The organism is Aureimonas sp. D3 (genome assembly GCF_001463805.1).
In the GTDB taxonomy this organism is placed as follows: Bacteria; Pseudomonadota; Alphaproteobacteria; order Rhizobiales; family Rhizobiaceae; genus Aureimonas; species Aureimonas ureilytica_A.
In genome coordinates this window covers 1-55759 of record NZ_BBWM01000003.1, presented here as the reverse complement: position 1 = coordinate 55759, position 55759 = coordinate 1, and the positions used below count along the sequence as shown (strand labels likewise).

Here is a 55759-nt window from a genome sequence, read left to right as displayed (position 1 = left end):
CCCGCAGCCGGAAGCCGTTTTGGTTCCCCCGCGCGCCGAGCCCTCGCTCGAGGTCGAGGCCCCGTCGCTGGACGCCGCCGACAGCTTCGTCGAGCGCGAGGCCGATCGCCCGCTGGAGCCCGGCTCCGGCGTGCCGGACATTGCCGCCCTGATCGAGCGCGTTCGCACCCAGCAGCGCGCCGGTGCGGAAGCCTCCGATCCGGTCGCCAAAGCCGATTTCATCGCGGCGGCCCGCAAGGCCGCCATGGCGGCGGCGGCGGAAGCCGAAGCGCTGAAGTCCGATGCGTCGATGGCCGATCCCGAGGTCGATGGCGCGAGCCGCCGTCGCAAGCCGATCCTGATGGCGGTCGGCGCCGTTCTTCTGGCGCTGATGGCGATCCCGCTCGGCCAGCGTTATCTTGCCTCGCACAATGATGCGGTGAACAACACCCTGTCCGCTCCCGCGCTCGAGCGTCCGGCCACCGGCTCGGCATCCGAGATCATGCCCGCTCCGACCATGGCGACTCCCGCGCCCGAGGCTCCCGCCGAGACCCCGGCCGAACAGGCCAGCCCCGAGCGCACCGGCGAGATCGTGACGCCCGTGTCCGAGCCGCAGGTTGCCGCGATGGCGACGGAAACGAGCGCGCCATCGGCCGAGACCGCGCCCGCGCCCGTCGTGGAAGCCTCGATGCCCGCTGCCGAAGATACGTCCGTGGCGAAGGTCGAGGACGCAGCCGTAACGGTCGCGCAAGCCGATACGTCCCCGATCGAAACCGCGTCCGTCGCGCCGGCAGCGCCCGCCGCAGACGTCGCGCCCGCGGCCGACGCGACGAACGCTGGTTCGGCGTCGCCGCTTCTCGCTGCCGCTCAGTCCAAGCTTCCCGCCGATGCGCAGGGCGCTCTGCCGACATTGCCCGAGAAGATCGGCCCTGCGGCGCTGAAGACCGCTGCGGTCGAAGGCGAGCCGATGGCGCTGTTCGAGGTGGGTCTGCGCGTCATGGAAGGCCGCGCCGCCCCGTCCGACCCGAAGGCCGCCATGGCCTGGTTCGGCCAGGCGGCCTCGCGCGGCTATGCGCCGGCGCAGTACAGCGTCGGCACTCTCTTCGAGAAGGGCAATGGCGTGGCGCGCGACACGGGCGCGGCGCGCGACTGGTATCGGCTCGCCGCCGACCAAGGCAATATCCGCGCCATGCACAATCTCGCCGTTCTCTATGCCACCGGCATCGAAGGCGCGTCGGACCCCAAGGCTGCGGCCGGATGGTTCCTGCGTGCCGCCCAGCACGGGATGCGCGACAGCCAGTACAATCTCGGCATCCTGTATGCGCGCGGTGTGGGCGTCGAGCCCAATCTCGGCGAGTCCTATCGCTGGTTCCGCATCGTCGGCGCGGCCGGTGACAAGGACGCCCAGAACAAGATGGAAGAGGTCGGCAAGAGCCTCGCTCCCGAACTCCGCGCCCAGATCGACGCCGAAACGGCGGCCTGGAAGCCCGAGCCGCGCATCGACGCCGCCAACACGGTCGATATCCCTGCGAGCTGGAACGAGAAGTCGGGCCAGACCGCCTCGGTCGACATGAGCAAGGCGATCCGCAACGTGCAGGCCATTCTCCTGAAGCTCGGCTACAATCCGGGCCGCCCGGACGGCGTGGTCGGCGAGCAGACCACCGCCGCCATCCGCAAGTTCCAGGAGAAGACCGGCCTTCAGACCACCGGGCAGATCGACGAGCCGCTGATCCGCGCCCTTCTGGAGCGTAAGGACAGCTGATCGCGAGAGGGCTAGACAGCCCGGCGCAATCGATTTGACTTGACGGAAAGGGCGGCCCAAAGACAGGGCTGCCCTTTCTTTTTGCCCGCGCGCAACCGACATCGGCGAGCCGACCTCCGTGACGCTGTATCTTCCGATCGCCGAAATCTCGGTCAACATCTTCATCATCGTCGGGATGGGGGCGGCCGTCGGCTTCCTGTCGGGCATGTTCGGGGTGGGTGGCGGCTTCCTGATCACGCCGCTTCTGATCTTCTACAACATCCCCCCCGCCGTCGCGGTCGCGACCGGCGCCAATCAGGTCATCGCCTCGTCGGTGTCCGGCGCGCTCGCCCATTACAAGCGCGGCACGGTGGATTTGAAGCTGGGCTTCATGCTGATCGTCGGCGGCGCGGTCGGGTCCGGCCTCGGCGTCTGGCTCTATTCGCTCCTGCGGCGTCTGGGGCAGCTCGATTTCGCTGTCTCGGTTCTCTACGTCATCCTGCTCGGTACGGTGGGCGGGTTGATGCTGGCCGAGAGCTTGCGCGCGATCAGGCGGGTCAAGGGCGGCGGCTCGGGTGAAATCCGGCGCACCGGCCAGCACAGCTGGGTGCATCGCCTGCCGTTCAAGATGCGCTTCAAGCGCTCCAAGCTCTATGTCTCGGTCGTGCCCGTGCTCGGCCTTGGCTTTGCGATCGGCGTGCTCGGCTCGGTCATGGGCGTGGGCGGCGGCTTCATCATGGTGCCGGCCATGATCTACCTTCTGCGCGTGCCGACCAGCGTCGTGATCGGCACGTCGCTCGTCCAGATCATGTTCACGGCGGCGGTAACGACCGTGCTCCAGTCCACCAGCAACGGAACGGTGGACGTGGTGCTGGCTTTCCTGCTGATGATCGGGGGCGTCGTGGGGGCGCAGTTCGGCGCGGAAGCGGGGCGCAAGCTGCGCGGGGAGCAGCTCCGCGCGCTTCTGGCGCTCCTGGTGCTGGCGGTGGCCGTGCGCCTGTTCGTGGAACTCGTGGTGGTGCCGGGAGAAATCTTCTCGATCAGCCTGCCGAGCGGAGAAAGCGGATGAGGGGGCGCGCGCTACTTTTTGCGCTTTCGCTTCTTGTCGCGCCGCTAGATGCCGTCGCACAGTCCGCGCCGGCCCCCAGCGATCCGCCGCCCGTGCCCGAAAGCTTCCAGATCGGCCTGTCCACGGAGACGATCGCGGTCGGCGCATCGTCGGGCGGGCAGCGGCTCGTGGTCTTCGGCGCGCTCGACAATGCCGATCCGCGCGTCATGCGCCAGGGCCGCTACGACATCGTAGTGATCCTGGAAGGGCCGCGCAGCAATCTCGTGGTGCGCGAGAAGAAGCGCACCTTCGGCATCTGGATCAACCGGGGCTCGGAGCGGTTCGAGGCTGTGCCCGCCTCCTATGCGCTCGCCTCCACGCGGCCGATCCGCGACATCGCCCCCGCCGTGACGCTGCGCCAGCTCGGCATCGGCACGCGAAACCAGGCCTTCGAGCGCACCCCGCCAACCAAGGGGCAGCGCAGCGACACCCAGCAATATGCCGATGCGCTGTTTCGGCTGAAGACCGAAAGCGGGCTCTACAGCGAAACATCAGGCGCGATCGAGTTCGTCAGCGCCACCTTGTTTCGCGCCAATCTGGCGCTTCCGGCCGACCTGCCCGTGGGCCGGCATGTCGCGCGCGCTATTCTATTCCGGGAAGGGTCTTTCGTCCGTGAGCGGTCGGAGGATCTTTGGGTCGTGAAGACCGGGATCGAAAACCAGATTTCCGTGTTTGCTGCCCGCAACGGCGCGCTCTACGGCCTCGTGGCCGTGATGGTCGCCGTCTTCACCGGCTGGTTCGGCCGCCTCATGTTCAAACGGGACTGACCACATGCAGACCAATTCTCACGACGCCCCGCTTCGCTCGCGCGCCGACCAGTTCGTTCGCGCCGCCTGGATTCTGGGAGTCGGCGGGCTCGTGCCCTTCGTCGTGGGATCGCTCCTGATCGCGACCTATTCGGAGATCGCGGACCCGTCCTATCTCTGGCTGGCCGTGTCCGCCTGGGCGGCGGTCATCCTGTCCTTCCTGGGCGGCGCGCGCTGGGGCGCGGCGCTGAACGAGACGCCGCGCAAGAGCCCGACGACGCTGGCGCTGTCGGTACTGCCGGCGCTTGCAGGCTGGGTCTGCATCCAGCTTCCCCAGCCCTGGAACTTCGTCGGCTTCGCCGTCGCCTTCTGCGTGCAGGGCGTCTGGGACTATACCGCGACGCGCGAGGGGCGCATTGCCGCGCCCTGGTACGCACAGCTTCGGCTGGTGCTGACCGTTGTCGTGGTGCTCTGCATGGTGGCGGTCGCCTTCGCCACGAGCCAGCCCGTCGCCTTCTAAGCGACTGGAACCGCCATTCACCGCAGCGAAATGGAGCGGGGCGACTCCATTTCGCCGGCGCAATGGACTACAACTCCAGCATGATATCCTCGCCCCGCTCCCCCGGCGACAGCGCCGGCCCGATCATCCTGTTCGACGCCGAATGCGTTCTCTGCTCGGCCAATGCGCGCTTCGTTCTGGAGCGGGATCGCCGGGCCGTGTTTCGCCTGACCTCCATGCAAGGGGAGGTGGGGCAGGCGCTGTATCGCCGGCACGGCATGGACCCGAACGATCCCTCCAGCATGATCATCGTGGAGGGTGAGCGCATGAGGCGGGACAGCGACGCCGTGCTCAGCATCTATGAGCGGCTCGGCTATCCCTGGAAGCTCGCGGCGCTCTTTCGGATCGTGCCAGCGGTGATCCGCGACCCCGTTTATCGCTTCGTCGCGCGTCATCGCTACAAGATCTTCGGCAAGCGAGACACCTGCTGGATCGCGCCTGCCCATATGCGCGATCGCATCCTGTGAGGCAGCGGCCCGTTCGCCTTTTGCGAAGACTGCTCGCATGAAGCTTCTGATCCTCGGTGGCTACGGCACCTTCGGTGGGCGGCTGGCAACGCTTCTCGCCGATGTCGAAGCGCTCCATCTGCTGATCGCCGGGCGCAGCCTCGTGCGGGCCGAGGCCTTCTGCGCCGTCTATCGCGGCGAGGCCCGCGTCCAGCCCCTCGCGCTCGACCGTGCGCAGATCGCGGATGCGCTCGCCGCGCACCGGCCCGATCTCGTGGTGGATGCGTCCGGTCCGTTTCAGGATTACGGGGACGACCCTTACCCCGTCATCGAAGCCTGTTTGGCGGCAGGCGTCGATTATCTCGACTTCGCGGACGCCGCCGATTTCGTCTTCGGCGTGTCGTGCTTCGACGCGCGTGCCAAGGCGGCCGGGGTTTCCATCCTCTCCGGCGTCAGCAGCTTCCCCGTTCTCACCGCCGCCGTTCTGCGCGAGATCGGGCGGAGCATGGAGATTCGCTCCGTCGAAGGCGGCATCGCGCCATCCCCCTTTGCCGGGATCGGCCTCAATGTCATGCGCGCGGTGGTGTCCTATGCCGGCGGCCCGGTGAAGCTGCGCCGGGGCGGCCGTCCGTTCGTGGCCAAGGGGCTGACGGAAAGCCGGCGCTTCACGATCGCCGTTCCCGGTCAGTTGCCGCTCCGTAGCCGGCGCTTCTCGCTGGTGGACGTTCCCGATCTTCAGGTCATCCCGCCCGAGCATCCCGGAATGTCCGATATCTGGATGGGCGCGGGGCCGATCCCCGGGTTGCTTCATCGGATCCTGAATGGCCTCGCCCGCGCGCGGGCGCGTTTCGGCCTACCGGCCCTGACGCCTCTGTCGCCACTCTTCTACGCCGTCTTGAACCGGATGCGCTTCGGCGAGCATCGCGGCGGCATGATCGTGCGCGTGACGGGAACGCGGGAGGGGCGGGAGATCGTCAAGAGCTGGCATCTTCTGGCGGAAGGCGATGACGGCCCGTTCATCCCGTCCATGGCGATCGAAGCGTTGATCCGCAAGCGCCTGAAGGGCGAGCGGTCCGCGCCGGGCGCGCGCTCGGCCGTTCATGCGCTGGACCTCGCCGATTACGACGCCTTGTTCCAGAACCGGGCGATCACGACGGGCTTTCGCGAGGAGCGAAGCTGCGACACCATCTATCGCCGCGTTCTGGGGCCGGCCTTCGACACGCTCCCGCCCGTAATCCGCGCCCTGCACGGCGGGCGCGCCACGAGCCGCTGGGTTGGCACGGCCGAGGTGCGCCGGGGACAGGGGCTTGCGGCGCGGCTGATCTGCGCCCTCACAGGCTTTCCCCGAACGGGGGACGGGGTGCCGGCCTCCGTGATCTTCGCGCCCGATGGCGAGGTCGAGCGCTGGACGCGGCGGATCGGCGGCAAGACCTTGCGCTCGGTTCAATGGGCCGGAACCGGGCGGGACCAATTTCTGCTGATCGAGAAATTCGGAATCGCCCGCTTTTCCGTCGCGCTTCTCTGCGAAGGGGATCGGCTGCGTCTGGTGCCGAGGCGCTGGACCCTCGCTGGCCTGCCCATGCCCGCCTGCCTCCTGCCGGGGGGCGAGATGATCGAGACGGCGCAGGACGATCGCTTCGTCTTCGACATCGACATTCGCGCGCCCTGGATCGGGCCGATCGTCCATTATCGCGGGTCGCTGTCGCTCGAAGCGCCGAGGGCTCAGCCCGCCGAGAGCGCGCGGAACGGGATGGGGTAGATGCGCGCGGTGCCGATCACATAGGCTTTCGCCTGTTCGGGCCGGAACAGCCCGCTGAAGGCGCGATCGAGGACGTTCAGCCCACCGGTCGTCACACCGAAGGAGGGCATGATCATGCGCTCGCCGTCCGTCGCAAAACACGCTCCGCGCACCGAGCGGCCCCGGCCGGACACCCGCGCCACGGGGTGGAGATGCCCGGCGATTTCGCCGGCGCACGGGCGGGGCGAGGGCTCGTGACGCAGGGTCCAGGGCCCGATCTCGATCGTCTCGGCCGTGTCGCCGCCGAGACCCACCGGGGGCTCGGGATCGTGATTGCCGGAAATCCAGGTCCAGCGCCGGCCTGCCATCAGCGCGCCCAAGCGCTCGCGGAAGGGCTCGGGCATATGAGCCGCGCCGTGCCGGTCGTGAAAACTGTCGCCCAGCGCCACGACATGGCGAGGGTTCAGACGCGCGATCGTGCCGGCAAGCAGCGCCAGCGTCGCCGCCGTGTCGTAGGGCGGCAGCATCATGCCGCGCCGGGCGAAGGCCGCGCCTTTTTCCAGATGCAGATCCGACACGATCAGCAGGCCGAACTCGGGCGCAAACAGCGTGCCACACGGGTGGCAGATTAGGCGCCCGCCATTCACCGTGGTCTCCACGCCTTCGCCGCTCGCCTGTCCGAAGCGCCGGTCGATCATGTTCATGCGCGTCTGCCTGCCTGACCCGTTCTTCTCTTGTTCCCTTGTGAATCCACATCCATGGCAAAGACAAGGCGGTGCGGCATTCGGGCTCGGCTTGATTCGGCGGCCGAAATGAGGCAGTCATGGTCCCGCACAAGGACTTGGGTCACCAAGTGGCTATGCCGGGCGCCTATCCCTCGGCCCATCCAGACGACGTTGATAATGTGATGCGACCGCCGCGCGCCTGATCTGGCCGGTGGGACGTCGTCGAGATTTCGTTGTTCCCCATGTTCTCAATACGCAATTGGCGTGCCGAATGGTTCGGCAATGTCCGGGGCGATCTTCTGTCTGGGTTGGTCGTAGCCCTGGCGCTGATCCCCGAGGCCATCGCTTTCTCCATCATCGCGGGCGTCGATCCGAAGGTCGGCCTCTATGCCTCCTTTTCCATCGCCGTTCTCATTTCCATCTTCGGCGGCCGGCCGGGCATGATCTCGGCGGCCACTGCCGCGACCGCCGTTCTCATGGTCACGCTGGTGCGCGACCACGGCCTCCCATATCTCTTCGCCGCGACCATCTTCGCCGGCCTCATCCAGATCGTCGCGGGCTTCTGCCGGCTCGGCGATCTCATGCGCTTCGTCTCGCGCTCGGTCATGACCGGCTTCGTCAACGCGCTGGCGATCCTCATCTTCATGGCGCAGCTGCCCGAGCTGATCGGCGTGCCCGCCATGACCTATGTCCTCTGCGCGGGTGCGCTCGCCATCATCTATCTCTTCCCTCGGATCACCAAGGCCGTGCCGTCGCCCCTCGTCGCGATCGTCGTGATCACGGCGGCCGCGCTCGCCTTCGGCATCGAAGTGCGCACGGTGGGCGATATGGGGCAATTGCCCTCCAGCCTGCCGGTCTTCCTCCTGCCGGATGTGCCCTTCACCTTCGAGACGCTGCGCATCATCGCGCCCTATTCCGTGGGCATCGCGCTGGTCGGCCTTCTGGAATCGCTGATGACCGCGCAGGTCGTCGATGATCTCACCGACACGGGCTCCGACAAGAACCGCGAATGCGTGGGCCAGGGCATCGCCAATTCCGTCACCGGCTTTTTCGGCGGTATGGCGGGCTGCGCGATGATCGGCCAGAGCGGCATCAATATCCGCTCGGGCGGGCGCGGGCGTCTGTCCTGCTTCTTTGCCGGCGTCGCGCTTCTGTTTCTGATCGTGGTGCTGGGAGACTGGGTCGCCGTGATCCCCATGCCGGCGCTCGTCGCCATCATGATCATGGTCTCGATCGGCACGTTCGACTGGGGCTCGCTCAAAAGCCTCGTCACCCATCCGCGCCGCTCCTCCGTCGTCATGGTGGCGACCGTGGTGATCGTGGTCTGGACGCACAATCTGGCGCTCGGCGTCTTTGCGGGCGTGCTTCTGTCCGGCCTCTTCTTCGCCTCCAAGATCGCGCAGATCTTCGCCGTCTCGTCCGAGCTTTCGGCCGATGGGCGGACGCGGACCTACCGTGTCGAGGGGCAGGTCTTCTTCGCCTCGGCCGGACGCTTCATCGAGAGCTTCGATGTGAGGGAAAAGCTGGAGCGCGTCGTGATCGACGTGACCCACGCCCATATCTGGGACCTCACGGGCGTCGGCGCGCTGGACAAGGTCGTGCTGCGCTTCCGCAAGGCAGGTGTCGAGGTGGAAACCGTCGGCCTGAACGAGGCCTCACGCACGATGGTCGACAAGCTGACGATCCAGAACCGGGCCGACGCGCTGGAGCTGACGGCCGGACACTGACCGCAGGGTCTCGATCCCCGTCGCTCGCTGCGCTCCGGTGCAGCGGGCGACGGTTCTTTCGTGGCCCCTTGGCACGGTTTCACGTCCCGTCGATAAGGGGCGCTATGAGTGTCTTCGCGTCCTTTCTTCCCTCGTCCCCGCCTGTCAGCGTCAAGGAGCGGCTTCGCTCCGCGTTTGGCGCGCTGATCGGCATTCTTCTAACCGGCATCGTGTGCCGTCTCGCACTCGGACCCGGCAGTGCGCTGCCCGTCCTGATCGCGCCGATGGGCGCTTCGGCCGTCCTGCTCTTCGCCGTGCCGGCCAGCCCGCTGGCCCAGCCCTGGTCCATCATCGGCGGCAATCTCGTGTCCTCGCTGGTCGGGGTCAGCGTGGCCCTGCTGGTGCCCGACCCCTTTATCGGCTCCGCGCTCGCCATCGGCATCGCCATCGCGCTCATGATGGGCTTGCGCTGCCTCCATCCGCCGAGCGGCGCGGTGGCGCTGACGGCCGTGCTCGGTGGACCCGGCATTCATGTGCTCGGCTACGGTTTCGTTCTGTGGCCCGTCATGGCCAATTCGCTTCTGATGGTGATCGTCGCCATCGTGTTCAATCGCATGGCGGGGCGCACCTATCCGCACCGGCCGCTTGCAGCTATCCCAAGCCGACAGACCGCCGACAAATCGCCCGCCGCGCGCGTTGGTTTCACCTCGGAAGATCTCGACGCAGTTCTGGCCGAATATGACCAGCTTCTCGACGTCGATCGCGGCGATCTCGAAACCATCCTGCGGCAGGCGGAGATCCGCTCCTATCGCCGCCGCTCGGGTCAGATGCGTTGCGCCTCGATCATGTCGCGCGATGTGGTCGCCATCGCGCCTGACGCGCCCATCGCGCAGGCGCTGGAGCTTCTGCGCTCGCACCATATCAAGTCTCTGCCCGTCACCACTGAGGACGCACGCGTGGTCGGGATCGTCACTCAGACCGATCTTCTGGACAAGCCGACTTGGGGTCCGCGCGGCCCCCGGCTCGGCGTTGGCCGGCGGCTGCAACTGACGCTCAATCGAATGCGCGCGCCCAACGGCTCCATCGAGGACATCATGACGAGCCCGGTGCGCACCGTTTCGCCGGACACGCCGCTGGCCGACCTCGTGCGCTTCATGGCCGCGACGGGCCTGCATCATCTGCCCGTGGTGGAGCCGGACGGGCGGCTCGCCGGCATCGTCTCGCAATCCGACCTGATCGTCGCGCTGCTCGCCGAAAGCGACCGGCGGGCGGAGGCGGCGGACGCTCAGCCTAGATAATTCGAGCGAAAATCCTTCACCTCGCCCAGCGCCTTGATGATGAGTTCTTCCTCCATGGCCTCGGCGAGCAGATCGTCGCGCGCCTCGCCTTCGATGCGCTCGCGCCCGGCCTCCAGCATGATCGGCACGGCGAGGGGGGAAATCTCCTCGAGATCCTTGTGCAGGATATGGCGCTTGATGCGCCCGAGCAGGTCCGACACGCGGCGCACGTCGAGAAGGCCGGTCGCCGCATCCGCCCAGGTGGCGCGCAGCAGGATATGGTCCGGCTCGTGCGCGCGCAGCACGTCATAGACGAGATCGGACGAGACGGTCATCTGCCGCCCTGTCTTCTCGCGGCCGGGCTGGTTCTTCATGACGAGGCCGCTGATGATGGCGCATTGGCGGAAGGTGCGTTTCAGGAGCCAGGAATCCGCCATCCAGGCTTCCAGATCGTCGCCCAGCATGTCCTCGTCGAAGAGATCGTCCAGCGACAGGCGGCCATCCGCGATCATCGCGCCCATATCGGCTCGGCCCCAGATGGAGAGCGCGTAGTCGGTCGCGACGAAGCCGAGCGGCTTGGCGCGGGCGCGCTCCAGCCGGCGCGTGAGCAACATGCCGAGCGTCTGATGCGCCAGCCGGCCCTCGAAGGGATAGGCCACCAGAAAGAAGCGATTGCCGTTCGGAAAGGTCTCGATCAGGAGATCGTTCGGGCCGGGAATGGCGCTCTTGCGCTTCTGGATCGCCAGCCATTCGCCCACCTGACTCGGTAGGCTGCCCCATTTGGTGGGATCGGCCAGCATCTCGCGGACCTTCTCGGCCAGAAAGGTCGTGAGCGGGAATTTCTGCCCGCCGTAATAGGGCACCTTGGCTTCGTCGTCATGCGTCTTGGTGACGAGGCATTCCATCTCGTGAATGCCCTCGAAGCGCAGGACCTGACCGGAAAACAGAAACGTGTCGCCATTGGCCAGCGTCTCCAGGAAGTTCTCCTCGATCTTGCCGAGCACCGGCCCACCGCGCGCCATGCCCGATTTCGTCTTGGCGCGAATGAGGCGCACCAGAAGCGATTCCGACTCGATGATCGTGCCGGCATTCATACGATAGGCCTGCGCGACGGCGGGGTGCGTCACGCGCCATGTCCCGTCTTCCGTCAGCTTGATCTTGGCGTAGCGCTCGTAGACGCGCAGCGCATAACCACCCGTCGCCACGAAATCCACCACGCGGTCGAAGGTCTCGCGGTCGAGATCGCGATAGGGCAGGGCGGCCGTCACCTCGCGGTGCAGATCGTCGGCGCGGAAGGGGGCGGCGCAGGCCATACCCAGCACATGCTGGGCGAGCACGTCCAGGCAGCCCTCGCGCATCGGGGGCGAGTCCTGATCGCCGAGATAATTGGCGTCGAGCGCCGCCTGGCATTCCATGACCTCGAACCGGTTGGCCGGCACGAGAATGGCTTTGGACGCCTCGTCCATCCGGTGGTTGGCGCGGCCGATGCGCTGGGCGAGGCGCGAGGCCCCTTTGGGCGCGCCGACATGCACCACGAGATCGACATCGCCCCAGTCGATGCCGAGATCGAGCGTCGAGGTCGCGACCACCGCGCGCAGCTCGTTGGCCGCCATCGCCGCTTCCACGCGCCGGCGCTGCGTCACGTCCAGCGAGCCGTGATGGAGCGCGATGGGCAGCGTGTCCTCGTTGATGCGCCAAAGCTCCTGAAACAGAAGCTCGGCCTGGGAGCGCGTGTTGACGAAGAGCAGCGTCGTGCGATGGGCCTGAATCGCCTCGTAGATTTCAGGCATGGCGTAGCGCGCCATGTGCCCCTGCCAGGGCACGCGGGCCGAGGATTTGAGGATCGTGATCTCCGGCTTTACGCCGCCGTCCACAGTCACGAGATCGGCCATGGGCGCGGTGCCGGGCGCTTGCGCCACCAGCCATTGGCGCAATTCGTCGGGATTGGAGACCGTGGCCGAAAGACCGACCGTGCGAAGCTCGGGCCGCAGCTTGCGCAGGCGCGCGAGGCCGAGCGCCAGAAGATGGCCGCGCTTGGAGGCGACGAGCGAGTGCAACTCGTCGAAGATTACGGTCTTGAGGTCCGAGAAGAAGATGTCGGCGTCCGGGCTCGCGATCAGGAGAGCGAGCTGTTCGGGCGTTGTCAGCAAAATATCGGGCGGCTTCAGCTTCTGGCGCTGGCGCTTGGATTGGGACGTATCGCCGGTGCGCGCTTCCATGGAGATGGAGAGGCCCATCTCCTCCACCGGCTTTTCCAGATTGCGGTGGATGTCGGTGGCGAGCGCCTTTAGCGGCGAAATGTAGAGCGTGTGGACGCCCGGCGGTTTGCGTCCGGGAACGCGCTTCGGCCGGCGCGAGAGATCGACCAGCGAGGGCAGGAAGCCCGCCAATGTCTTACCCGCCCCGGTCGGCGCGATCAGAAGAACCGAAGCGCCCAGTTCTGCGCGTTCCAGAAGGTCGAGCTGATGAGGGCGCGGGCTCCAGCCCTTGGCCGCGAACCAGTCGGCAAAGCGTGGAGGGAGACGAGTGGGCGGGGAAGCGAGCGCGATGGACACGCGCTCTTATGTAAGCGGTGATCGCCGTCCGAGAAGGGCGGGCGGGGGCGCGTGCTATCGCACGACCTTGATATGGACGTCTGTGTCGGTCACGCCATCGACGACATAGGATTGGCGAAGCCGAACCTGATCATTGCCGACATAGCCCTTGTCGGGCGTATAATAAGTCGTCGTTCCCTTGACCTTGTGCGTTCGGCATTTGGCCAGCCGGCGTGAGGTCGTGTTGGGATAAACATCCTCGTTGACGATGGAAATCTGCCCATGGGCTGGCCGCTCTGTCACGCGCACCTTGGGGAGGCCATCGGCCGAGCAATCATTGGCAATGGACCAATTCTTGCGAATTTGCGTCCGCTCACCAGCCGCAACCGTGACGTTGGCCTGCGTGACTTTGACGCCATCGGCGCTCGTCGTCACGCAGCCTGACAAAGGCAAAGTCAAAAGTGAAGCTGAAAGAACGGCAATCTTATATCTCATCGTCTTCCCGATCCTCTGGAATTCGACTTTCCCCCAACGGGAAGTCATAGAAGGCAGGCGCTTCGGTGAGAGATTCGTCAATCGAAGTGGGATGAAACTTCAGCAAGCTTGCATGCTTTGCTTCAATTTAGAGATGTTGTTCAACGGGCGAGATAGCGATCGGCGCGGTGATTGATGGCGAGGAACAGGTTCAGAACCAGCGCGCCGAGCACGGAATAGAGGACAGCTAGCGGCGAGACGGCGAGAAAGGCGGTGACCAGCACGAGCAGATCGACGCCGAGCTGCGTCAGCCCCGCGCGCCAGCCGAAACGGTCCTGCAGATACACGGCGAGGATGCCGACGCCGCCGGCCGAGGAGCGGTGACGGAAGAGCGCCAGCAGGCCGAAGCCGATCAAAAGTCCGCCGAGACAGGCGCCGAGCAGCGGCTGCACATTGGCGAAGCGGATGACATCGCCGCTGAAGGCCGTCATGACGGAGAGAAGCGCGACGGCGAAGGCCGTCTTGGTCGTGAAGGCCCGCCCCATGCGACCGATGGCCAGAACATAGAAGGGCAGGTTGAGGACGAAGAAGACGAGGCCGAAGTTCCAGCCCGTCCAATAATGGACGACGAAAGCGAGCCCCGCCATGCCGCCCGTCAGAAAGCCGAGATGGCCGAGAAGCGCGATGCCGAGCGAGGTCAGCGTCACACCCGCGACGATGCCGAGCGCGTCCTCCCAGGGGCTGTGCTTCGTGGCGGTGGCCGCCCAATTGCCGAAGCGGTGGGCGCGGCGCAGCATCTCGGTTTCGTGCTGCTCGTCCTCGGGCGTGGCGATCTGGTTGGACGATGCGTTCAAGAGAAAACCCGCTGTCTGCTGTTCTTCTGATGTCCAGGGTAACGCCGCAATGGTGCAGTGCAAAGGCCCTCACTGCGGCGCGTTGCCGAGGGCGTTCTACCGTCTGCGCACGACCAACAGTGCACCGCGCACGGGCTCGCCCCGGTCGCGCCGCAACTCCTCGCGCCACTCGGACAGGAGCACGAAGCCCGCCGCATCCAACTGTGCGGCGAGCGCGGCCGGCGCATGGGCGTAGCGTAAGGAAGGGCGAAGCGCGTAGCCGCCTTCGGCCTCGTCGTCAGCTTCCACCGAGAAGGCGAACAGGCCGCCGGGGGACAGAAGCCGGGCCGCCCGCGCGAAGACGGGCGAGAGATCGCCGAGATAGGTCAAGACATCGGCGGCCGTCAGAAGGTCATAAAGCGCGCCATCGGGCGCTTCGGCCAATGCCACGTCGCCTTCCGCCAGATGATCGTAGAGCCGCTTGCGCCGCGCCTGCTCCAACATACCGGGCGAGAGGTCCATGCCATGCAACGCGGCGCAGACCGGGCGCAGCCGCTCGCCCATCAGGCCCGTGCCGCAGCCGAGATCCATCGCGCGAGCAAAGCGCTCTTCGGGACACTGTGCCATCACCGCGTCGAACAGGAGATCGGGCACGCGGTAGCCCAGCCGCTTTACCAGCGCGGTCTCGAACCCTTCGGCATATTGATCGAACAGGCCGGCGACGAAGGCGGGCGGGGGCGCGCCGGGCACGGGGGCGGCTCCCAGCGCGGCGAGCTTCAGGCCCGCGCCATAAGGATCGGCCTCGTCCTGCCCGACGATTGCGCGGTAGAGCGAGAGCGCCTCGTCCCTCTCGCCTGTTTCCTCCAGAAACGCGGCGAGGCGCATCCGGCCGAGCGTCCAGCCGGGCGCGAGTTCCACGGCCTGCCGCATCAGATCGGCCGCCGCCGCATAGTCGCGCGCGCCGGCATAGGATTCGGCATAGTCGGCGCGCCGGTCGGCCAGCGGATTGCCGGAGCGGTGAGAATCTTGGGACACGGGGTCTGTCTTCCGGGGAGGGGCGATGCGCTTATCGGGCCGGGCTCCGCCGCGCGCAAGCGGATTTTCCGCTTGAGGGGGCTTGGCTTTCCCGTAGGCGCTTCCGCTCGCGCCGCCGGCCTCTATCTCATGCCCATGGCCCGTTTCGAAGACCTTCTCCGCCCGACGCCCGAAGGCCTCTATTGCCCGCCCGGCGGCTTCTATATCGACCCCGTGCGCCCGGTGGAGCGCGCGCTGATCACCCATGGCCATGCCGACCATGCGCGCTCGGGCCACAGCCATGTTCTGGCGACGCGGCGCACGCTCTCGATCATGGCGCTGCGCTATAGCGAGGATTTTGCCGGGGCACGGCAGGTGGCCGATTGGGGGCAGGCGATCAACGTCAACGGCGTCACGGTCTCGTTTCACCCGGCCGGCCATGTGCTCGGCTCGGCGCAGATCCTCGTGGAATGGGGCGGAATGCGGATCGTGGCGTCCGGCGACTACAAGCGCCGCGAGGACCCGACCGCCGAGCCCTTCGAGCCGGTGCCCTGCGACGTCTTCATTACCGAGGCGACCTTCGCGCTGCCGGTGTTCCGCCATCCGGATTCGCGCGGCGAGGTGCGCAAGCTCATCGCCTCCACCAAGCAGTTTCCCGAGCGCGCCCATCTCGTTGGCGCCTATGCGCTGGGCAAGGCGCAGCGCGTCATCCGCATGGTGCGCGAGGAAGGCTATGACGCGCCGATCTATATCCACGGCGCGCTGAAGAAGCTCTGCGACTTCTACGAGAGCGAGGGCATCGCGCTCGGCGACCTGCGCCCCGCCACGATCGCGCGCGGCAAGAGCGAGGAGGGCGCGGCCAAGGGCGAGTTCGCGGGCGCGATCGTCGTCGGCCCCCCGTCTGCCTTTGCCGACAAATGGGCGCGGCGCTTTCCAGACCCGGTCGCCTGTTTCGCGTCCGGCTGGATGCGCGTGCGCGGGCGAGCGCGCCAGCGCGGCGTCGAGCTGCCCCTGATCCTCTCGGACCATTGCGACTGGGACGAGCTGATCGAGACCATCGCGGAGATCGCCCCGCAGGAGGTCTGGGTCACGCATGGGCGAGAAGAGGCCCTGGTGCGCTGGTGCGCGCTTCGCAGCGTGCGCGCCCGCCCGCTGCATCTCGTCGGCTACGAGGACGAGTCGGAATAGGGGAGCGTCAGGACGAAGCCGGTTCGCCTGCAACGGCGGCCGGGTCCATCCACATCACCTCCCAGATATGGCCGTCCGGGTCCTCGTAGGAGCGACCGTACATGACGCCGAATTCCTGGGTCGGCGTCGGATCGGCCGTGCCGCCGGCCTGAATGGCCTTGGTGACTAGCTCGTCCACCGCCGCGCGGCTCTCCGCCGACAGGCAGAACAGGGCCTGCGCGCTCGCGCGTGCATCGGCGATCGGGCGCGGCGAGAACTGCATGAACTTGGCGTGAGTGAGCAGCATGACGTGGATCACGTCAGATACCACGATGCAGGCGGCCGTCTCGTCGGAGAATTGCGGATTCCGCCGGAAGCCGAGCGCCTCGTAGAAGGCGATGGAGGCTGCCAGATCGCGCACGGGCAGATTGATGAAGATCAGGGGCTGCATGACGTTTCCTCCCTTGCCAGCCCGCTGCCCTTTTGGAAAGGAGGGAGGCCGACCCCGCTCCATCCTAACCTTATTCCGCAGCCTCGCGGAACGTCGTCTCGGCTTCATTGTCCTGCGCCGTTTCGGGCAGCGGCCGGCGCAGCGAGGAGACGCCGGCATCGCGCGCCAGACCCGCGAAGACGCCGCCTTGCGCCACCAGATCGTCGAACGTGCCGGTCTCGATGATCTGGCCGCCGTCGAGCACGATGATCTTGTCGGCCGAGCGGATGGTGGAGAGGCGATGGGCGATCACGAAGGTCGTGCGCCCCGCGCGCAGCCGCTCCAAGGCGGCCTGAAGCCGGGTCTCGGTCGCCGTGTCGAGCGCCGAGGTCGCCTCGTCCAAGATCAGGATCGGCGCATCTTTCAGAAGCGCGCGGGCGATGGCAAGGCGCTGGCGCTCGCCGCCCGAAAGCCCTGCGCCCCGCTCGCCCACCATGGAGGCGAACCCGTCCTCCTTGCGCTGGATGAAGTCCAGCGCGCCGGCAAGCCGGGCGGCCTCCTCGATCTCGGCCATCGTTGCCTCGGGCCGGCCGATCGCGATATTCTCCTGGATCGTGCGGCTGAAAAGCCCGGCCTCTTGGAACACGACACCGATGGAGCCGCGCAGCGAGGTCAGCGTGACGTTGCGGATGTCCTGCCCGTCGATGGTGATGCGGCCCTGTTCGGGGTCGTAAGCGCGCTGGAGAAGGGCGAGCGCCGTGGATTTGCCCGAGCCGGTCGGGCCGACGATCGCGACCGTCTCGCCCGGCGCGGCCTCGAAGGAGATACCGCGCACCGCGCCCGAGCCTTCCGGGTAGCGGAAGGTCACGTTCTCGAAGCGCACGCGCCCTTCCGTGATGGCCAGCGGCTGGGCGTCCGTGAACTCCACGACATCGGTGCGTTCGCGCAGGACGGCGAAAAACTGCACCAGCATGGGCGCGCGGCCAAACAGGCCCATGAGAAAGCCGGTGAACTGGTCGAGCCGGCCGATCAGGAGCGTCGCGAAGCCCACGAAAGACACGATCTCGCCGACCGAAGCCTGACCGCGCGAGGACAGGAAGGCGCCATAGGCGAAGATCGAGACGATCGAGATGGACGACGCGCCCCGCGTCAGCACCGACATGACCGCCCACCAGTTCAGAACGGGATATTGCGCGGCGAGGATACGGTCGAGCGACGAGCGCACGGAATGAAGTTCGCGCGGCACAGCAAGGAAGCTTTGCAGCATCGAGACATTGCCGAAGAGTTCGCCGACCGTGCCCGAAACCTCGGTGAAGTGACCTTCCACCTCGTTCTGCCCGCCCGAGGTGCGCTTCACCACGGCGAGATTGACCAGCGTATAGACGACGATCAGCACGCCGAGCAGCGAGGCCAAGCGCCAGTTCATCCAGAAGGCGACGGGCAGCAGAATGGTCAGCGCCACCATATTGCCAATCTGCTCGCGAAATAGCGGCAGCCAGAAGCCGAACAGCGTATCGACGCCCGAGATCATCACCCGCATCAGCCGGCCCGACTGCGAGCGCGAATGAAACGAGGCGGGCAGGGCGAGGACATGTTCCAGAAAGCTCGCCATGGCCGACAGGCGGCGGCGATGCATCAGCCGGTCCGCCAGAAGCGAGATCACCATGGCCGACAGGAAGGAGACGAAGCTCGCCGCGCCCCAGACGAGGACGAGCGAGAGCGCGTTGCCGCCCGAAAGCAGCGCGTTGATGGCATGGCCGAAGAGCACGGGCTCGGCCACCTGAATGCCGGCCACCGCCATGCCGGCGAGGACGATGCCGATCGCCTTGCCGCGTTCGGGGGCGAGGAGGGCGAGGGCTTGGGCATAGGCGGACAGGGTCTTGGACAGGGCAGACATGGCGAGGCATCCGAAGTCGCGCCGACCGCATCGGGGCGAAGGCTGAAAGCGGGCTGCGCGGCTTTCTTTCGCCGGGCTCCAAAAGTTCACTTCGAACTCTTGAAACCGTGAAGGGCTGCGCTAAGCGCTGCTCTTAAGCATAGAGTGCGGCGCGAATCATGCGCGACTGCATCGTGCCCGATGAAATTTTCTTAAGCTTTGTTTCGTTTTGGCCCGGCCGCGTGATCGAACCGCTCGCGCGCCACCGATCGGCTTAGGCGTGGGTCACGTCGCCCAGCACATAGGCCGCTAGATGGCCGGCCACATAGGCGTGTCCCTCCACCGAGGCGTGGAACCCGTCGCGCGAGAATCCGGCCGGCTCGACGCGGGGGATTTGCGTCGCGGGAATGGCCCCACGTTCCAGGCAGAGGCGCGTTCCGACGCGCCTCAGAATGCGGCTGCGCAGTTCCAGCACGAGGGCGAGGCCGCGCGGCAGGGCGGGCACGCGCAGCATGTCCACCGGCGGCGACCAGACGATGCGCGCCTCCGGCCAGCGGGCGCGCAGCGCATAAAGCAGCGTACCGAAGCTGCGCTTGAAGCGGCGCGCCGAGTGGAAGTTCTTCACGTCGTTCGTGCCGATCGACAAGACGATATGGGTGAAGCCCTCGCGCGCGATATTGGGCACGACGAAATCGCGCACCTCGGCGCAGACCGCCGAATTCGAACCCGCCGCGCGCCACGCGACCACCGCGCCCGTCAGCGCATAGAGGCGCTCGGCCAGACGCGGCGCGAGGCTTTGCTCGATCCGGTCCACGCCGACGCCGGCCGCCGAGGAATCGCCGATCAACAGGAGGCGAATGGCGGGCGCGTCCTCGCCCGCGCCGACCTGCCCGCTATGAGGGCCGGCCGCCGGCGGCATTCGCTCGATGCGGCGGCGAATGCCGATGCCCTGCCAGATATAGACCGGCAGGAGCAGCCAGGAGAGAAGCGTATCCTTCACGAAAAACGCCCCTTTCTCGAGTGAATCAGGCCTTGAGCGCTTCGACGCCCGGCAGGGCCTTGCCTTCCATCCATTCCAGGAAGGCGCCGCCCGCCGTCGAGACATAGGTGAAGCGCTCGGCCACGCCGGCCTGATTGAGCGCGGCCACGGTATCGCCGCCGCCGGCGACCGACACGAGCTGGCCAGCATCCGTGCGGTCGGCCGCATGGCGCGCCGCTGCCATGGTCGCCTTGTCGAAGGGCTCGATTTCGAACGCGCCGAGCGGGCCGTTCCAGACGAGGGTCTTCGACTTGTCGATCCAGGCCGAAATCGCCTCGACGCTGGCGGGGCCGACATCGAGGATCATGGCGTCGGACGGAACGGCGGAGACAGACACCGTCTCGTTCGCGGCATTGGCCTTGAACTCGCGCGCCACGACCGCATCGGTCGGCAGCAGGATCGTGCAGTTGGCCGCCTTGGCCTTTTCCAGAATCTGGCGCGCGGTGTCGGCGAGATCATGCTCGCAGAGCGACTTGCCGACATCGATCCCCTGCGCGGCCAGGAACGTGTTGGCCATGCCGCCGCCGATCACGAGGCAGTCCACCTTGGCGACGAGGTTCTGGAGAAGGTCGATCTTGGTCGAGACCTTGGCACCGCCCACGATCGCGATGACAGGCTTTTCCGGGTTGCCGAGGCCCTTTTCGAGCGCTTCCAGCTCGGCCTGCATCGTGCGCCCGCAATAGGAGGGCAGGTGATGGGCGAGGCCTTCGGTCGAGGCATGGGCGCGGTGCGCGGCCGAGAAGGCGTCGTTCACATAGACATCGCCCAGCGAGGCGAGCTGCGAGACGAAAGCCTCGTCGTTCTTTTCCTCGCCGGCATGAAAGCGCGTGTTCTCGAGCAGGAGGACGTCGCCATCCTGCATATTGGCGACGATGCCGTCCGCCACCGGGCCGACGCAGTCTTCCGCAAAGCCGACCGGACGGCCGAGCTTTTCCGCCAGAACCGGCGCGATGGGGCCGAGCGACTGCTCGGGATCGACCTTGCCCTTGGGCCGGCCGAAATGGGCGAGAAGCAGAACGCGGCCGCCCTTTTCGGAAATCTCTCTGATCGTCGGCAGGATGCGGTCGATGCGCGTGGCATCGCTCACCTTGCCGTCCTTCATGGGAACGTTGAGATCCACCCGCACGAGAACGCGCTTGCCCTGAAGGTCGGCAGTGTCGAGCGTCTTGAAGAGGGTCATCTCATGGCTCCAAAGCAAGGAAAAGCGTGGTTGGACGCGTGAATTCTAAAGGCGTTTGAACAGGGTCGGATAGTCGAGCACGAGCCCGTCCTCGTCGACGGGTAGGTCCGCCGCGAAGCTGCGATCCACCGCCTCGTAGCGGAACAGGCGCTCGGAAATCTCGGTGTAGCGCTGCGCGTCCACAACCGGCTCGAACGTGTCGAAGGGTACGTAGAGCATTCGAAGCTCGGTCGGCTCCGCCAAGCGCTCGTCGAGGCGCCGGATCGGCAGCGTGTTGGTGAAGGGCGTGCCGGCAAGGTCGATGTCGATGCAGCCGGCAAGGTCCGCGCGCTCGGTGCCATCAGAGCCGATCCAGAAGCCCGGCGCGCTCTGCGTCAGCGCCAGCCGGTCGCCATGCGCGGCGCGGATCTCGAAGCTCTCGACATGCCATTCGGCATCGAGGCGGATTTCATAGGACACGCCGTACGGCCGGCCGCCACGCTCCCCGATGACGACGGAGCGAGCGACGACGCCGTCCGGCGTCGTCGTCAGATGCAGATGCTCCAGCCCCGCCCCGGACACGGGCGCCCAGCGGACATCGCGCGCGAGAAGGGGCTGGAAGCTCATGGGTTTCAGCCCGCGTTGTGCATGGCGAGGGCGGTGTCCGACATGCGGTTGGAGAAGCCCCACTCGTTGTCGTACCAGGAGAGGATGCGCACGAAGGTGCCGTCCATGACCTTGGTCTGATCCATCGCGAAGACCGAGGAATGCGGGTCGTGGTTGAAGTCGTGCGAGACGTTCGGATCGAGCGTGTAGCCCAGAATGCCCTTCAGCGGGCCATCGGCGGCGGCGCGGATAGCGTTCTGCACTTCCTCGATCGTGGTGGCGCGCTTGGCGACGAACTTGAAGTCCACCACCGAGACGTTCGGGGTCGGCACGCGGATGGACGAGCCGTCGAGCTTGCCCTTGAGTTCGGGCAGGACGAGGCCGAGCGCCTTGGCCGCGCCGGTCGAGGTCGGGATCATCGACAAGGCCGCCGCGCGGGCGCGGTAGAGGTCCTTGTGCATCGTGTCGAGCGTCGGCTGGTCGCCCGTGTAGGAATGGATCGTCGTCATGAAGCCGGTGTCGATGCCGATCGCTTCATGCAGGACCTTGGCGACCGGCGCGAGGCAGTTGGTCGTGCAGGACGCGTTGGAGACGATCTTGTCGTTGGCCGTCAGCGTGTCGTGGTTGACGCCGAAGACCACGGTCTTCTCGTCCGCCGCGTTGGTCAGCGGGCCGGAGATCAGCACCTTCTTGGCGCCGGCTTCGAGATGGGCCGAGGCCTTCGCCGGGTCGGTGAAGATGCCCGTGCATTCCATCGCGATGTCGATGCCCATCTCGCCCCAGGGGAGATTCTTGGGATCGCGCTCGGCGGTCACACGCATCGGGCCGCGGCCGACGTCGATCGTGTTGCCGTCGACCTTCACCGTGCCGGGGAAGCGGCCATGGACCGAATCGTAGCGGATGAGGTGGGCGTTGGTTTCCACCGGGCCGAGATCGTTGATCGCGACGACCTCGATGTCGGTGCGGCCCGACTCCACGATGGCGCGGAGAACGTTGCGGCCGATGCGGCCGAATCCGTTGATGGCGACACGTACTGCCATGGTCTTCCTTTCCTGAAGGACGAGGCGGGAAGCTTCGTCCGAATTCGCCGACGCTCCGGAGGGCGCAGCGGGCTGAGATGGCGTGGCGCCGGCGGGCGCCGGGCAAAACAAGGTCAGGAGAGGGCGATGCCCGCCGCACCGGGCGCGCCGAACGCGCTCAAACGGCTTGCGGCCGGGCGCGAGGGGGAAGCGGGCCTCTGGGCGAAAGGCATGGGTTCGACGTCCTCCCGATGCGCCCTGCCGAAGCGGCACGGCGCGTTCGCGCGCACTCATCATAGGTTCTTCGCGCATGTCAATTGGCGCAACGCGAAGCTCCGGCGGTGGAAAAGCTTTTCACGCCCTTGCGTTCCCGTTAAAGCGGTTCGGCAGCTTGGCTTCTGTGAATGAAACCGAGCGTGCAAGAGGTTGGAAGCACGACGGGAAAAGGGGTTTTCATGCCGGACGCGGGGCCGCTGACCGACGCCACGAATCGCCTGCAAGCGTCTCTGGAACGTTTGGAGCGCGCGGTGGATCGCCGTCTGTCGCGCGACCATGTCGTGATTTCCGCCGAGGAGGAGGTGCAGCGCATGACCGCCGACCGCTCGCGCCTCGCCGGCGAGCTGGACACGGCGCTGACGCGCGCCTCGCGTCTCGATGCGGCCAATCGCGAAGTCTCGCGCCGTCTCGTCGCCGCCATGGAGACCATTCGCGACGTTCTGGCCCAGCGCCGGGGCTAGCGCGGCCGCCGTCTCCTTCCGACCCTCGCGCCCACCCAAGGACAGACATGCCCCAGATCGTCGTTACCATCGATGGCAAGACCTACCGGATGGCCTGTGCCGAGGGCGAGGAAGCGCATCTGACATCGTTGGCCGCCGATATCGACGCGCGCATCAACGAGTTGCGCGGCTCGTTCGGCGAGATCGGCGAGCTGCGCCTGTCGGTCATGGCCGCGATCATGGTCAATGACGAACTGTCCGAGCAGCGCCGGCGCGTGGCCGAACTGGAAGCCGAAGTGGCGCGCCTCCATGTGGCCGAAGAGCAGGCGGCCCTGCGGGCTGCCGCCACGGGGGACCAGCGGCTGGTGGAGCATCTCCTGGGCGTCAGCGAGATCGTGGAGCGGATTGCCGAGCGGCTGGAGACCGGGCGCTGACCATGAATTTCGACGCCGGCTTCCGGGCCGAGCTTCTGCGACTGTTCCAGTGGCGGCGCGATGTCCGGCATTTCCGCCCCGATGCCTTGCCGGATGGCACGCTGGAGCGCCTTCTCGAAATCGCGACGCTCGCACCCTCCGTCGGTCTCAGCGAGCCCTGGCGTTTCGTGGTGGTGGCCGATCCCACCAGGCGGGCCGCGATCCGCGCCGACTTCCAGCGCTGCAATACGCAAGCCGCCTGCGCTCAAACGGCTGAGCGCGCGGCGCTTTATGCCCGGCTGAAGCTCGAAGGCATGGAAGCGGCGCCCGTGCAGTTCGCCGTCTTTGCCGAAGGCGATCCCGAACAGGGCCACGGGCTCGGCCGGCGGAGTATGCCGGAGACAGCCACCTATAGTGCGGCGCTGGCCGTCCATACGCTCTGGCTGGCCGCGCGCGCCGAGGGACTGGGCCTCGGCTGGGTGTCGATCCTCGATCCCGCGACCCTGCGCGATGTTCTGGACGTGCCGGAATCCTGGCGCTTCATCGGTTATTTCTGCCTGGGATTTCCCATGCTGGAAAGCGACACCCCCGAGCTTCAGCGCGCGGGCTGGGAGACCCGGCGGCGTCTGCCGGAAAAGCTTCTTTATCGGTGATCGCGCCTCTGGCGCTCGCGCCGGCGGCGGCCTATATTCGGTCCCGGCGGGCTGTGCGGTTCGACAGGGATAACTTATTCCCCGGGGCCTTACTCATCCCTTAGGGAGCTGTCCCTGCTGCGGTCCGTGGACTGCGGCACACGGCGCCCACCTACTTTGTAGGTTCCCGGGATCGACTTTCTCATCGGCCGAGGCGGCTCGCCACTTCCTCCCTTTCTCCTTCGCTTCTCTCTCATGCCCGAGGCGCGCGCTCTTGGCCCGCTCATCGGAAGGCTGCTAAAGCCTTCTGGCCTATCAAAAGGGAGGCAGGAATGAGCGACGGCATGATCGACAAGAGCCTTCTGCGCCGGCGCATGATGGCGCTGCGCGATGCGATGTCCGCTAGCGCACGCATCGAGGCCTCGCTCGCGATCGCCGATCACACTGAGGCCGTGCTTCGCTTCGAGCCGGGAACCGTCATCGGCGGCTTTCTCCCCATCGGCTCCGAGATCGACGCCCGCCCGCTCATGGCTCGGTTGCAGGATCGTGGCGCGCGTCTGGCGCTGCCCTGTATCGTGGCAGGTGATCTCGTGTTCCGCGAACTCCTGCGCGGTGCGCCTCTCGTGTCGCAGGGCTTCGGTACGCACGGGCCGGGCGAGGACGCGCCGGAACTGAACCCGACCCTGCTTCTGGTTCCCTTGCTGGCCTTCGACCGGCGCGGCGGGCGCATCGGCTATGGCAAGGGCTTCTACGACCGCGCCATCGCGCGTCTTGCCTCGGTGGAGACCTGGGGCCTCGCCTTCGACGTGCAGGAAGTGCCCGCCGTGCCGATGACGGCGGGGGATCGATTCCTCGACCGGATCGTCAGGGAAAGCGGAGTTCTGGACCCCAGCGCATCGGCTTCTGGCTGACCAGCCGGGGCGCGTCAGGCTTTGGCGCGCCGAAGATCTGCGTCCAATAGGCCGGGCCGCCCTCGCGCAGACGTCCGCCCGCGAAGCCGATTTCGGTGACGTTGGGGTTGAGGAGATTCTTACGGTGGCCGGGCGAGTTGATCCAGCCGACCATGGCCGCGCCGTAATCGGCATAGTTGCGCCCGATATTCTCGGCCACCGTGCTCCATTGGTAGCCGAAGCGCGCGACGCGCCCCGGTAGCGCGCCGGCCACCTGATGGTCCATTTTGTTGCGCTCGGCCATGGCGGCCGTCTGCCAGGCGGCGGCCTGCATCAGCTTCTCGTTGATGCGCAGCGGCTTCACGCCATTCTGGGCGCGGAAATCATTGACGAGGGCCAGCGCCTGGTCGCGCCCGATGGCGGCCGGCTGGGTCTGGCTGGTGTCCACCGGCTTGGCGGTGACGCAGCCCGAAAGGGCGAGGCCGCTCAGGAGCACGGCGATCACAGGCAGGGAGAAACGGGTCGTCACGCAAATTCTCTTTCATGCCCGAAGGGGCGTCGCCCCGGTGATGAATCCGCCGGGATGGTTTTCGTCAAAAATCATTCCCCCTTTGCCCGATCCTGCGCTAGCTGATCGAATATCGGGAAATCGGAGCGTGCTCATGATCGAGCTGTACACCTGGACCACGCCGAACGGCGAAAAGCCGGCGATCATGCTGGAGGAGTGCGGGCTCGACTACGACCTGCGTCTCGTCGATATTTCGACCGGACAACAAAAAGAATCCGGCTTTCTTGCGATCAACCCGAACGGGCGCATCCCGGCCATCGTGGATCGCGAGGCGGGAGAGGGGCACCGGGTCTTCGAGTCCGGCGCGATCCTCGTGCATCTTGCCGAAAAGACCGGCCGCTTCCTGGCCGCGTCCGGCCCCGCGCGCTCGGAAGCTTTCGCCTGGACCTTCTTTCAGGCCGGCGGCACAGGCCCGATGATCGGGCAGATCCATTATTTCAAGAATGCCGAAGAGCGCAGCGATTTCGCGATCCGCCGCTTCGAGCGCGAAAGCGAGCGGCTGCTCGGCGTTCTCGATGCGAGACTGTCGCAGGCCGACTATCTCGCGGGGGACTATTCCATCGCCGACATGATGAACTGGAGCTGGGCGCGTTCGGGTCTGCGCGACCTCGATGCGGCCGCGCGCTTTCCCGCGCTCGCCGCCTGGGTGGATCGCGTCGGTGCGCGCGCTGCCGTGAAGGCGGCTCTGGCCCGATTGCAGGATGCCAAACTCGCTGCCGCCGAAAGGGCGTCCAACGCATGAGATTTCTGTTTCTGGGTGACATGGTCGGCCGCACCGGCCGCATGGCGGTCTTTGAAAAGCTGCCGCGGCTGATCGCCGACTGGAAGCTCGATTTCGCCGTCGTGAACGGCGAAAACGCGGCCGGCGGCTTCGGCGTCACGGAAGATATCTTCGAGGACACGATCAGCGCGGGCGCCGATGTCATGACGACCGGCAACCATGTGTTCGACCAGCGCGAGGCCCTGGTCTTCGCCGCGCGGCAGGACCGTTTCCTGCGCCCGGCCAATTATCCGCCGGGCACGCCCGGCAAGGGCTCGGGCTTCTATGAGGCGCGCAACGGCGCACGCGTGCTCGTCGCCAATCTCATGGGCCGCGCCTTTATGCACCCCGAACTGGACGACCCGTTCCGCGCGGCGGGCGAGATCGTCTCGGCCTGTCCGCTCGGCGAGCAGGCCGACGCCATCATCATCGACATGCATGCCGAGGCGACGAGCGAGAAGCTCGCCATGGGCCATTATCTCGACGGGCGCGTGTCGGTCGTGGTGGGCACGCACACGCATGTCCCGACGGGCGATCACCAGATCCTCGTCAACGGCACGGCCTATCAGTCGGACGCCGGCATGTGCGGCGATTATGATTCCTCGCTCGGCATGGAGAAGGAAGAGCCGCTGAACCGCTTTCTGACGCGCATTCCGCGCGGGCGCTTTGAGGCGGCGAGCGGCCCGGCGACGATCTGCGGCCTCGCGGTGGAGATTTCCGACCGCACGGGGCTCGCCGAAAAGGTGTCGGCCGTGCGGATCGGGCCAAGGCTCGAAGAGGTCGTCCCCAGCTTCTGGTAGCCAAGCGGCAGCCCTTGGGCGGGAGCGCCCTATTGGCGCCCCGAACGCCGTGTCTTGTGCAATGCGGGACAGAGGCGCGGCAGCGCCAGCACGTTTTGTGGCCGGGGGTCTATGCCATTCAAACGTCGTCATCATGTCGTGGGTCTGTTGCTGGCTGGGATCGGGTTCGCGACCTCGACTCCCGGCGCGCTCCATCTGCATCTTCATCCCGGCGCCAAGCTTCGCTCGTCCGCCGTCGTGCAACTCGATGACGACGTGGACCGCGAACCGGGCGCGGCTCTGTTCGAGCGCGACCGGGAGGAGCGGGACGATGACCCCAATGCCCGCGAAAGCGAGGGGTGAGGGGCAGGCGACCTCAAACTGCCATGCTGGGCTGTACGAATCCGCCGCTGCTTCTCGGGCACTGGCCTCCGCGCCCCGTCGAGCGAACCCGGCTCCGCGTTGACGCCTTGCCCGTCTCAGTCTTCGTCGCCGCTTTCGAACAGACTCGACTGCACGCCTTGATAGGTCGCCGGGACCGCCAGCCCGAGATGCCGGAAGGCGTGCTGGGTCAGGAGGCGTCCGCGCGGGGTGCGCTGGATGAAGCCCTGTTGAAGAAGATAGGGCTCCACGATGTCCTCGATCGCGTCGCGCGGTTCCGACAGGGCAGCAGCGATCGTCTCGATGCCGACCGGGCCGCCGCCGAAATTCAGGGCGATCAGGTCGAGATAGCGCCGGTCGAGCTGGTCGAGCCCGAGCGAATCCACGTCCAGCCGCGTGAGCGCCTCGTCGGCGGTGCGCCGGTCCACGATCTCGGCGCCGGCCATGGTTGCGAAATCGCGCACGCGGCGCAGCAGACGGCCGGCGATGCGGGGCGTTCCGCGCGCGCGCCGCGCGATTTCCCGCGCGCCGTCCTCGCTCATGGGAAGGCTCATCAGCCGCGCGCCGCGCTTCACGATATGTTCGAGCTCGTCCACCGTGTAGAAATTCAGGCGGACGGGAATGCCGAAGCGATCGCGCAGGGGCGTGGTCAGTAGGCCGAGACGGGTCGTCGCCGCCACCAGCGTGAATTTCGACAGATCGATCTTCACCGAGCGTGCCGCCGGCCCTTCGCCGATAATGAGATCGAGCTGGAAATCCTCCATGGCGGGATAAAGGATTTCCTCCACTGCCGGGCTCAGCCGGTGAATCTCGTCGATGAAGAGAACGTCTCGCTCTTCGAGATTGGTCAGAAGCGCGGCGAGGTCGCCCGCCTTGGCGATGACCGGGCCGGAGGTTGAGCGAAAATTGACGCCGAGTTCCTTGGCCATGATCTGCGCCAGCGTCGTCTTGCCCAGGCCCGGCGGGCCGACGAAGAGCACGTGATCGAGCGCCTCGCCGCGCGTCTTGGCCGCTTCGATGAAGATCTTCAGGTTGGCGCGCGCCGCCGCCTGCCCGACGAAATCGTCCAGCCGCTGCGGCCGCAGCGTGCTATCGACGTCTTCGCCGCGCTTTTCAGGAGTGATCAGGCGGTTGTCGCTCATGGGTCGGGTCCGTTCCGCGTCGGCCCGAAGGGCAGGGCGGGCTTGCGATGAGAGCATGTCCGGGGGGCGGTAGGACCCCGCCATCGGATCATGCGGTAAAATCAAAGGCCCCGGATCGCTCCGGTCAACCGGCGCCCTAGCGGCTGAGCGCCTTCAGGCCGAGCCGGATCAGGGCGGTTGAGGCTGCGTCCTCGCCGGCTTCCCTGAGGGCTGTCGCGATGGCGCTCGCCGCCTGCTCACGCGAATAGCCGAGATTGACCAGCGCCGACACCGCATCCGCCACGGGGGCGGGCGCGACACCCTCGCCAATGTCGCGCTTGAGGCCGAGCGACTCTTCACCCGCCGCACCCGAAAAGGCCGGAACCTTGTCTTTCAACTCGGCGACGATGCGCGCGGCAACCTTCGGCCCGACGCCCGGCGCGCGCGAGACGGTCGCGCGGTCCTGCAAGGCGACGGCATTGGCGAGGTCGCCCGGCGTCAGCGTGCCGACCACGGCCAGCGCCACCTTGGCCCCGACGCCCTGCACGCTCTGGAGCAGGCGGAACCATTCGCGCTCGGCCTTGGTGGCGAAACCATAGAGGCGGATCATGTCCTCTCGCACATAGGTCTCGATGAAGAGTTCGGCCGCTTCGCCGCGCCCCGGCAGTTGCGCCAGCGTGCGCGCCCCGCAGAAGGCGACATAGCCGACGCCATGCACGTCCACCGTCACGCTTTCCTCGTCCGCTTCGTCCACGGTGCCTTTGAGCTTGCCGATCAAGGATGCGTCTCCGGGCAGATGATGGTGAGGTCGGGAAAATAGGCGCGGTAGCGGCTGGCATCGCGCGTCAGGAGGCGATGACCGGCGGTTTGGGCATGAGCGCCGATCAGGAAGTCGGGCAGGGTGCGGTCGCGTCGTCCGCCGCGTCGGCGGTAAAGCGTTTGAGCCTGCCCTGCGGGATAGGCGGCTTCGAATGGCAAGGGCTCATAGACGAAGCCGAAGGGACGCAGAATGGTCACGAGCATCTGTTCGTCCTGATATGGCTGCGAGATTTCCGCCCAGGCAACGGCACTCATGTAGAGAGGGCCGCGCAGCGCCGCGTCGTGAAGATACGTGGCCGACCAGTCCTGATGCTCCGGCAGGGAGCGCGGATTGAGAATGTCGATCAGGATGTTGGAATCAACGAGGGTCGAGATCGTCACGCGGTCCCCGGATTGTGTCCATGTACTCATCCGTCGTCAGGCCATCGAAATCGCGCGATCCACGCATGGCGGCGATCGCCTTGCTGATTTCTTCCCGACGGGTTTGCGAGTCGTGAACAGCTTCACCTCGCACAAGCTCGACGAAGTCACCGCGATCCACGAAAGCGACTTCGCTCCCAGGACCGATGCTGAGCTTGTCCCGGATCGGCTTGGGGATCGTCACCTGCCCCTTTTCCGTCACGCGCATGAGCCGATCCCCGTCAAGTAATACCTTGAAGTATTACCTATAATGGCGGGGTGAACAAGTCAAGAACATCACAGGCCCGCAAAGGCCGCGCGCGCTTGCGCCGACTGGCGATGATGGGTGTGGCAGATGGCGATGGCGAGCGCGTCGGCCGCATCGTCCCCCTCGAACGTAGCGCGGGGCATCAGCACTTTCACCATCATATGAATCTGCGCTTTCTCGCCATGACCAACGCCGATCACCGCCTTCTTGACGGCGTTCGGCGCATATTCGGCGACAGGCAGGCCGGCGAGCGCGGGAACGAGCAGGGCGATGCCGCGTGCCTGACCGAGCTTCAGGGTCGCGACGGCATCCTTGTTGACGAAGGTCTGCTCCACCGCCGCCTCGTCCGGCAGGTGATGATGGATCACGGCCGAGAGCCCATCGTAGAGCTGCCGCAGGCGGGAAGCGAGGTCCATCTTGGCGTCCGACGTGACCGTGCCGCTCGCCACGAAGCGCAGCGAGTTGCCGAGCGTTTCCACCACGCCCCAGCCGGTGCGGCGAAGGCCGGGATCGATTCCGATGATCCTGATGGTCCGCTCCTGCAGCATGATCCTGTCTCCGCCTTGCCTAACGGATTCTGGATTTAAAGACAAAGAGTGAACGGATCGAAAACGAAGCGGAACGGCTCCGGGATCAAGTTGCGGTGACGCGCCCTGTCGGGCAGGCTCACCCGTCTCCATCTGACGAACATGATCTCGAAAATCGCTTTGGCGCTCGCTCTCTCTGGCGGGCTTCTTTCCTCACCCGCCCTTGCGCAGGAGAGGCCGCCGGGCTCCGAGCCCTCGGCCGTACCTGCCGATGCGCGAGGCGCTGTGCCGCCGAGCCCGACCGCCCCGAGCTTCGAAGCGGTATGGATACGGGCCGAGGCGCTCGAGCCGCTCGAAACGCTGCTGATCGCGCAGGGCGGCGAGACCTTGCTCGATCAGGGCTTTCGCGGCAACCGGACCGACCGGGCGACCAACATCAAGTCGGCGTCGAAATCCGTGATCGCCGCACTCGTCGGCATCGCCATCGACAAGGGCGCGATCAAAGGGACGGACCAGTCGATCGCGGATTTTCTGCGGGCCGACTTTCCCGCCGATCCCGATTCGCGCCTGAACCAGATCACGGTCGGCCATCTCCTGTCGATGCAGGCCGGGCTGGAGCGCACTTCGGGCGGGAATTACGGGGCCTGGATTTCCTCGCGAAACTGGGTTCGCGATGCGCTGCGCCGGCCCTTCGTCACCGATCCCGGCGGGCCGATGCTTTATTCCACCGGCTCCACCCATCTTCTCTCGGCGATCCTGACCAAGGCGACCGGGCGCTCGACGCTTCAATTGTCGCGCGACTGGCTGGGGCCGGCGGGCGTGCGGGTGAGCGATTGGGAGCGCGATCCGCAAGGCATCTATCTCGGCGGCAACCAGATGGCCATGACGCCGCGCTCGCTTCTGGCCTTCGGCGAACTCTACCGGCGCGGTGGGGTGAATGCAGCGGGTGAGCGCGTTCTGTCGGAGGCGTGGATCGAGCAGAGCTGGACGCCGCGCACCACCTCGCGTTTCCATGACGGGCGCTATGGCTATGGCTGGTTCATCGACCGCTTCGCAGGCCATGAAGGCTTCTATGGCTGGGGTTATGGCGGGCAGATGATCTACGTCATCCCCGACCTTGAGCTGACCGTCGCCATCACTTCGGACGAAGGCCAGCCCTCGGCGCGCTCGGGCTATGTGGCCGATCTTCATCGGCTCGTGTCGGAGACGATCGTGCCTGCGGCGCAGGCGCGGCTCACGCCGACGCCGCCCAAAAGCTGAGCCACGAAAAAGGCCGCGCGGCGTGGCGCCGGCGCGGCCTTTGAACTCGCATGCGGAAGACGTCAGGCGGCGGAGAGCTTCGCCATGACCTCTTCGTCCACTTCGAAATTGGCGTAGACGTTCTGCACGTCGTCATCGTCTTCGAGATTGTTGATGAGGCGCAGGACGCTCTGCGCCTTTTCCTCGTCCACCGGCACGCCGGTCTGCGGGCGCCAGATGATCTTGACGCTCTCGGCTTCGCCCAGCGTCTTTTCGAGGGCGGCCGACACGTCGCCGAGGTCGGCGAAGGCGGTGAGGATGCGGTGGCCGTCCTCGTCGCTCGCCACATCGTCCGCGCCCGCTTCGATCGCCGCTTCCATCACCTTGTCGGCATCGCCGACCTTGGCGGGATAGACGATCTCGCCGATGCGATCCCACAGGAAGGAGACCGAATTGGTTTCGCCGAGCGCACCGCCCGACTTGGTGAAGTAGGAGCGCACATTGGAGGCGGTGCGGTTGCGATTGTCGGTCAGCGCCTCGACGATGACGGCGACGCCGCCCGGGCCATAGCCCTCGTAGCGGACCTCGTCATAGTTCTCGGTATCGGCGCCCGAGCCCTTGGAGATGGCGCGCTGGATATTGTCCTTGGGCATGGACTGCGCCTTAGCGTTGTTAATCGCCAGGCGAAGACGCGGGTTCATGTCGGGATCGGGCGTGCCGCTCTTGGCCGCCACGGTGATTTCGCGCGCCAGCTTGGAGAACATCTTGGAGCGCACGGCGTCCTGCCGGCCCTTGCGATGCATGATGTTCTTGAATTGGGAATGACCGGCCATCGGGGCACCTGTCTCGTCAAGATTTCAGATGAATGAAGGTTCTATAGGTTTTCGCGCCGCCATCGTCCAGCTTCGGCAAGGGTCGCGCTCGCGGGAATATGACTTGGCCGGAATATCCCAAGCGATAAGCTCGCAGAAGCAAATGCCTCCGTCCGAAAGGTGACGCGATGCGACGGCTTCTTCTGGCTCTGCCTCTTCTCTGGCTATCTTCGGGCGCGATGGCTCAAGACCGGGAGGAGACGCCGAGCACATGCCTTGCCATCGCCGAGCGCGCCGGGGTCCGTTACGCCTCCTTGGACGCGCCCTATCGCGTGGCCGCGCGCGAGCGGGGCGAGGTGCGCATCACCTATGTCCATCACGCGACCTATCTGATCGAGAGCGGGGAGGGGGTGCGCGTCGCCACCGACTATGCCGGCTTTTCCGGCGAGGGCCGTGTGCCCGACGTCGTGACGATGAACAAGGCGCATTCGACCCACTACACCGAGTTTCCCGATCCCGGCATCGGCACGGTGCTGCGCGGCTGGAATCCGGCGGGCGGGCCGGCCCAACACAACGTCACCGTGGGCGATGTCCTGATCCGCAACGTGCCGACCGACATCAACCGCTTCGGCACGTTCGAGGCGGACGGCAATTCCATCTTCATCTTCGAGGTGGCGGGCCTGTGCATCGGCCATCTCGGACATCTCCACCATCAGCTGACCGAGGACGATTACGCCGCGATCGGCCGGCTCGACGTGTTGATGGTGCCGGTGGACGGGTCCTGGACCCTGAGCCAGAAGGGCATGGGCGAGATCGCCGCGCGGCTCCATTCGTCTGTCGTGCTGCCGATGCACCGCTTCAGGACGCCGATCGAGCGCTTTCTGGAGCAGATTCCCGATTTCGTCGTGGATCGGCGGGCCGAGGCTTCGCTGACACTCTCCGCCCGAACCTTGCCGAAAGTGCCGACCGTGATCCTGCTCAGCGGCGTTTGACCGCCCCACGTAGAGGCCGGCGGGTGATCCACCGGCCCCTTTGCCTCGCGGGCCTCGACCTCACTTCTTGAGCGAGGCGGCCTTGTCGTTGACATTGCCGATCTTGAGAAACAGCGTCTCGCCCGAGGACTCATCCACGCCGTCATTGTCGGTGACGATGGTCATCTCGCCCTTGGCGTCGATGGCCAGACCCTCGACCTTGTCCACGACATAGCCATGGGTCGCCTCGGCGAGGATGGGCACGAGATCGCGCACGGTCTCCTTGCTCACGACGGCCAGCTTGTCGCCGAGCGGGGCGGGCTTGAGTTCCGACAGGGGAACGCGCGTCACGGCCTTGAGCTTGGCCTTGTCGCCGATCTGGTTGTCGCGCTCGATGAAATAGGCATGGTCGCCGTGGACGGTGATCTCCGACAGGCCGTTCCATGCGCCCTCGGCCGGCTTGTCGAGGGGATAGAGCACCGCGCCCCACTCCTTGGTCGCCGGGTCATAGGCAAGAAGCTTGGTCTCGTTCTTGGGATCGTCCTTCCAGGGGCGCTGGATGGCGAGCCAAACCTTGCCATTGGCGAGCGCCACGCCCTCCGCGCCGAAGCGCGTCTGCGACTCCAGAAGCTTTTCCGGGAAGGCGATCTCTTCGAGGATGGCGCCCTTGCCGTCCACGTGGAGCAGCAGATGCGGCACCTCCTTTTCCGGGTTGCCTTCGCTGCCGAGCCAGAAGCCGCCCTGGCCGTCCGGCGTCAGGCTTTCCAGGTCGAGCTTGGCGGCGGGCTTGCCGTCCCGCGTCACGTTCAGGGCAGAGACGATGCGCGCGGGCTTGGTCGCGGCGTCGATCATGTAGATGCGCGGCATCTTGCCATAGACGCTATCGCTGACCGACCAGAACTGGTTCGGCCTGCCCTCGATGGCGGCGAGCGCCGAAAGCGCGCCGAAGCCGATCGGGTTGCCGGCCTTGTCGTCGATCGAGACGATGGTCGGATAGGCCTTCTCGCCCTCCGCCCGCTCGTAGATCATGACATGCGAGCGCGCGCCGCCGTCCTTGCCGAGATCGGCCTCGTTGGCGGTGACGAGAAGGTTGCGGGCGGGGATCGTCACCGCGCCTTCGGGCGAGATGCCGGACGGCAGGATCTGCATCAGTTCCGGCGCGGCGCCGGTGTCGCGATAGACGGCGACCACCGAACCGCGCTCGGCCAGAACGAAGAGATAGTCCTGCCCGCCGAACGTGCCCTTGGCGAGGCCCTCGGGTTCGATGCCCTTCTTGTCGGCGCGCTTTTCGGGGAAGTGGCCCATGCGCGCGACCTCGCGCTCCAGCGTCGCGCCCGACTCGTAGGACACGCTGCCGTCATGATTGAAGATGGTGAAGCCGCGCGTGCCGCCCTTCCAGTCGCCCTCGTCGGCGGCGGCGATGCGCCCGTCCTTCAGCCATTTCACGGCGTCCGGCTCGCGCGGGCGCGCCTCGATCTTGCCCGTGAAGTCGAGCTTGCCGTCCTTCTCGGCATCGACGCCTTCCAGCGCGACGCTGCCGGCCGGGAAATGGCCTTTGATCTTGCCGCTCGCCCCGTCCACGATGACGATGTGGTTGTTTTCCTGAAGTGAGACGACGACTTCGTTCTGGTCGTTGATGTCGACAAATTCGGGCTCGGGGTCTTCGGGAGCGATGGCCGCCAGGCCCGTCATGTCGACGCGCCGCAGGTTGGCGCAGTCCGGCGTGCCGTCCTTCAGCGGCACCAGCGCGAGATATCCGGCGGGCATCTGGGGCAGGGCGCCGTCATTGACCTTCTCGTCCCGCTCGTTCTCGATCGCGACGGCCGCGAAGCTGCGGTCGGGCGACACGGCGACGCTGTCGGGCTGGCCGCCGAGATCGCAAGCCGCGCCGATCGCATGGCCGGCGAGATCGACCGCGACGAGACGCCCGCTCGGATTGGCCTTGTTCTCCGAGGTGTTGAGCGCCACCAGAACGTTGCCGCGCGCGACCGCCACCGAGGTCGGCTCGCCGTCGAGCTTGAGATAGCCGGCGGGTTTTGGCACATGGGCGTCCGTGATGTCGATGAAGCCGATGCCGCCATGCGGACTGTCGGAATAGACGAGGGTCATGCCGTCTTCGGAGGCGGTGACGATCTCGGCCGATGTCGGGACCTCGCCCGCCGTTTCCTCCGGCAGGTTGGCGGCGACCGGAAAGGCGGCGACGCGGTTGAAGACGGGCTCCGCGAGAGCGGGCAGCGCCGTCGAGGCGAGAAGCGCCAGCGAGATGGCAAGACGGGTCGGCATGGGACACTCCGGTTCCGATGGTCTGACGTCCCTCGCGGTCAAGCATCCGGGCATGACGGCGGGGTGACATGTCCATGACGGCGCGATGACAGATGGCCGCCGCGCTGGCATCCCGATCACAAGATCGCTATGAGGCCGGCATGAACGAACAACTTGCAGGCCGGCTCACCGAATTCGGCCACCGCCTCGACGTGCGGGTCTATTTCGAGGACACGGATTTTTCCGGCGTCGTGTACCACGCCCGCTACCTGCATTTTCTGGAGCGTGGGCGCACGGACTATCTTCGCCTGCACGGCATCGGCCATCGCGAGCTGATGGACGGGGCTTTCGGCGAGCCCATGGCCTTTGCCGTCCGGCGCATGGAAATCGAGTTCCTGCGTCCGGCGCGGATCGACGATGTGTTGACCGTCGAGACCCGCACGGCGCTTCTGGGCGGCGCGCGGGTGGTTCTCGACCAGCGTATCCTGAAAGGCGAGGAGCTTCTGATCGAGGCGCGGGTGAAGGTCGCCGTGATCTCGCCCGACGGTAAGCCGCGCCGGATGCCGCCGGCGGTGGCCGAGCGCCTGACGCCGGCGCCAAGCACGGGCGAGGCCTGATATCCACGCCGCACTGCGGTAGAACATTCGGAAGCGCGAGGGGAAATCTGCTATTCCTCACTCCGGCGAAACGAATTGTTAACCCTAACGGTGCTTCATGGGATCGCGGCGAAGCCCTTGTCGCGCCATTCTTTTACCGGAATCCCCGGCGAAAGAGCCCTAGGGGAATGGCGCGTCGGGGCCGCTGCCCGTCAGGCCGGCACCGTGCGGGTGCGAAAGGGCGCCGCTGCGCGGACGATCGCCGGCCCCACGAATTCGAGGGACAGAGGAATGAACGACGTCGCACAGACTGCGCTCGCCGCCCATGGCAGCGACATGTCTCTGATGGGACTTTTCTGGCAGGCCGGCTTCGTCGTGAAGTTCGTGATGCTGGGTCTCTTGTCGGCGTCCGTCTGGTCCTGGGCCATCATCTTCGACAAATGGGCGCGGTTCGGCCGCTTCCGCCGCCAGCTCAACACGTTCGAATCCACCTTCTGGAGCGGGCAGTCGCTCGAAGAACTGTATCACACCCTGTCCGACCGCAAGACGTCCGGCATGGGCGCGCTGTTCGTCGCCGCCATGCGCGAATGGAAGAAGAGCTTCGAGAAGGGCGCCCGCTCGCCCATCGGCCTCCAGACCCGCATCGAGAAGGCCATGGACGTGACCATGGCCCGCGAGATGGACGAGCTGGAATCGCGCCTCGGTTTTCTGGCGACCGTCGGCTCGGCCGCGCCCTTCATCGGCCTGTTCGGCACGGTGGTCGGCATCATGACCGCCTTCCAGGGCATCGCCGCGTCGGAGCAGACGAGCCTCGCCGTCGTCGCCCCCGGTATCGCCGAAGCGCTGCTTGCGACCGCCATCGGCCTCATCGCCGCCATCCCCGCCGTTATCGCCTACAACAAGCTGTCGGCGGATGCGGGCAAGCTCGGCATGCGGCTCGAAGCCTTCGCGGACGAATTTTCCTCCATCCTGTCGCGTCAGATCGACGAGAAGGCGAGCGCCGGCCGCTGATCGCGCCGCGCCTTTGGCCAGAATAGACGAGGGGACCAGACACTATGGGCATGTCGACGGGCGCCGCATCATCGGGCGGAGGATCACGACGCCGCCGCGGCAAGCGCCGGCAGCCGATGGCCGAAATCAACATGACGCCCATGGTGGACGTCATGCTGGTTCTGCTCATCATCTTCATGGTGGCCGCACCGCTGATGACCGTCGGCGTGCCGCTGGAATTGCCGAAGACGGCCGCCAAGGCGCTCAGCGCCGACAAGCAGCCCATCACCATCTCGGTGCAGCGCGGCGGCGAAATCTACCTTCAGGAAAGCCCGGTCCAGGCGGATGCGGTGGTGGAGCAGCTCAAGGCCATCGCGGAAGCGGGCTATGACGAGCGCATCTTCCTGCGCGCCGATGGCGAGGCGAGCTACGGCACGGTCATGCAGGTCATGGCCCGCATCTCGGCCGCCGGCTTCAAGAATATCGGACTTGTCACATCCCAGGAAAAGGCGGCCTCTCACGCAGGCGCGCCGAAGCCAGGGGCGAAGAGCTGACGCATCATGAAGTCGTCGCTTTCCACCTCCGTTGCGGTCCATGCCCTCGTGCTCACATGGGGGCTCTGGTCGTTGGGCGCGCCCGAAAAGCTGGACATGGGCAGCGAAGCCGTGCCCGTGGAACTGGTGACTGAGGTCAGCCAGTCGATGATCGGCGACGAAAAGGCGCCGCAGACCGACAAGCCGGCGCCCCAGACGACCAAGACGCCCGAAAAGCTCCCGATGCCGGCCCAGAATGTCGGCGACAACGAGGTCGATCTCCCGACGCCGCCTGCGCCGAAGGCCGCGCCGCGCGAAACGCAGAAGACCAAGGTGGACGACGCGCCGCCCCCGCCGGCCGCCCAGCCGCCCGAGCCCAAGCCTGAGCCGAAGCTGGAACCCAAGCCCGAGCCGAAGCCCGCGCCCGCTCGCGTGCCCGAGCCGACCCCGCCGCCGCCCGAGCCCAAGCCGCCCGAGCCGGAAGAGGATTCGGCCGAGGAGGACACGACGCCCGAGATCGACCCGCTGGCCGCCGAGATCGCCAAGGCCGAGGCTGAAAAGCCGCCCGCGCCGCCCAAGAACGTGCCCGCGCCGCAGGTGAAGCCCAAGCCGCCCGAGCCCGTGAAGGTGGCCGAGGCGAAGCCTGAGCCCAAGCCCGAGCCGGTGAAGGAAAAGCCGCCAGAGAAGACGAAGGCGACCGAGAAGGCCAAGTCCACCGAGACCTCTAAGGAGAAGGTCAAGGAAGCCAAGAAGCCGGGCAAGAGCAACTCGCAGAACGATCCTCTCGAGGACGCGGTTCTGGCCGCTCTCAAGAACACGCAGGAAACGACTGGCGGCGGTGCCAAGCGGTCGACCCAGCACGCTTCGCTCGGTGGAAAGACGCAGACTGGCGGCACTCTGTCTCAAAGCGAGATCGACGCGTTGAAAGGGCAGATTTCAAAGTGCTGGAATCCGCCCGCCGGCAATTCCGACGCCGGGTCTTTCCAGGTGAAGATTTCGATGCAGCTCGATCCGTCCGGCGCGGTGCAGGGCATGCCGCAGATCGAATCCGGCAGCGGTTCGTCCCCGGCCCAGCGCGCCGCGGCCGAGGCGGCGGTGCGCGCGGTTCGCCGCTGCGCGCCCTACAACCTGCCGGCCGACAAATACGAGACCTGGTCCGAAGTCACCGTCAATTTCGATCCGAGCCAGATGTTCTAAGCCTCCAATCCCTCGGGACGGTTCCGGCCGTCCTCTCGTCCATCGCTTCCGAGACAACGGGTGCGCCTGACAGCGCGACACAGGCCCGGTGACCGAACGGGAAGGTTCCATCCCATGACTCGCCCCAGCACGACCTCTTCGACCCTTCGCCTCAGCCTGCGGACTCTCGGCCTCGCGCTCGCCGCCACCGCCGCCTGCCTTGGCGCGGCCATGCCCGCTCACGCGAAGGTCGAGATCAACCTCAATCAGGGCAATGTGCAGCCGATGCCGATCGCGCTGCCGGCCTTCCAGTCGCGCGATGGCCTGGGCGCCAAGCTCATGGAAGTGGTCGCCGCCGACCTCAAGCGCTCCGGGCTCTTCGCGCCGATCAATCCGACCGCCTTCATCCAGAAGGACCTGTCGCCGGATGCCACGCCCCGCTTTCAGGACTGGACGGTGATCAACGCGCAGGCCCTCGTTTCGGGCCGCGTCACGCCGGAAGCGGACGGTCGCCTGCGCGTCGAGTTCCGCCTGTGGGACACCTATGCCGGCACGCAGCTCGACGGGCAGCAGTTCTATGCCAGCCCCGACAATTGGCGCCGCATCGCCCATATCATCGCCGACGCCATCTATGAGCGTCTGACGGGCGAGAAGGGCTATTTCGACACCCGCATCGTCTTCGTGGACGAGACCGGCTCCAAGGACAAGCGCCGCAAGCGCCTTGCCATCATGGACCAAGACGGCGCGAATGTGCGCTATCTCACCGAGGGCGGCGACCTCGTGCTCACCCCGCGTTTCTCGCCCAACCGGCAGGAAATCACCTATATGAGCTTCGGCAAGGGGGAGCCGCGCGTCTATCTCCTTCAGCTCGAAACCGGACAGCGCGAGGTCGTGGGCAATTTCCCCGGCATGACCTTCGCGCCGCGCTTCTCGCCCGACGGCCAGAAGGTGGTGATGAGCCTTCAGCAGGAGGGCAACGCCAATCTCTACGCCATGGACCTGCGCTCGCGCGCGACCACGCGCCTGACCTCGACCAACGCCATCGACACCTCGCCGTCCTATTCGCCCGATAGCTCGAAGATCGTCTTCGAATCGGACCGGGGCGGGCGGCCGCAGATCTACACGATGAACGCCGACGGCTCGGGCCAGCAGCGCATTTCCTTCGGGCAGGGCAGCTACAACACGCCCGTCTGGAGCCCGCGCGGCGATCTGATCGCGTTCACCAAACAGTCGGGCGGCCAGTTCCAGATCGGCGTCATGAAGCCGGACGGCTCGGGCGAGCGTATTCTGACCTCGTCTTTCCATGCCGAAGGCCCGACCTGGGCGCCGAACGGGCGCGTCATCATGTTCTTCCGGGATCAGGGCGGCGGTCCGCAACTCTTCTCGATCGACCTGACGGGCCGCAACGAGCAGCGTGTCGCGACGCCCAACTTCGCCTCCGACCCCGCCTGGTCGCCGGCGCTCGAATAGACTTAACAATCAACGTTCTGTTGACCGGTCGTTAACCCTGAAAATGGTAAATGACCCTATCCTTATCCACTGACCGAAGGAGACGGCCATGCGCCGCATCGCTACTGGGGTCCATGGTCGAATCGCCCTCGCGCTGGTCGCTGCGCTGGCGCTCTCGGCCTGCGCCAAGAAGAACAACGCCCTTCCCGACAACGCGGCCGGCCTCGGCCTCGGCGGCGCGGGTGGTGCCGGCGGAGCCGGTGGCTATGGCGCGAACGGCGCCAATGGTCGCGGCTCGGCCGCTCCCGGCACGAGCCAGGACTTCACCGTCAATGTCGGCGACCGCATCTTCTTCGATACGGACTCGACCTCGATCCGCGCCGACGCGCAGCAGACGCTGAGCCGCCAGGCCCAGTGGCTCAACCAGTATCCGCGCTATCAGATCGTCGTCGAAGGCCATGCCGACGAGCGCGGCACGCGCGAATACAATCTGGCGCTCGGCGCGCGCCGCGCCGCCGCCACGCGCGACTTCCTGGCCTCGCAGGGCGTGTCGTCCAACCGGATGCGCACGATCTCCTACGGCAAGGAACGTCCGGTCGCCGTTTGCGACGATATCTCCTGCTGGTCGCAGAACCGCCGCGCGGTCACCGTGCTCTCGGGCAGCGGTTCCTGAAGCATTTCGGCAACAATCCTCCAGTCGAAACGGCCCTCCGGGGCCGTTTTGCGTTCCCGAACCCGGCGGCGTGATAGAAGCGGACAAATTTTGGACGCGTTCACACCCCGTAAACAAGTGGACATCGACACGGCGCCGAAGACGCATCCGGCCGGGATCGCGGCCCACCTTCGGCGCCCGGAAGGGATTCTCGGATGGCTGGCAAGCTTCTCACGCGCTTTCTCGCAATGACGGTTGCAGCGGGGGCTCTGGCCGGCCCGGCTCATGCGCTCGACCTGCCGTTCGGCCTCGGCGGCCGGCAGGTGCAAAGCCAACCGCGCGAGACCGCGCCGCCCGTGCTGATGGCGCAGATGGGCGATTCCAGCGTGCGCATCAGCCAGATGGAAGAGGAAATGCGCCGGCTGACCGGCAAGGTGGAAGAGCTGTCCTTCCTGGTTCTGCAATTGCAGGAACAGCTGCGCAAGACGCAGGAAGACAACGAGTTCCGCTTCCAGGATTTGGAAAAGGCCGGAAAGTCGGGCGGCGCCTCGCAGACCACGCCGCAGCGGCGCTCCGAAGCGCAGCCCGCGCTTCCCGCAGCCGGCGCACCGGCGAGCGAGGCGTCCTCGCGCGTGGCTTCGGCCACGCCCTCCACGATGAATGACGGGGCCGCGCGGCCCGCGCCGTCTGCCAGCGCCGCTCCGGCCAGCGCGCAAGGGGGCGACGAGATCGGCGCGTTGATCGGGGAGGGCTTCGGCAACGAGAGCGCGAAACCCGCTGCCGCGCCCGCTGCCGCGCCGCAGCCCAATGTCAAAACCGCCTCGATCAAGGCGAACGGGCCGGGTGAGCTTTATGGGCTCGGATACAATCACATGCTGTCGGGCGATTACGCGCTCGCCGAGCAGACCTTCCGTCAATACACGCAGACCTATCCGAATTCGAGCGACGCGGCCGATGCGCAATATTGGCTGGGCGAGAGTCTCTACGCACAAGCGAAGTATCGCGAGGCGGCGGAGGTCTTTCTGAACGCGCAGAAGGCGCATCCCCAGGCACCCAAGGCGCCGGAGATGATGCTGAAGCTCGGCATGTCGCTGGTGCATCTCGACAATCGCGAGACGGCCTGCATCACCTATGCCGAGATCGGCAAGCGCTACCCCACGATGAGCGCCAACGTGAAACGCAAGCTTCAGGCCGAGGAAAAAACGGCGCGCTGTAGCTGACATCCCTGAGTCTCGCCTTGCCGGGCGATGCAGAGCGTAGCGGTGATCCGGGCTTGGCTCTCGGCGAGGACATTTTGCGCACCCTTGGGGCCCTGCCGGCTGGGCGGGGGGAGGGGGCGCTGCTCCTGGGTGTCTCCGGCGGGCCGGACTCGCTGGCTCTGCTTCTGGCTGCCGCGCAGTTGCGATCGGCCGGACGCCTCGCCCGTCCGCTCCATGTCGCGACCGTCGATCATGCTTTGCGGCCCGGCAGCGCGGCCGAGGCGCAGGAAGTCTGCCGTCTCTGCGGCGCGCTGGGCGTTCCTCATCGCATTCTTGTCTGGCACCATGCCGGGCCGATCGAGGGAAATCTTTCGGCTGCCGCTCGTGAGGCGCGCTACCGCCTTTTGGCCGATGAAGCGCGCCGCCTCCGTGCGGGACTTCTCGCAACAGCCCATCACCATGACGACCAGATCGAAACCCATCGGCTCGCCGCTCAGCGCGGAGCATCCGGCGCAGCGCTCGCGGGAATGCGGGTCTGGCGCGATCTGGAACCCGGTCTCGTTCTCGTTCGGCCACTGCTCGGCTGGCGCAAGCGGGCGCTGGAAGCTTTCGTGGCTGGGACGGGCGTGCGAGCGGCGGATGATCCATCCAACCGCGATCCGCGTTTTGCTCGCGCGCGGTTGCGACTGCAGGGGCTGAATGCGGCCGAGGAAGCGCTGGCGGAGCAGACCATCCAGGCCGCACGTGTGCAGCGACAGGACGAGGACGATCGCATCACCTCGATTCTGGCGAAGTTTGCGACCGAAGGGCGACTCGATGTCTCGCCATCCGGCGACATCTCGTTGTTTCTGGACGATGGCTTCATTGATCCCGCTCTTCTGTCCCGCGCCGTAACAGCTGTGGCTGGCGCCTCGGTTCCTCCCACGCGCCTCAGCATCGACGCTCTGGCTCAGCAGATTCATTCAAATGAGCAAGGAGCGGCGACATTGGGCGGCTGCCTCCTGCGTTGGCAAAGCGGCCTGTTGCGGCTCGGGCGTGAATATGGGCGCACGGGGCCGCCGCCTCTTCTTTGGGATGACAGGCAGGCTTCGGCCTGCTTCGACAGTCGCTTCGATGTTCCCCGTCAGACGGGGTCGAGCGATTGGAGCATCCTTGTTCCCTATGGGCGATGGGGGAGGGGGCCGCTCGCCCATCGCACGCTGCCCGTGGCGCTCGGGGCGTCCGGCGAGATCCTAGCCGCCCATCCGCTTCTGCGCTTCAAGACCGCGCCCAAGCCGCCTTCGCTCTCGCTTTCGTGTCGGGTTGCGTGGCGTCTCGCGGCCGATTTGGTTCTCCCTGCAGGTCTCACATTAACCTGTGGGCTCCAAAATGCCGCAAATCGCGGTGAACCTGTTGGCAAGGGGGTGGCGTCCACCTACATTCGCAGGCAAGTCAAAGCCGCCGACGTTGTATGACGCATGGTTGCCCGAGCGCACTTCCAGGACGGATAATGAACCAGAACTTCCGCAATTTCGCCGTTTGGGCGATCATCGCGCTCCTGCTGATCGCGCTGTTCCAGCTGTTCTCGAACAGCTCGCAGAATGCGAACACGCGCGACGTGCCCTATTCGCAGTTCCTCTCCGACGTGGATGCCGGCCGCGTGCGCTCCGTCACCATTCAGGGACAGCGGATTTCGGGCTCCTATACGGACGGCGCAAGCCCCTTCCAGACCTACTCGCCGGGCGATCCTCAGCTCGTCAGCCGGCTTGAGCAGCGCAACGTCCAGATCAACGCCAGCCCGCCGTCGGACAATGTCAATCCGATCTGGTCGATCCTGATGTCCTTCGGCCCGATCCTCCTGATCCTCGGCGTCTGGATCTTCCTGATGCGGCAGATGCAGGGCGGAGCCGGCGGCAAGGCCATGGGCTTCGGCAAGTCCAAGGCCAAGCTTCTGACCGAAGCCCATGGCCGCGTCACCTTTGCCGATGTCGCGGGTGTGGACGAAGCCAAGCAGGACTTGGAAGAGATCGTCGAATTCCTGCGCGAGCCGCAGAAGTTCCAGCGTCTGGGCGGCAAGATTCCGCGCGGCGTCCTTCTCGTCGGCCCTCCGGGCACGGGTAAGACGCTGACGGCGCGCGCTGTCGCGGGCGAAGCCAACGTCCCCTTCTTCACCATCTCCGGTTCGGACTTCGTGGAAATGTTCGTGGGCGTCGGCGCCAGCCGCGTGCGCGACATGTTCGAGCAAGCCAAGAAGAACGCGCCCTGCATCATCTTCATCGACGAAATCGACGCCGTGGGTCGCCATCGCGGCGCGGGCCTCGGGGGCGGCAATGACGAGCGCGAGCAGACGCTGAACCAGCTTCTGGTGGAGATGGACGGGTTCGAGGCCAATGAGGGCATCATCCTCATCGCAGCGACCAACCGTCCCGATGTTCTCGATCCGGCGCTTCTGCGTCCCGGCCGCTTCGACCGGCAGGTCATGGTGCCGAACCCCGATGTCGGCGGCCGCGAGAAGATCCTCAAGGTTCATGTGCGCAACGTGCCGCTGGCCCCCAATGTGGATCTCAAGACCATCGCGCGCGGCACGCCGGGCTTCTCCGGCGCCGATCTCGCCAATCTCGTGAACGAGGCCGCGCTGATGGCGGCGCGCCGCTCCAAGCGCCTCGTCACCATGCTGGAATTCGAAGACGCCAAGGACAAGGTCATGATGGGCGCCGAGCGCCGGTCGATGGCCATGACCGAAGACGAGAAGAAGCTGACCGCCTATCACGAGGCCGGCCACGCGCTGGTGGGCATCTACGAGCCTTTCAACGACCCGCTGCACAAGGTCACGATCATCCCGCGCGGCCGCGCCTTGGGCGTCACCATGAACCTGCCGGAGCGCGATCGCTACGGAATGCGCAAGAACGAGATGGAAGCGCGTCTGGCCATGATTTTCGGCGGCCGCGCTGCGGAAGAGATCATCTATGGTCTGGACAATGTGACGACGGGTGCGTCCAACGACATCCAGCAGGCCACGAACATGTCTCGCGCCATGGTCATGGAATACGGCATGAGCGACAAGCTCGGCCGTCTGCGCTACCGGCAGAACCAGGAAGAAATCTTCCTCGGCCATTCCGTGTCGCAGCAGCAGAACATGTCGGAAGAAACGGCCCGTCTGATCGACTCCGAAGTGCGCGGCATCATCGAAGTCGCCGAGAACAAGGCCCGTCGCATTCTGCGCGAGCATATCGAGGATCTGCACACGCTGGCCAACGGTCTGCTGGAATACGAAACCCTGTCGGGTGACGAAGTCCGCGATCTTCTGGCCGGCAAGCCGCTCGCGCGCGACATGGGCGACGACACGCCGCCCTCGCGCGGTTCGGCTGTGCCGAAGGCCGGCTCGGCCAAGCCGAGCGGACCGCGCGACGACAGCGAAGGCGGGCTGGAACCGCAGCCTACAGCCTGAAACACGACCAAGACATGATGGGAAGGCGGGCTTCGAGCCCGCCTTTTTTATGACGCGGGCCTCACGGCAAGCTTCGTCTTCGATCCGAAACCGGCTCCGCGCAATGCAGGCCCGTTCATCATATGGCCTGATGATCGCCTGGCCGTCTGTTTCGGGCTTTCTCGACGGCGCTGACGCTGATACGGCCCATCCATTCAGTTTCGAGGGGTATTATGGCGAAATCCTATTTCGGCACGGACGGCATTCGAGGCCGAGCCAACCGCCATCCGATGACGCCCGAGATCGCGATGAAGGTCGGCATGGCGGCGGGCCTTGCCTTCAAGCGCGGCAACTATCGGCACCGCGTCGTTATCGGGAAGGACACGCGCTTGTCCGGCTATATGCTGGAACCTGCGCTCTGTGCCGGCTTCACGGCCGTTGGTATGGACGTACTGATGCTCGGCCCCATGCCGACGCCGGCCGTCGCCATGCTGACGCGCTCCATGCGCGCGGACATCGGCGTGATGATCTCCGCCTCTCACAATCCCTATGATGACAACGGCATCAAGCTCTTCGGCCCGGATGGCTACAAGCTGTCGGACGAGCTGGAAGCCGAGATCAACCGTCTGATCGACGAGGACTTGGCACCGCGCTTGGCGGTCGGCTCGCATCTGGGACGTGCCAAGCGTTACGACGATGGTGGGCGCGACCGCTACGTCGAATTCGCCAAGCGCACCTTGCCCCGCGAGTTGTCTCTCGATGGCGTGAGGGTCGCCATCGACTGCGCCAATGGCGCGGCCTATCGCGTCGCGCCCGACGTTCTCTGGGAGCTGGGAGCCGAGGTGGTCAAGCTCGGCGTCGAGCCTAACGGCACCAATATCAACCTGAATTGCGGCTCCACGAGCCCTGAGGCCCTGCGGGCCAAGGTGCAGGAAGTGCGCGCAGACATCGGCATCGCGCTGGATGGCGACGCGGACCGCGTGCTGATCGTCGACGAGCGCGGCGAGATCGTGGATGGCGACCAGATCATGGCCGTGATCGGCGAAGCCTGGGCCGAGGATGGTCGGCTGGCGGCAGGCGGCGTGGTCGCCACGATCATGTCGAATCTCGGGCTGGAGCGCTTCTTCAACGATCGGCAATTGCAGCTTGCCCGCACCAAGGTCGGCGACCGCTATGTCGTGGAGCATATGCGCCAGCACGGCTACAATGTCGGCGGCGAACAGAGCGGTCACATCGTCCTGTCGGATTTCGGCACGACGGGGGACGGGCTCGTGTCGGCGCTTCAGATACTGGCGGTGGTGCGCAAAGCCGGCGGCACCGTGTCGGAGGTCTGCCGCAAGTTCGAGCCCGTGCCGCAAATCCTGAAGAACGTACGCCATAGCGGCGGCGCACCTCTGGAACTTCCGAAGGTTCAAGAAATCATCAATATCGGTCGCGAACGCTTGGGCGATACGGGTCGCCTCGTCATTCGCCCGTCGGGCACGGAACCGCTGATCCGCGTGATGGCGGAAGGGGACGATGCTCGGCTTGTGTCCGATGTCGTGGACGACATCGTGGATGTGCTTCGTCGTAGCGCGGCCTGAGCACCCATGAGCCAATAGTTGGGCTGAACGCTTCATGAAAAAGATCCGCGCGGCTGTGCGCGGATCGTTGGCTCCGAGGACGACTGGGTCATCTGGCTGAGCAACTGTAACATAATCGTCACAGGTTTGCCCTCTTCCCCAGCGGGAGGTAATCTCCAGTTAATCATTAATCTTTAGATTTCGATCGAACGCGGAACCCGAGCCGCTGTGAATTCGAAGTCTGGAGATCTTTGATATGAACCGGCTTGTCGTCGTTCTGCTGGCCAGCGCGTCCTTTGCCCCCGTCGCGGCTCGCGCTGCCGACATCATCGAGCCCATTCCGGTCGTGGAAGAAGCGCCCGCCGATTATAGCGGCTGGTATATCCGCGCCGATGCCGGCTACATGTTCTCGTCGGAAACGTCCGGCTCGTTCCGCTTCTTCAGCGCGCAGACCGGCCTTTACGGCGATGACTTCCGCTATTCCTCGATCGAGCTGCAGAACGGCTACACTGTGGGCGGCGGCGTCGGCTATCGCTGGGCCGAACATTTCCGCACCGATCTGACGGCCGACTACTACGATTTCGACATCAAGGGCACGAGCGCCTGCGCCTACTCGTTCGGTAGCGGTGATTGCCGCTTCAACGATCATTCCGACGCGGGCCTGTGGACCGTCATGGCCAATGCCTATGTCGATCTGCCCTATTTCGGCCCGATCACCCCTTATTTCGGCGCGGGCGTCGGCGTCGCCAACGTCAACTACGGCGACATGCGCAACGAAATCTGCTCGGTCACCTGCGGCGATCCGAACAACTATTACGGCGTCCACGAGGGCGTGGATTCCTGGCGCTTCGCCTCTTCGCTCATGGCGGGTGCGAGCGTGGATCTGACCCATTCGCTGGCTCTGGATGTCGGCTATCGCTACACCCGCGTGTTCGAGGGTGATGCATTCCGCTTCGACGCCAGCGACCGCGCCGCCGGCGCGACGGGCGTGCAGGGCCGCGACAACGGCTTCAATATCCATACGGTTCGTGCCGGTCTGCGCTACTCGTTCTTCTGAGCGCCACGCGCTTTCGAGCGCGCCCAGTCATGACTGCCAGCCGCCGGCCCGCAAGGGTCGGCGGTTTTTCGTTTGGATGAAGGGAGGGGCGTTCGCTCAAGAGGGCGGGGCACTCAGGCCCGAACACGTGCCTCGAGAGGTTAAGAAACACGGTTAACCCGACATTAAGCATCCTGCGTCATGGTTAATGTCGGAAGACGGGGCAGCGTCCGCTTCCAAGGCTTCCCGTTTCCCAAGGTCGAGCGCGATGAAACTCAAGACCCTTCTTCTTTTCGGCACAGCCGTGCTTTTGTCTTCTGCCGCGTCCGCAGCCGATCTGGGGCCGATCTATCGCGAGGCGCCCGAACTGGTGCCGGTCGAGATCGGTACGGGCTGGTATCTGCGCGGCGACGTCGGCTACAACTTCAGAGGCGACGCGATCGATCGCCGCTTCCCGAGCTTCATGGGCGCGGCCGGACCGGCCGTAAAATTCGACGACTCGAACGATGTCAGCGGCTCGGTCGGCATGGGCTATCAGTTCAACGATTTCCTGAGAGCCGACGCCACGTTCGACTATATGCCGAGCGGGGACCGCAACGGCAGCGCCTTCTACGGTTGCGGCGTTCTCAAGGACATCACGACAAATGGGCAGTTGAGCACGATCAATACGACGGGCGTCTGCCGCGACAACGCTTCGGCGGAAGCCGATCTCTACACTTACATGGCCAATGCCTATGTCGATCTCGGCACCGTGGTGGGCTTCACGCCGTACGTCGGTGCGGGTCTTGGCGTCACCAACCTGCGCGCGTCCATGCGCGAGACCCTTCACTGCAACGAGGGCGGCGATCCGACCGTCGATTGCTCGGCCTCATTCGCCGGCGCTCAGAAGGGGCTGCCCTACGAGCTCGTAGCGAGCGACCGCGAAAGTTCGAGCTGGAATCTTTCCTACGCCCTGATGGCTGGCCTTGGTTATTCCGTGTCCCAGAATCTGAAGCTGGATGTCGGCTATCGCTATTTCGCGGTCCCCGATGCCGAGCTCTTCGGCCAGAAGAACGAGAAGATGGACTTCCATCAGGTGCGGGTCGGCCTTCGCTACGCTCTTTGGTAGGCGCTGTCGGATCGCGGAGGAACGACGAGGCGGGCGAAAGCCCGCCTTTCTTGTTTCTGGACGAGGGAGAACGGCCTGGTTCATCACGATGTCACTTGACTGCGCGATGTCTCGCGCCTATCCCCATGAGCGGGACACACCTCCCCAACGAGGTGCTTCTATCTGTAAGGGTAGCTTCAGATGGCCAATGCCACCAAGCCGACCACGCGTCCGGCAAACCCCCGCTTTTCCTCTGGTCCTTGTGCCAAGCGTCCCGGCTGGACGCTGGATGCCCTGAGCGACGCCGCTCTCGGCCGCTCGCACCGCGCCAAGCTTGGCAAGAACAAGCTGGCACAGGCCATCGACGATACGCGCGAAATTCTTCGAGTTCCCGCCGATTATCGCATCGGCATCGTTCCCGCCTCGGACACCGGCGCGGTCGAGATGGCGATGTGGTCGCTGCTCGGTGCGCGGCCGGTCGATATGGTCGCATGGGAAAGCTTCGGTTCGGGCTGGGTGACGGATGCCGTCAAGCAGCTGAAGCTGAGCGACGCTCGCGTTCTGGAAGCGGGCTATGGCGACATCGTCGACTTCGCTGACGTGAATTTCGATCATGACGTCGTCTTCACCTGGAACGGAACGACCTCTGGCGTGCGCGTTCCCAATGGTGACAAGATCCCGGCCGATCGCCAGGGTCTGACCATCTGCGACGCGACCTCGGCCGCCTTCGCGCAGGACCTGCCCTGGGACAAGCTCGATGTCGTCACCTTCTCCTGGCAGAAGGTGATGGGCGGCGAAGCGGCCCATGGCATGTTGATCCTCAGCCCGCGCGCCGTGGAGCGCCTGACGACCTACAAGCCGGCTTGGCCGCTGCCGAAGATTTTCCGCCTGACCTCGGGCGGCAAGCTGATCGAGGGCATCTTCAAGGGCGAGACGATCAACACGCCCTCCATGCTCTGCGTCGAGGACTATCTGGACGCGCTCCAGTGGGGCAAGTCGGTCGGCGGGCTGGAAGGCCTGAAGGCGCGCGCCGATGCGAACCTCGCCGTGATCGAGCGTTTCGTGGAAGCCAACAACTGGATCGGTTTCCTCGCCAAGACGCCGGACATCCGCTCCAACACGTCGGTCTGCCTTCAGTTCACCGACCCGGCGCTGACGGCTCTGCCGAAGGAAAGTCAGGAAGCCTTCGCCAAGGGCGTCGCCTCACTTCTGGAGAAGGAGGGCGTCGCCCTCGATATCGGCGCCTATCGCGATGCCCCTCCGGGCCTGCGCATCTGGACTGGCGCGACCGTCGAGACGGCTGATCTCGAAGCGCTGATGCCCTGGCTCGCCTATGCCTATGAGACGCAGAAGGCATCGCTGGCTCACGCGGCCTGACCCAATTTTGCCCCTCCCGTTCGGGGAGGGGTTTCGTCTCCGCGCGGAGCTGTCGCTCCTGATGGCGTGGCGGCTTCCTGACGATCGATCGGCAGTGCCCTCCGTGCGCGCCGGTCCTGCGCCCGGCCCTTGAGTGCCGCGCGCCCTGAATCGCGATTTTCCTTTTTACGCGCGGCCCCGCTGCGGCCGTCGCGCTTGCCCAGAGGACATTCCCCATGGCACCCCGCGTTCTCGTTTCCGACAAGCTTTCCCCCACAGCCGTCCAGATCTTCAAGGATCGCGGCGTCGAGGTCGATTACCTGCCCGATCTCGGCAAGGACAAGGAGAAGCTTCTCGAAGTCATCGGCCAGTATGACGGCCTCGCGATCCGCTCCGCGACCAAGGTGACCGAGAAGATCATCGACGCCGCGACCAACCTGAAGGTTATCGGCCGCGCCGGCATCGGCGTCGACAATGTCGATATTCCGGCCGCCAGCCGGAAGGGCATCATCGTGATGAACACGCCCTTCGGCAATTCGATCACCACGGCCGAGCACGCCATCGCGATGATGTTCGCGGTGGCCCGCCAGATGCCCGCCGCCGATGCCTCGACCCAGGCCGGCAAGTGGGAGAAGAACCGCTTCATGGGCGTCGAGATCACCGGCAAGGTGCTGGGCGTCATCGGCTGCGGCAATATCGGCTCCATCGTCGCCTCGCGCGGCGTCGGCCTGCGCATGAAGGTCATCGGCTTCGACCCATTCCTGTCGGAAGAGCGCGCCCGTGAACTCGGCATCGAGAAGGTCGAGCTGGAAGACCTGTTCAAGCGCGCCGACTTCATCACGCTGCACACACCGCTGACCGACAAGACCAAGAACATCATCGACGCCAAGGCCATCGCGACGATGAAGAAGGGCGTGCGCATCATCAACTGCGCGCGCGGCGGGCTGATCGTCGAGCAGGATCTGGCCGACGCGATCAAGGCCGGCAAGGTGGCGGGCGCTGGCATCGACGTGTTCGAGGTCGAGCCGGCGACCGAGTCTCCGCTCTTCGGGCTCGAGAATGTCGTCTGCACGCCGCATCTGGGCGCCTCCACCACCGAAGCGCAGGAGAATGTGGCGCTTCAGGTAGCCGAGCAGATGGCCGACTATCTCGTCAACGGCGCGGTGTCGAACGCGCTGAACATGCCCTCGATCACCGCCGAGGAAGCGCCGATCCTGACGCCTTATGTGAAGCTCGCCGAAATCCTCGGCTCCTTCGCGGGCCAGCTGACCGACGAGCCGATCGACGCGATCGAGATTCTCTATGACGGCGCGCCGGGCACGATGAACACCCGCGCCCTGTCGGCGGCCGCCATTGCCGGTCTTCTGAAGGCGCAGGTGCAGACGATCAACATGGTCTCCGCGCCTCTGATGGCCAAGGAGCGCGGCATCGCCGTGACCGAAGTGCGCCGCGACAAGTCGGGCGTGTTCGACGGCTATGTCATGGTCACGGTGAAGACCAAGAAGCAGACGCGCTCGGTGGCGGGCACGACCTTCTCGGATGGCAAGCCGCGCTTCATCCAGATCAAGGGCATCAACATGGAGGCCGATGTCGGCCGCTACATGCTCTACACCGCCAACAAGGATGTTCCGGGCGTCATCGGCCAGCTCGGCACTGCCTTCGGCAAGGCGGGCATCAACATCGCGAACTTCCACCTCGGCCGCGACGAGCAAGGCGGCAGCGCCATCGCCATCATCTATCTCGATGGCCCGCTGAGCGAGGAATTCCTGGAAGAAATCCGTGGGCTCAACGCCATCGGTCAGGCCAAGATGCTGACCTTCGACGTCTGATCCCATCCGACAATTCGAATAGCGAAAGGGCAGGGCGGGCGACCGCTCTGCCCTTTTTCGTAGGCTCCGTCAGGCCTTCGGGCGACCCACGACCCGCTGGTTCCGCTTGCCGACTTCAGCCAGAAGAATGCCCCCGAGAACCAGGGTCAGCGCCACGACGTGATAGGCAAAGAGCGGCTCGCCGAGAATCAGAACGGCCAGAAGCGTGCCGAAGATCGGGACGAGATTGACGAAGAGATTGGCCCGGTTCGCGCCGATCATCTCGATGCCCCGAATATAAAGGCTCTGGGAGGCGATCGAGGGCAGGAGAACCGAGAAGGCCAGCACGGCCCAGCCCTGCGCGTCCGGCCATTGCGTGTAGCCCATCGCGGATTCCGCCAGTGCCACGGGGATCGAGGTGAGGGTCGCCGTCAGCGAGATCAGGAAGATCGAGGTCAGCCAATGCACCTTGGGCTTGCGCGACAGAAGGATCGTGTAGGCACCGAACGAGAGGACGGCGAGAACCATCAACCCGTCGCCGCGATTGATTTCGAGATGCAGAAGCGTCGTGAGATCGCCGTGCGCGGCGGTCAGAAGGACGCCGACCAGCGTGAGGCCGAAGCCCAGAAGCTGGAGCCGCGAGGTTCGCGCCCGGAAGACGAGGAACATGCCCGCGAAGACGACGAGCGGCATGGAGGACTGAACGATCATCGAATGGATCGCGGTCGTGTAGTTCAGCGCCAGATAGAAGATCGAGTTGAAGCCCGTGAAACCCAGAAGCCCGGCCAGAAGGAAATAGCCGGCCTGCCCGCGAAGGGCCGTGCGGTCGCGCTGGAGATGCGGCCAGGCGAAGGGCAGGAGAACGAAGCTCGCCAGCGCCCAGCGCAGAAGCGTCATCATCATCGGCGAGACGTGGCCGACGGCGAGCTTGCCCGCCACGGCGTTGGCGCCCCAGATCAGCGAGGTCAGGCCGAGCAGCATGTAGGGATGGCCAAGGCGGGAGAGCATTTGTGGAATTCCATGGCGAGCGGGTCGTCAGTGAGCCCCTGCGAGCGTCACCTTCCCTTAGCGCTCTTTGCAGCGTCCGGGAAACCAACATCCCGGTAGGCGGGTGCGCGAGACCGAGCGGATGTTTCTGGGAAAAGCGGGGAAAGATCGGGGTCTGCGCCCTCGCTTGTCGCGCGCGGCTTCTTTATAGTCCGAGGGAATTTTGCGTCGGAATCGGAGAGGTTCCGCGCGCTTTGGCGCGTCCTCCATTGGGTCGATGGCGCGCGGAACGGGCCTTCGGGCTGCCAAGGAGCATTCATGGCAAACGTCGTCGTCGTCGGATCGCAGTGGGGTGACGAAGGAAAGGGCAAGATCGTGGACTGGCTTTCGGAGCGCGCCGACGTGGTCGTGCGCTTCCAGGGCGGCCACAATGCCGGTCACACGCTGGTGGTGGACGGCGTGTCCTACAAGCTCTCGCTTCTGCCCTCCGGCGTGGTGCGCCAGGGCAAGCTGTCGGTGATCGGCAACGGCGTCGTCTTCGACCCGCACGCCTTCGTCGCCGAAAAGAAGCGCATCGAGGCACAGGGCGTCACGATCGGGCCCGACACGTTGCGCATCGCCGACAATGCCACGCTGATCCTGTCGCTCCACCGCGAGCTGGATGCGGCGCGCGAGTCCGCCGCCGCCGGCACCAAGATCGGCACGACGGGTCGCGGGATCGGTCCCGCCTACGAAGACAAGGTCGGCCGCCGCGCGCTGCGCGTGATGGATCTGGCCGAGCTTGACGTTCTGCCCGAGCGGATCGAGCGGCTTCTCGCCCATCACAATCCGCTGCGCCGGGGCCTCGGCCAGCCGGAAATCTCGGCCGAGGCGATCTTGGAGGAGCTGACCTCGGTTGCCGCCGAGATCACGCCCTATATCGACCGCGTGTGGCGCCTGCTCGACGAGCGCCGCAAGGCCGGCGACCGTATCCTGTTCGAAGGCGCGCAGGGCACGCTGCTCGACATCGACCACGGCACCTATCCCTATGTGACCTCGTCCAACACGGTGGCAGGGCAGGCGGCGGCGGGCTCGGGCCTCGGCCCCTCTGCGGCCGGATTCGTGCTCGGCATCACCAAGGCTTATACGACCCGCGTCGGCGAAGGTCCGTTCCCGACCGAGCAGGACAATGCGGTGGGCGAGTTCCTGGGCACGAAGGGTCACGAGTTCGGCACCGTGACGGGTCGCAAGCGCCGCTGCGGCTGGTTCGACGCGGTTCTGGTGCGTCAAGCCGTCGCCATCAACGGCATCCATGGTCTGGCGCTCACCAAGCTCGACGTTCTGGACGGCATGGACGAGATCAAAATCTGCGTCGGCTACGAATTGGACGGCGAGCGGATCGACTATTTCCCGGCGAGCTTGGCCTCGCAGCGCCGCGTCGTTCCGATCTACGAGAGCTTCGAAGGCTGGAAGGGCACCACGGCGGGCGCGCGCTCCTGGGGCGATCTTCCGGCGCAGGCGGTCAAATATGTTCGCCAGATCGAAGAGCTAGTAGGCGCGCCGGTGACGCTTCTGTCCACCTCTCCCGAACGGGACGATACGATCCTTGTCCGCGATCCGTTTCAGGATTAAGGAAGGGTTGATATAAGTTCTCCGCACCGTTCGATTTTTCGGGCGAAGCTTCGGGCGCTACGCCCCGGCGGCGGCTCCATCCCATGTCTCCGCGAGGAGAAACAGGTGGACGCCAGCTTCGGGGCGTACGGGCGCGATCCAAGGCCCGCGGTTGGGTGCGGATCGATGCATGAGCCATGACGATTCGAATGGTGTGGCCTTCAAGCTTAGCGAGTGCAGCCCTTCATGGCGAACCTGACCGCCGTTCTCCGCAAGACGATCGACGGATTGCCCAACGCGTCGCCGCAGCTGCGCGCGAAGGTTTACGAAAAGGCGAGAGCTGCGATCACACGGCAGATCGAAGCGGCGAACCCGCCGCTCGAAGATCATGTCGTGGAAGCGCGCTATCGCGTTCTGGAAGACGCGATCCGCGAAACCGAGGCGCATTATAACCCGCCTCAGGACGAGGTGCCTCCGGCCGAGCTAGCCGCCCCTGCGCCGGAGAGAGTCGAGACGCCGGCGCTCGAGCCGGTGCGAGCCGAGCCGGCCCCTGTGGCGGTCCCCGCGCCACGCGCGCCCGCGCCCGCCTTGCCGCAGGC

At 65.9% G+C, this 55759-nt stretch carries 53 protein-coding genes, 1 other RNA gene, 1 pseudogene and 1 other annotated feature (1 of these 56 cut by a window edge); of the genes and pseudogenes, 35 read left to right on the top strand and 20 right to left on the bottom strand.

Annotated features, from left to right (window positions below):
• From AUL36_RS01545 to AUL36_RS01520, 6 genes are all read left to right on the top strand, one after another.
• Positions 1 to 1741 carry the 3' portion of a peptidoglycan-binding protein gene (locus AUL36_RS01545; RefSeq protein ID WP_062217300.1) on the top strand. It extends 2222 nt beyond the left edge of the window, so 1741 of the gene's 3963 nt are visible here — the last part of the coding sequence; the start codon falls outside the window, past its left edge; its stop codon occupies positions 1739 to 1741.
• A gap of 175 nt (positions 1742 to 1916) precedes the next feature.
• A complete protein-coding gene (locus tag AUL36_RS01540; protein ID WP_374700728.1) occupies positions 1917 to 2789 on the top strand; it encodes a sulfite exporter TauE/SafE family protein in 873 nt (290 codons plus the stop codon).
• A complete protein-coding gene (locus tag AUL36_RS01535) occupies positions 2786 to 3595 on the top strand; it encodes a TIGR02186 family protein (RefSeq protein ID WP_058635573.1) in 810 nt (269 codons plus the stop codon). Before AUL36_RS01540 ends, AUL36_RS01535 begins: the two co-directional genes overlap by 4 nt.
• Positions 3596 to 3599: 4 nt before the next feature.
• On the top strand, positions 3600 to 4094 hold the full coding sequence (locus AUL36_RS01530; protein WP_058600841.1) for a DUF3429 domain-containing protein: 495 nt from the start codon (positions 3600 to 3602) through the stop codon (positions 4092 to 4094).
• A gap of 80 nt (positions 4095 to 4174) precedes the next feature.
• Positions 4175 to 4600, top strand: a complete 426-nt coding sequence (locus tag AUL36_RS01525) for a thiol-disulfide oxidoreductase DCC family protein (protein WP_062217429.1) — start codon at positions 4175 to 4177, stop codon at positions 4598 to 4600.
• A gap of 37 nt (positions 4601 to 4637) precedes the next feature.
• Positions 4638 to 6338 carry an SDR family oxidoreductase gene (locus tag AUL36_RS01520; protein ID WP_062217294.1) on the top strand — a complete coding sequence of 567 codons (1701 nt, stop codon included), beginning with the start codon at positions 4638 to 4640 and terminating at the stop codon, positions 6336 to 6338.
• Here AUL36_RS01520 and pdeM read toward each other — a convergent pair.
• On the bottom strand, positions 6302 to 7021 hold the full coding sequence (pdeM, locus tag AUL36_RS01515; RefSeq protein ID WP_062217291.1) for a ligase-associated DNA damage response endonuclease PdeM: 720 nt from the start codon (positions 7019 to 7021) through the stop codon (positions 6302 to 6304). The genes AUL36_RS01520 and pdeM overlap by 37 nt on opposite strands.
• 130 nt (positions 7022 to 7151) lie before the next feature.
• Positions 7152 to 7204, top strand: a sequence feature (sul1 is cis-regulatory element that is thought to sense ions involved in sulfur or methionine metabolism; They are found in Alphaproteobacteria).
• Between the two features lie 80 nt (positions 7205 to 7284).
• Between pdeM and AUL36_RS01510 the strand changes: the two genes are divergently transcribed.
• Together AUL36_RS01510 and AUL36_RS01505 are read left to right on the top strand one after the other, a co-directional pair.
• A complete protein-coding gene (locus AUL36_RS01510) occupies positions 7285 to 8769 on the top strand; it encodes a SulP family inorganic anion transporter (RefSeq protein WP_062217288.1) in 1485 nt (494 codons plus the stop codon).
• 104 nt (positions 8770 to 8873) lie between these two features.
• Positions 8874 to 10046, top strand: a complete 1173-nt coding sequence (locus AUL36_RS01505; protein ID WP_062217285.1) for an HPP family protein — start codon at positions 8874 to 8876, stop codon at positions 10044 to 10046.
• Here the strand turns inward: AUL36_RS01505 and AUL36_RS01500 are convergent.
• From AUL36_RS01500 to AUL36_RS01485, 4 genes are all read right to left on the bottom strand, one after another.
• Complete coding sequence (locus AUL36_RS01500) at positions 10034 to 12580, bottom strand: ligase-associated DNA damage response DEXH box helicase (RefSeq protein ID WP_062217282.1); 2547 nt, start codon at positions 12578 to 12580, stop codon at positions 10034 to 10036. The genes AUL36_RS01505 and AUL36_RS01500 overlap by 13 nt on opposite strands.
• Positions 12581 to 12634: 54 nt before the next feature.
• Positions 12635 to 13054 (bottom strand): hypothetical protein, encoded by a 420-nt coding sequence (locus AUL36_RS01495; protein ID WP_210168836.1) that lies wholly within the window; start codon positions 13052 to 13054, stop codon positions 12635 to 12637.
• Positions 13055 to 13194: 140 nt separating this feature from the next.
• Positions 13195 to 13830, bottom strand: coding sequence for a YitT family protein (locus AUL36_RS01490; protein WP_062217427.1), 636 nt, complete (start codon positions 13828 to 13830; stop codon positions 13195 to 13197).
• Positions 13831 to 13983: 153 nt separating this feature from the next.
• Positions 13984 to 14901 carry a class I SAM-dependent DNA methyltransferase gene (locus tag AUL36_RS01485; RefSeq protein ID WP_062217280.1) on the bottom strand — a complete coding sequence of 306 codons (918 nt, stop codon included), beginning with the start codon at positions 14899 to 14901 and terminating at the stop codon, positions 13984 to 13986.
• A 135-nt stretch (positions 14902 to 15036) separates the two neighbouring features.
• Between AUL36_RS01485 and AUL36_RS01480 the strand changes: the two genes are divergently transcribed.
• Positions 15037 to 16068, top strand: coding sequence for a ligase-associated DNA damage response exonuclease (locus AUL36_RS01480; RefSeq protein ID WP_062217424.1), 1032 nt, complete (start codon positions 15037 to 15039; stop codon positions 16066 to 16068).
• 7 nt (positions 16069 to 16075) lie between these two features.
• On the opposite strand, the gene AUL36_RS01475 is transcribed toward AUL36_RS01480, so the two are convergent.
• The 6 genes from AUL36_RS01475 to gap all read right to left on the bottom strand — a co-directional run bounded on the left by AUL36_RS01475 (position 16076) and on the right by gap (position 22197).
• Entirely contained in the window at positions 16076 to 16498 is a 423-nt protein-coding gene (locus AUL36_RS01475; protein ID WP_062217279.1) for a VOC family protein, read from the bottom strand.
• A gap of 70 nt (positions 16499 to 16568) precedes the next feature.
• The gene (locus AUL36_RS01470; protein ID WP_062217277.1) at positions 16569 to 18374 is read right to left on the bottom strand and encodes a glucan ABC transporter ATP-binding protein/ permease; all 1806 of its coding nucleotides are present in this window, start codon (positions 18372 to 18374) and stop codon (positions 16569 to 16571) included.
• A 253-nt stretch (positions 18375 to 18627) separates the two neighbouring features.
• Positions 18628 to 19353, bottom strand: coding sequence for an SGNH/GDSL hydrolase family protein (locus AUL36_RS01465; RefSeq protein WP_062217275.1), 726 nt, complete (start codon positions 19351 to 19353; stop codon positions 18628 to 18630).
• A gap of 25 nt (positions 19354 to 19378) precedes the next feature.
• Positions 19379 to 20572 (bottom strand): phosphoglycerate kinase, encoded by a 1194-nt coding sequence (locus tag AUL36_RS01460; RefSeq protein ID WP_062217271.1) that lies wholly within the window; start codon positions 20570 to 20572, stop codon positions 19379 to 19381.
• A gap of 45 nt (positions 20573 to 20617) precedes the next feature.
• Positions 20618 to 21178, bottom strand: coding sequence for a putative glycolipid-binding domain-containing protein (locus tag AUL36_RS01455; RefSeq protein WP_062217268.1), 561 nt, complete (start codon positions 21176 to 21178; stop codon positions 20618 to 20620).
• A gap of 5 nt (positions 21179 to 21183) precedes the next feature.
• Positions 21184 to 22197: a type I glyceraldehyde-3-phosphate dehydrogenase gene (gap, locus tag AUL36_RS01450; protein WP_058600828.1), complete on the bottom strand. Its 1014-nt coding sequence runs from the start codon at positions 22195 to 22197 to the stop codon at positions 21184 to 21186.
• Positions 22198 to 22631: 434 nt separating this feature from the next.
• Between gap and AUL36_RS01445 the strand changes: the two genes are divergently transcribed.
• The 5 genes from AUL36_RS01445 to AUL36_RS01425 all read left to right on the top strand — a co-directional run bounded on the left by AUL36_RS01445 (position 22632) and on the right by AUL36_RS01425 (position 24848).
• Complete coding sequence (locus AUL36_RS01445) at positions 22632 to 22913, top strand: DUF4164 domain-containing protein (protein ID WP_058600827.1); 282 nt, start codon at positions 22632 to 22634, stop codon at positions 22911 to 22913.
• Between the two features lie 47 nt (positions 22914 to 22960).
• Positions 22961 to 23326, top strand: a complete 366-nt coding sequence (locus AUL36_RS01440) for a cell division protein ZapA (protein ID WP_058600826.1) — start codon at positions 22961 to 22963, stop codon at positions 23324 to 23326.
• A 2-nt stretch (positions 23327 to 23328) separates the two neighbouring features.
• Entirely contained in the window at positions 23329 to 23958 is a 630-nt protein-coding gene (gene bluB, locus AUL36_RS01435; protein ID WP_058600825.1) for a 5,6-dimethylbenzimidazole synthase, read from the top strand.
• 45 nt (positions 23959 to 24003) lie between these two features.
• Positions 24004 to 24162, top strand: a non-coding RNA gene (gene ssrS / locus AUL36_RS01430) — 6S RNA.
• Between the two features lie 107 nt (positions 24163 to 24269).
• The gene (locus AUL36_RS01425) at positions 24270 to 24848 is read left to right on the top strand and encodes a 5-formyltetrahydrofolate cyclo-ligase (RefSeq protein WP_062217265.1); all 579 of its coding nucleotides are present in this window, start codon (positions 24270 to 24272) and stop codon (positions 24846 to 24848) included.
• Here the strand turns inward: AUL36_RS01425 and AUL36_RS01420 are convergent.
• The gene (locus AUL36_RS01420; protein WP_062217261.1) at positions 24802 to 25356 is read right to left on the bottom strand and encodes a CAP domain-containing protein; all 555 of its coding nucleotides are present in this window, start codon (positions 25354 to 25356) and stop codon (positions 24802 to 24804) included. The genes AUL36_RS01425 and AUL36_RS01420 overlap by 47 nt on opposite strands.
• Positions 25357 to 25489: 133 nt before the next feature.
• Here AUL36_RS01420 and AUL36_RS01415 point away from each other — a divergent pair, with 133 nt between their 5' ends.
• The 3 genes from AUL36_RS01415 to AUL36_RS01405 all read left to right on the top strand — a co-directional run bounded on the left by AUL36_RS01415 (position 25490) and on the right by AUL36_RS01405 (position 27297).
• The gene (locus tag AUL36_RS01415; protein ID WP_062217258.1) at positions 25490 to 26137 is read left to right on the top strand and encodes a glutathione S-transferase N-terminal domain-containing protein; all 648 of its coding nucleotides are present in this window, start codon (positions 25490 to 25492) and stop codon (positions 26135 to 26137) included.
• The gene (locus AUL36_RS01410; RefSeq protein ID WP_062217255.1) at positions 26134 to 26955 is read left to right on the top strand and encodes a TIGR00282 family metallophosphoesterase; all 822 of its coding nucleotides are present in this window, start codon (positions 26134 to 26136) and stop codon (positions 26953 to 26955) included. Before AUL36_RS01415 ends, AUL36_RS01410 begins: the two co-directional genes overlap by 4 nt.
• A 111-nt stretch (positions 26956 to 27066) precedes the next feature.
• On the top strand, positions 27067 to 27297 hold the full coding sequence (locus tag AUL36_RS01405; protein ID WP_156418224.1) for a hypothetical protein: 231 nt from the start codon (positions 27067 to 27069) through the stop codon (positions 27295 to 27297).
• A 116-nt stretch (positions 27298 to 27413) separates the two neighbouring features.
• Here AUL36_RS01405 and ruvB read toward each other — a convergent pair whose 3' ends face one another.
• The 5 genes from ruvB to ruvC form a co-directional block, all read right to left on the bottom strand.
• Positions 27414 to 28457 (bottom strand): Holliday junction branch migration DNA helicase RuvB, encoded by a 1044-nt coding sequence (ruvB, locus tag AUL36_RS01400; protein WP_058600819.1) that lies wholly within the window; start codon positions 28455 to 28457, stop codon positions 27414 to 27416.
• Between the two features lie 136 nt (positions 28458 to 28593).
• Positions 28594 to 29214: a Holliday junction branch migration protein RuvA gene (ruvA, locus tag AUL36_RS01395; protein WP_062217249.1), complete on the bottom strand. Its 621-nt coding sequence runs from the start codon at positions 29212 to 29214 to the stop codon at positions 28594 to 28596.
• Positions 29211 to 29636 carry a type II toxin-antitoxin system VapC family toxin gene (locus AUL36_RS01390; protein ID WP_062217247.1) on the bottom strand — a complete coding sequence of 142 codons (426 nt, stop codon included), beginning with the start codon at positions 29634 to 29636 and terminating at the stop codon, positions 29211 to 29213. Before AUL36_RS01390 ends, ruvA begins: the two co-directional genes overlap by 4 nt.
• Positions 29614 to 29883, bottom strand: a complete 270-nt coding sequence (locus AUL36_RS01385) for an AbrB/MazE/SpoVT family DNA-binding domain-containing protein (RefSeq protein ID WP_062217244.1) — start codon at positions 29881 to 29883, stop codon at positions 29614 to 29616. The genes AUL36_RS01390 and AUL36_RS01385 overlap by 23 nt, the downstream gene beginning before the upstream one ends.
• Positions 29884 to 29951: 68 nt before the next feature.
• A complete protein-coding gene (gene ruvC, locus AUL36_RS01380; protein ID WP_062217240.1) occupies positions 29952 to 30470 on the bottom strand; it encodes a crossover junction endodeoxyribonuclease RuvC in 519 nt (172 codons plus the stop codon).
• Between the two features lie 141 nt (positions 30471 to 30611).
• Here ruvC and AUL36_RS01375 point away from each other — a divergent pair, with 141 nt between their 5' ends.
• On the top strand, positions 30612 to 31709 hold the full coding sequence (locus tag AUL36_RS01375; protein ID WP_062217237.1) for a serine hydrolase domain-containing protein: 1098 nt from the start codon (positions 30612 to 30614) through the stop codon (positions 31707 to 31709).
• Between the two features lie 62 nt (positions 31710 to 31771).
• Here the strand turns inward: AUL36_RS01375 and AUL36_RS01370 are convergent, their stop codons facing one another.
• Entirely contained in the window at positions 31772 to 32521 is a 750-nt protein-coding gene (locus AUL36_RS01370) for a YebC/PmpR family DNA-binding transcriptional regulator (RefSeq protein WP_062217234.1), read from the bottom strand.
• Positions 32522 to 32688: 167 nt separating this feature from the next.
• On the opposite strand from AUL36_RS01370, the gene AUL36_RS01365 reads away from it, so the two are divergent.
• Positions 32689 to 33492 (top strand): MBL fold metallo-hydrolase, encoded by an 804-nt coding sequence (locus AUL36_RS01365; RefSeq protein ID WP_062217231.1) that lies wholly within the window; start codon positions 32689 to 32691, stop codon positions 33490 to 33492.
• 60 nt (positions 33493 to 33552) lie between these two features.
• Here the strand turns inward: AUL36_RS01365 and AUL36_RS01360 are convergent, their stop codons facing one another.
• The gene (locus AUL36_RS01360) at positions 33553 to 35754 is read right to left on the bottom strand and encodes an esterase-like activity of phytase family protein (protein ID WP_062217228.1); all 2202 of its coding nucleotides are present in this window, start codon (positions 35752 to 35754) and stop codon (positions 33553 to 33555) included.
• A gap of 140 nt (positions 35755 to 35894) precedes the next feature.
• On the opposite strand from AUL36_RS01360, the gene ybgC reads away from it, so the two are divergent.
• The 14 genes from ybgC (at position 35895) to serA (ending at position 52604) form a co-directional block, all read left to right on the top strand.
• Entirely contained in the window at positions 35895 to 36350 is a 456-nt protein-coding gene (ybgC, locus tag AUL36_RS01355; RefSeq protein WP_062217421.1) for a tol-pal system-associated acyl-CoA thioesterase, read from the top strand.
• A 270-nt stretch (positions 36351 to 36620) separates the two neighbouring features.
• Positions 36621 to 37340, top strand: coding sequence for a protein TolQ (tolQ, locus tag AUL36_RS01350; protein ID WP_058635549.1), 720 nt, complete (start codon positions 36621 to 36623; stop codon positions 37338 to 37340).
• A 44-nt stretch (positions 37341 to 37384) separates the two neighbouring features.
• Positions 37385 to 37873: a protein TolR gene (gene tolR, locus AUL36_RS01345; RefSeq protein ID WP_062217225.1), complete on the top strand. Its 489-nt coding sequence runs from the start codon at positions 37385 to 37387 to the stop codon at positions 37871 to 37873.
• Between the two features lie 6 nt (positions 37874 to 37879).
• Positions 37880 to 39049, top strand: coding sequence for a hypothetical protein (locus tag AUL36_RS01340; protein ID WP_062217224.1), 1170 nt, complete (start codon positions 37880 to 37882; stop codon positions 39047 to 39049).
• Between the two features lie 114 nt (positions 39050 to 39163).
• A complete protein-coding gene (gene tolB / locus AUL36_RS01335; RefSeq protein ID WP_192843761.1) occupies positions 39164 to 40498 on the top strand; it encodes a Tol-Pal system beta propeller repeat protein TolB in 1335 nt (444 codons plus the stop codon).
• 88 nt (positions 40499 to 40586) lie between these two features.
• Positions 40587 to 41150: a peptidoglycan-associated lipoprotein Pal gene (pal, locus tag AUL36_RS01330; RefSeq protein ID WP_058600808.1), complete on the top strand. Its 564-nt coding sequence runs from the start codon at positions 40587 to 40589 to the stop codon at positions 41148 to 41150.
• Positions 41151 to 41344: 194 nt separating this feature from the next.
• The gene (gene ybgF / locus AUL36_RS01325; protein ID WP_062217220.1) at positions 41345 to 42349 is read left to right on the top strand and encodes a tol-pal system protein YbgF; all 1005 of its coding nucleotides are present in this window, start codon (positions 41345 to 41347) and stop codon (positions 42347 to 42349) included.
• 17 nt (positions 42350 to 42366) lie between these two features.
• Entirely contained in the window at positions 42367 to 43782 is a 1416-nt protein-coding gene (gene tilS / locus AUL36_RS24960) for a tRNA lysidine(34) synthetase TilS (protein WP_192843760.1), read from the top strand.
• Positions 43783 to 43817: 35 nt separating this feature from the next.
• Positions 43818 to 45755, top strand: a complete 1938-nt coding sequence (gene ftsH / locus AUL36_RS01315; RefSeq protein ID WP_058600805.1) for an ATP-dependent zinc metalloprotease FtsH — start codon at positions 43818 to 43820, stop codon at positions 45753 to 45755.
• 212 nt (positions 45756 to 45967) lie between these two features.
• Positions 45968 to 47317, top strand: a complete 1350-nt coding sequence (gene glmM, locus AUL36_RS01310) for a phosphoglucosamine mutase (RefSeq protein ID WP_058600804.1) — start codon at positions 45968 to 45970, stop codon at positions 47315 to 47317.
• Positions 47318 to 47552: 235 nt separating this feature from the next.
• Positions 47553 to 48353 (top strand): outer membrane protein, encoded by an 801-nt coding sequence (locus AUL36_RS01305; protein WP_058634426.1) that lies wholly within the window; start codon positions 47553 to 47555, stop codon positions 48351 to 48353.
• 247 nt (positions 48354 to 48600) lie between these two features.
• Positions 48601 to 49440 carry an outer membrane protein gene (locus tag AUL36_RS01300; protein ID WP_058634425.1) on the top strand — a complete coding sequence of 280 codons (840 nt, stop codon included), beginning with the start codon at positions 48601 to 48603 and terminating at the stop codon, positions 49438 to 49440.
• Positions 49441 to 49620: 180 nt separating this feature from the next.
• Complete coding sequence (locus tag AUL36_RS01295; protein ID WP_062217214.1) at positions 49621 to 50796, top strand: phosphoserine transaminase; 1176 nt, start codon at positions 49621 to 49623, stop codon at positions 50794 to 50796.
• A gap of 215 nt (positions 50797 to 51011) precedes the next feature.
• Positions 51012 to 52604 (top strand): phosphoglycerate dehydrogenase, encoded by a 1593-nt coding sequence (serA, locus tag AUL36_RS01290; protein WP_062217212.1) that lies wholly within the window; start codon positions 51012 to 51014, stop codon positions 52602 to 52604.
• A gap of 69 nt (positions 52605 to 52673) precedes the next feature.
• On the opposite strand, the gene AUL36_RS01285 is transcribed toward serA, so the two are convergent.
• Positions 52674 to 53591, bottom strand: a complete 918-nt coding sequence (locus AUL36_RS01285) for a DMT family transporter (protein WP_062217209.1) — start codon at positions 53589 to 53591, stop codon at positions 52674 to 52676.
• A 297-nt stretch (positions 53592 to 53888) separates the two neighbouring features.
• On the opposite strand from AUL36_RS01285, the gene AUL36_RS01280 reads away from it, so the two are divergent.
• Positions 53889 to 55181, top strand: coding sequence for an adenylosuccinate synthase (locus AUL36_RS01280; RefSeq protein WP_058600798.1), 1293 nt, complete (start codon positions 53889 to 53891; stop codon positions 55179 to 55181).
• Positions 55182 to 55406: 225 nt separating this feature from the next.
• Positions 55407 to 55759 (top strand): annotated as a pseudogene (locus tag AUL36_RS01275) (hypothetical protein); the annotation flags it as partial.

What these genes read in the sequence shown, in the direction of transcription:
- AUL36_RS01440 (WP_058600826.1), top strand. Translation starts at nt 22,961, where the DNA reads ATGCCCCAGATCGTCGTTACCATCGATGGCAAGACCTACCGGATGGCC.
- gap (WP_058600828.1), bottom strand. Translation starts at nt 22,197, where the DNA reads ATGGCAGTACGTGTCGCCATCAACGGATTCGGCCGCATCGGCCGCAAC.
- AUL36_RS01305 (WP_058634426.1), top strand. Translation starts at nt 47,553, where the DNA reads ATGAACCGGCTTGTCGTCGTTCTGCTGGCCAGCGCGTCCTTTGCCCCC.
- AUL36_RS01385 (WP_062217244.1), bottom strand. Translation starts at nt 29,883, where the DNA reads ATGCGCGTGACGGAAAAGGGGCAGGTGACGATCCCCAAGCCGATCCGG.
- AUL36_RS01490 (WP_062217427.1), bottom strand. Translation starts at nt 13,830, where the DNA reads ATGCTGCGCCGCGCCCACCGCTTCGGCAATTGGGCGGCCACCGCCACG.
- AUL36_RS01460 (WP_062217271.1), bottom strand. Translation starts at nt 20,572, where the DNA reads ATGACCCTCTTCAAGACGCTCGACACTGCCGACCTTCAGGGCAAGCGC.
- AUL36_RS01300 (WP_058634425.1), top strand. Translation starts at nt 48,601, where the DNA reads ATGAAACTCAAGACCCTTCTTCTTTTCGGCACAGCCGTGCTTTTGTCT.
- AUL36_RS01510 (WP_062217288.1), top strand. Translation starts at nt 7,285, where the DNA reads ATGTTCTCAATACGCAATTGGCGTGCCGAATGGTTCGGCAATGTCCGG.
- AUL36_RS01375 (WP_062217237.1), top strand. Translation starts at nt 30,612, where the DNA reads ATGATCTCGAAAATCGCTTTGGCGCTCGCTCTCTCTGGCGGGCTTCTT.
- AUL36_RS01495 (WP_210168836.1), bottom strand. Translation starts at nt 13,054, where the DNA reads ATGAGATATAAGATTGCCGTTCTTTCAGCTTCACTTTTGACTTTGCCT.
- AUL36_RS01415 (WP_062217258.1), top strand. Translation starts at nt 25,490, where the DNA reads ATGATCGAGCTGTACACCTGGACCACGCCGAACGGCGAAAAGCCGGCG.
- pdeM (WP_062217291.1), bottom strand. Translation starts at nt 7,021, where the DNA reads ATGAACATGATCGACCGGCGCTTCGGACAGGCGAGCGGCGAAGGCGTG.
- AUL36_RS01535 (WP_058635573.1), top strand. Translation starts at nt 2,786, where the DNA reads ATGAGGGGGCGCGCGCTACTTTTTGCGCTTTCGCTTCTTGTCGCGCCG.
- AUL36_RS01425 (WP_062217265.1), top strand. Translation starts at nt 24,270, where the DNA reads ATGAGCGACGGCATGATCGACAAGAGCCTTCTGCGCCGGCGCATGATG.
- AUL36_RS01470 (WP_062217277.1), bottom strand. Translation starts at nt 18,374, where the DNA reads ATGTCTGCCCTGTCCAAGACCCTGTCCGCCTATGCCCAAGCCCTCGCC.
- AUL36_RS01475 (WP_062217279.1), bottom strand. Translation starts at nt 16,498, where the DNA reads ATGCAGCCCCTGATCTTCATCAATCTGCCCGTGCGCGATCTGGCAGCC.
- AUL36_RS01365 (WP_062217231.1), top strand. Translation starts at nt 32,689, where the DNA reads ATGCGACGGCTTCTTCTGGCTCTGCCTCTTCTCTGGCTATCTTCGGGC.
- AUL36_RS01295 (WP_062217214.1), top strand. Translation starts at nt 49,621, where the DNA reads ATGGCCAATGCCACCAAGCCGACCACGCGTCCGGCAAACCCCCGCTTT.
- AUL36_RS01520 (WP_062217294.1), top strand. Translation starts at nt 4,638, where the DNA reads ATGAAGCTTCTGATCCTCGGTGGCTACGGCACCTTCGGTGGGCGGCTG.
- AUL36_RS01285 (WP_062217209.1), bottom strand. Translation starts at nt 53,591, where the DNA reads ATGCTCTCCCGCCTTGGCCATCCCTACATGCTGCTCGGCCTGACCTCG.
- AUL36_RS01525 (WP_062217429.1), top strand. Translation starts at nt 4,175, where the DNA reads ATGATATCCTCGCCCCGCTCCCCCGGCGACAGCGCCGGCCCGATCATC.
- AUL36_RS01360 (WP_062217228.1), bottom strand. Translation starts at nt 35,754, where the DNA reads ATGCCGACCCGTCTTGCCATCTCGCTGGCGCTTCTCGCCTCGACGGCG.
- AUL36_RS01455 (WP_062217268.1), bottom strand. Translation starts at nt 21,178, where the DNA reads ATGAGCTTCCAGCCCCTTCTCGCGCGCGATGTCCGCTGGGCGCCCGTG.
- tolB (WP_192843761.1), top strand. Translation starts at nt 39,164, where the DNA reads ATGACTCGCCCCAGCACGACCTCTTCGACCCTTCGCCTCAGCCTGCGG.
- ruvB (WP_058600819.1), bottom strand. Translation starts at nt 28,457, where the DNA reads ATGAGCGACAACCGCCTGATCACTCCTGAAAAGCGCGGCGAAGACGTC.
- ftsH (WP_058600805.1), top strand. Translation starts at nt 43,818, where the DNA reads ATGAACCAGAACTTCCGCAATTTCGCCGTTTGGGCGATCATCGCGCTC.
- pal (WP_058600808.1), top strand. Translation starts at nt 40,587, where the DNA reads ATGCGCCGCATCGCTACTGGGGTCCATGGTCGAATCGCCCTCGCGCTG.
- AUL36_RS01540 (WP_374700728.1), top strand. Translation starts at nt 1,917, where the DNA reads ATGGGGGCGGCCGTCGGCTTCCTGTCGGGCATGTTCGGGGTGGGTGGC.
- AUL36_RS01280 (WP_058600798.1), top strand. Translation starts at nt 53,889, where the DNA reads ATGGCAAACGTCGTCGTCGTCGGATCGCAGTGGGGTGACGAAGGAAAG.
- AUL36_RS01340 (WP_062217224.1), top strand. Translation starts at nt 37,880, where the DNA reads ATGAAGTCGTCGCTTTCCACCTCCGTTGCGGTCCATGCCCTCGTGCTC.
- AUL36_RS01370 (WP_062217234.1), bottom strand. Translation starts at nt 32,521, where the DNA reads ATGGCCGGTCATTCCCAATTCAAGAACATCATGCATCGCAAGGGCCGG.
- glmM (WP_058600804.1), top strand. Translation starts at nt 45,968, where the DNA reads ATGGCGAAATCCTATTTCGGCACGGACGGCATTCGAGGCCGAGCCAAC.
- AUL36_RS01410 (WP_062217255.1), top strand. Translation starts at nt 26,134, where the DNA reads ATGAGATTTCTGTTTCTGGGTGACATGGTCGGCCGCACCGGCCGCATG.
- AUL36_RS01505 (WP_062217285.1), top strand. Translation starts at nt 8,874, where the DNA reads ATGAGTGTCTTCGCGTCCTTTCTTCCCTCGTCCCCGCCTGTCAGCGTC.
- AUL36_RS01480 (WP_062217424.1), top strand. Translation starts at nt 15,037, where the DNA reads ATGGCCCGTTTCGAAGACCTTCTCCGCCCGACGCCCGAAGGCCTCTAT.
- serA (WP_062217212.1), top strand. Translation starts at nt 51,012, where the DNA reads ATGGCACCCCGCGTTCTCGTTTCCGACAAGCTTTCCCCCACAGCCGTC.
- ybgF (WP_062217220.1), top strand. Translation starts at nt 41,345, where the DNA reads ATGGCTGGCAAGCTTCTCACGCGCTTTCTCGCAATGACGGTTGCAGCG.
- tolQ (WP_058635549.1), top strand. Translation starts at nt 36,621, where the DNA reads ATGAACGACGTCGCACAGACTGCGCTCGCCGCCCATGGCAGCGACATG.
- ruvC (WP_062217240.1), bottom strand. Translation starts at nt 30,470, where the DNA reads ATGCTGCAGGAGCGGACCATCAGGATCATCGGAATCGATCCCGGCCTT.
- tolR (WP_062217225.1), top strand. Translation starts at nt 37,385, where the DNA reads ATGGGCATGTCGACGGGCGCCGCATCATCGGGCGGAGGATCACGACGC.
- AUL36_RS01530 (WP_058600841.1), top strand. Translation starts at nt 3,600, where the DNA reads ATGCAGACCAATTCTCACGACGCCCCGCTTCGCTCGCGCGCCGACCAG.
- AUL36_RS01445 (WP_058600827.1), top strand. Translation starts at nt 22,632, where the DNA reads ATGCCGGACGCGGGGCCGCTGACCGACGCCACGAATCGCCTGCAAGCG.
- bluB (WP_058600825.1), top strand. Translation starts at nt 23,329, where the DNA reads ATGAATTTCGACGCCGGCTTCCGGGCCGAGCTTCTGCGACTGTTCCAG.
- AUL36_RS01405 (WP_156418224.1), top strand. Translation starts at nt 27,067, where the DNA reads ATGCCATTCAAACGTCGTCATCATGTCGTGGGTCTGTTGCTGGCTGGG.
- ybgC (WP_062217421.1), top strand. Translation starts at nt 35,895, where the DNA reads ATGAACGAACAACTTGCAGGCCGGCTCACCGAATTCGGCCACCGCCTC.